Source organism: uncultured Paraglaciecola sp., assembly GCF_913020055.1.
Lineage (GTDB): Bacteria > Pseudomonadota > Gammaproteobacteria > Enterobacterales > Alteromonadaceae > Paraglaciecola.
Window position 1 is genome coordinate 1 of record NZ_CAJWCF010000015.1, and the last position, 55510, is coordinate 55510.

At 39.5% G+C, this 55510-nt stretch carries 57 protein-coding genes; 29 read left to right on the forward strand and 28 right to left on the reverse strand.

Annotated elements, in window-relative coordinates:
* Positions 1-294 precede the first annotated feature (294 nt).
* Positions 295-1332: a mechanosensitive ion channel domain-containing protein gene (locus QZ488_RS04900; protein WP_293746685.1), complete on the forward strand. Its 1038-nt coding sequence runs from the start codon at positions 295-297 to the stop codon at positions 1330-1332.
* Positions 1333-1379: 47 nt separating this feature from the next.
* Here the strand turns inward: QZ488_RS04900 and QZ488_RS04905 are convergent, their stop codons facing one another.
* Genes QZ488_RS04905 through atpD form a run of 12 tightly spaced genes read right to left on the reverse strand, consistent with a single transcriptional unit; the run spans position 1380 to position 11311 of the window.
* Entirely contained in the window at positions 1380-2528 is a 1149-nt protein-coding gene (locus QZ488_RS04905; RefSeq protein WP_293746686.1) for an ABC transporter permease, read from the reverse strand.
* Positions 2525-3463 carry an ABC transporter ATP-binding protein gene (locus QZ488_RS04910; protein WP_293746687.1) on the reverse strand — a complete coding sequence of 313 codons (939 nt, stop codon included), beginning with the start codon at positions 3461-3463 and terminating at the stop codon, positions 2525-2527. The genes QZ488_RS04905 and QZ488_RS04910 overlap by 4 nt, the downstream gene beginning before the upstream one ends.
* A complete protein-coding gene (locus QZ488_RS04915) occupies positions 3460-4431 on the reverse strand; it encodes an HlyD family efflux transporter periplasmic adaptor subunit (RefSeq protein ID WP_293746688.1) in 972 nt (323 codons plus the stop codon). The genes QZ488_RS04910 and QZ488_RS04915 overlap by 4 nt, the downstream gene beginning before the upstream one ends.
* Positions 4432-4461: 30 nt before the next feature.
* Positions 4462-5358 (reverse strand): F0F1 ATP synthase subunit gamma, encoded by an 897-nt coding sequence (locus tag QZ488_RS04920; RefSeq protein ID WP_293746689.1) that lies wholly within the window; start codon positions 5356-5358, stop codon positions 4462-4464.
* Entirely contained in the window at positions 5355-6977 is a 1623-nt protein-coding gene (locus tag QZ488_RS04925) for an alternate F1F0 ATPase, F1 subunit alpha (RefSeq protein ID WP_293746690.1), read from the reverse strand. The genes QZ488_RS04920 and QZ488_RS04925 overlap by 4 nt, the downstream gene beginning before the upstream one ends.
* A complete protein-coding gene (locus QZ488_RS04930) occupies positions 6974-7810 on the reverse strand; it encodes a hypothetical protein (protein ID WP_293746691.1) in 837 nt (278 codons plus the stop codon). Before QZ488_RS04930 ends, QZ488_RS04925 begins: the two co-directional genes overlap by 4 nt.
* 3 nt (positions 7811-7813) lie before the next feature.
* On the reverse strand, positions 7814-8092 hold the full coding sequence (locus QZ488_RS04935; RefSeq protein WP_293746692.1) for a F0F1 ATP synthase subunit C: 279 nt from the start codon (positions 8090-8092) through the stop codon (positions 7814-7816).
* A 2-nt stretch (positions 8093-8094) separates the two neighbouring features.
* Complete coding sequence (locus tag QZ488_RS04940) at positions 8095-8817, reverse strand: F0F1 ATP synthase subunit A (protein ID WP_293746693.1); 723 nt, start codon at positions 8815-8817, stop codon at positions 8095-8097.
* Positions 8807-9142, reverse strand: a complete 336-nt coding sequence (locus QZ488_RS04945) for an ATP synthase subunit I (RefSeq protein WP_293746694.1) — start codon at positions 9140-9142, stop codon at positions 8807-8809. Before QZ488_RS04945 ends, QZ488_RS04940 begins: the two co-directional genes overlap by 11 nt.
* On the reverse strand, positions 9135-9503 hold the full coding sequence (locus tag QZ488_RS04950) for an AtpZ/AtpI family protein (protein ID WP_293746695.1): 369 nt from the start codon (positions 9501-9503) through the stop codon (positions 9135-9137). Before QZ488_RS04950 ends, QZ488_RS04945 begins: the two co-directional genes overlap by 8 nt.
* Positions 9500-9895: a F0F1 ATP synthase subunit epsilon gene (locus QZ488_RS04955; RefSeq protein ID WP_293746696.1), complete on the reverse strand. Its 396-nt coding sequence runs from the start codon at positions 9893-9895 to the stop codon at positions 9500-9502. The genes QZ488_RS04950 and QZ488_RS04955 overlap by 4 nt, the downstream gene beginning before the upstream one ends.
* Positions 9896-11311, reverse strand: a complete 1416-nt coding sequence (gene atpD / locus QZ488_RS04960; protein ID WP_293746697.1) for a F0F1 ATP synthase subunit beta — start codon at positions 11309-11311, stop codon at positions 9896-9898.
* 246 nt (positions 11312-11557) lie between these two features.
* Here atpD and QZ488_RS04965 point away from each other — a divergent pair, with 246 nt between their 5' ends.
* The 4 genes from QZ488_RS04965 (at position 11558) to QZ488_RS04980 (ending at position 16495) form a co-directional block, all read left to right on the forward strand.
* A complete protein-coding gene (locus QZ488_RS04965) occupies positions 11558-12373 on the forward strand; it encodes a formate/nitrite transporter family protein (RefSeq protein ID WP_293746698.1) in 816 nt (271 codons plus the stop codon).
* Between the two features lie 111 nt (positions 12374-12484).
* Complete coding sequence (gene fdhF / locus QZ488_RS04970) at positions 12485-14590, forward strand: formate dehydrogenase subunit alpha (RefSeq protein WP_293746699.1); 2106 nt, start codon at positions 12485-12487, stop codon at positions 14588-14590.
* Positions 14583-15659: a 4Fe-4S dicluster domain-containing protein gene (locus QZ488_RS04975; protein WP_293746700.1), complete on the forward strand. Its 1077-nt coding sequence runs from the start codon at positions 14583-14585 to the stop codon at positions 15657-15659. Before fdhF ends, QZ488_RS04975 begins: the two co-directional genes overlap by 8 nt.
* Positions 15647-16495: an FAD/NAD(P)-binding protein gene (locus tag QZ488_RS04980; RefSeq protein ID WP_293746701.1), complete on the forward strand. Its 849-nt coding sequence runs from the start codon at positions 15647-15649 to the stop codon at positions 16493-16495. The genes QZ488_RS04975 and QZ488_RS04980 overlap by 13 nt, the downstream gene beginning before the upstream one ends.
* A 75-nt stretch (positions 16496-16570) precedes the next feature.
* Here QZ488_RS04980 and QZ488_RS04985 read toward each other — a convergent pair whose 3' ends face one another.
* A complete protein-coding gene (locus tag QZ488_RS04985) occupies positions 16571-16870 on the reverse strand; it encodes a chaperone modulator CbpM (RefSeq protein WP_293746702.1) in 300 nt (99 codons plus the stop codon).
* Positions 16871-16872: 2 nt separating this feature from the next.
* Positions 16873-17838 carry a DnaJ C-terminal domain-containing protein gene (locus tag QZ488_RS04990; RefSeq protein ID WP_293746703.1) on the reverse strand — a complete coding sequence of 322 codons (966 nt, stop codon included), beginning with the start codon at positions 17836-17838 and terminating at the stop codon, positions 16873-16875.
* A gap of 195 nt (positions 17839-18033) precedes the next feature.
* On the opposite strand from QZ488_RS04990, the gene QZ488_RS04995 reads away from it, so the two are divergent.
* On the forward strand, positions 18034-19134 hold the full coding sequence (locus tag QZ488_RS04995) for a glycerol dehydrogenase (protein ID WP_293746704.1): 1101 nt from the start codon (positions 18034-18036) through the stop codon (positions 19132-19134).
* A gap of 405 nt (positions 19135-19539) precedes the next feature.
* Here QZ488_RS04995 and QZ488_RS05000 read toward each other — a convergent pair whose 3' ends face one another.
* From QZ488_RS05000 to QZ488_RS05025, 6 genes are all read right to left on the reverse strand, one after another.
* Positions 19540-20139, reverse strand: coding sequence for a PEP-CTERM sorting domain-containing protein (locus QZ488_RS05000; RefSeq protein ID WP_293746705.1), 600 nt, complete (start codon positions 20137-20139; stop codon positions 19540-19542).
* Positions 20140-20947: 808 nt separating this feature from the next.
* A complete protein-coding gene (locus QZ488_RS05005) occupies positions 20948-21940 on the reverse strand; it encodes a 2-hydroxyacid dehydrogenase (protein ID WP_293746706.1) in 993 nt (330 codons plus the stop codon).
* An 84-nt stretch (positions 21941-22024) separates the two neighbouring features.
* Positions 22025-22585: a DUF4136 domain-containing protein gene (locus QZ488_RS05010; RefSeq protein WP_293746707.1), complete on the reverse strand. Its 561-nt coding sequence runs from the start codon at positions 22583-22585 to the stop codon at positions 22025-22027.
* Between the two features lie 176 nt (positions 22586-22761).
* The gene (locus tag QZ488_RS05015) at positions 22762-23163 is read right to left on the reverse strand and encodes a response regulator (RefSeq protein ID WP_293746708.1); all 402 of its coding nucleotides are present in this window, start codon (positions 23161-23163) and stop codon (positions 22762-22764) included.
* Between the two features lie 115 nt (positions 23164-23278).
* Positions 23279-23929 (reverse strand): response regulator, encoded by a 651-nt coding sequence (locus tag QZ488_RS05020; protein ID WP_293746709.1) that lies wholly within the window; start codon positions 23927-23929, stop codon positions 23279-23281.
* 1 nt (position 23930) lies between these two features.
* A complete protein-coding gene (locus QZ488_RS05025; protein ID WP_293746710.1) occupies positions 23931-25124 on the reverse strand; it encodes a PAS domain S-box protein in 1194 nt (397 codons plus the stop codon).
* 187 nt (positions 25125-25311) lie between these two features.
* Here QZ488_RS05025 and QZ488_RS05030 point away from each other — a divergent pair, with 187 nt between their 5' ends.
* Complete coding sequence (locus tag QZ488_RS05030) at positions 25312-26076, forward strand: helix-turn-helix domain-containing protein (protein ID WP_293746711.1); 765 nt, start codon at positions 25312-25314, stop codon at positions 26074-26076.
* 77 nt (positions 26077-26153) lie between these two features.
* The gene (locus tag QZ488_RS05035) at positions 26154-26576 is read left to right on the forward strand and encodes a universal stress protein (RefSeq protein ID WP_293746712.1); all 423 of its coding nucleotides are present in this window, start codon (positions 26154-26156) and stop codon (positions 26574-26576) included.
* Between the two features lie 57 nt (positions 26577-26633).
* Here QZ488_RS05035 and QZ488_RS05040 read toward each other — a convergent pair whose 3' ends face one another.
* The gene (locus QZ488_RS05040; protein WP_293746713.1) at positions 26634-26822 is read right to left on the reverse strand and encodes a DUF2892 domain-containing protein; all 189 of its coding nucleotides are present in this window, start codon (positions 26820-26822) and stop codon (positions 26634-26636) included.
* 97 nt (positions 26823-26919) lie between these two features.
* Here QZ488_RS05040 and QZ488_RS05045 point away from each other — a divergent pair, with 97 nt between their 5' ends.
* Genes QZ488_RS05045 through QZ488_RS05060 form a run of 4 tightly spaced genes read left to right on the forward strand, consistent with a single transcriptional unit; the run spans position 26920 to position 31968 of the window.
* Positions 26920-27219, forward strand: a complete 300-nt coding sequence (locus QZ488_RS05045) for a metalloregulator ArsR/SmtB family transcription factor (RefSeq protein ID WP_293746714.1) — start codon at positions 26920-26922, stop codon at positions 27217-27219.
* A 9-nt stretch (positions 27220-27228) separates the two neighbouring features.
* A complete protein-coding gene (locus tag QZ488_RS05050; protein WP_293746715.1) occupies positions 27229-30537 on the forward strand; it encodes an efflux RND transporter permease subunit in 3309 nt (1102 codons plus the stop codon).
* Positions 30534-31583: an efflux RND transporter periplasmic adaptor subunit gene (locus tag QZ488_RS05055; protein ID WP_293746716.1), complete on the forward strand. Its 1050-nt coding sequence runs from the start codon at positions 30534-30536 to the stop codon at positions 31581-31583. Before QZ488_RS05050 ends, QZ488_RS05055 begins: the two co-directional genes overlap by 4 nt.
* Positions 31584-31611: 28 nt before the next feature.
* Positions 31612-31968: a rhodanese-like domain-containing protein gene (locus tag QZ488_RS05060; protein ID WP_293746717.1), complete on the forward strand. Its 357-nt coding sequence runs from the start codon at positions 31612-31614 to the stop codon at positions 31966-31968.
* 32 nt (positions 31969-32000) lie between these two features.
* Here QZ488_RS05060 and QZ488_RS05065 read toward each other — a convergent pair whose 3' ends face one another.
* Complete coding sequence (locus QZ488_RS05065) at positions 32001-32927, reverse strand: LOG family protein (protein ID WP_293746718.1); 927 nt, start codon at positions 32925-32927, stop codon at positions 32001-32003.
* 176 nt (positions 32928-33103) lie between these two features.
* Here QZ488_RS05065 and QZ488_RS05070 point away from each other — a divergent pair, with 176 nt between their 5' ends.
* From QZ488_RS05070 to QZ488_RS05110, 9 genes are all read left to right on the forward strand, one after another.
* The gene (locus tag QZ488_RS05070; RefSeq protein ID WP_293746719.1) at positions 33104-33367 is read left to right on the forward strand and encodes a DUF211 domain-containing protein; all 264 of its coding nucleotides are present in this window, start codon (positions 33104-33106) and stop codon (positions 33365-33367) included.
* 12 nt (positions 33368-33379) lie between these two features.
* Positions 33380-33952, forward strand: coding sequence for a VIT1/CCC1 transporter family protein (locus QZ488_RS05075; protein ID WP_293746720.1), 573 nt, complete (start codon positions 33380-33382; stop codon positions 33950-33952).
* A 1-nt stretch (position 33953) separates the two neighbouring features.
* Positions 33954-36572 (forward strand): calcium-translocating P-type ATPase, PMCA-type, encoded by a 2619-nt coding sequence (locus QZ488_RS05080; RefSeq protein WP_293746721.1) that lies wholly within the window; start codon positions 33954-33956, stop codon positions 36570-36572.
* Between the two features lie 123 nt (positions 36573-36695).
* Positions 36696-38480, forward strand: coding sequence for an acetate--CoA ligase (gene acsA, locus QZ488_RS05085; RefSeq protein ID WP_293746722.1), 1785 nt, complete (start codon positions 36696-36698; stop codon positions 38478-38480).
* 20 nt (positions 38481-38500) lie between these two features.
* A complete protein-coding gene (pdhA, locus tag QZ488_RS05090; protein ID WP_293746723.1) occupies positions 38501-39493 on the forward strand; it encodes a pyruvate dehydrogenase (acetyl-transferring) E1 component subunit alpha in 993 nt (330 codons plus the stop codon).
* Entirely contained in the window at positions 39490-40485 is a 996-nt protein-coding gene (locus QZ488_RS05095) for an alpha-ketoacid dehydrogenase subunit beta (RefSeq protein ID WP_293746724.1), read from the forward strand. Before pdhA ends, QZ488_RS05095 begins: the two co-directional genes overlap by 4 nt.
* Complete coding sequence (locus QZ488_RS05100; protein ID WP_293746725.1) at positions 40482-41711, forward strand: dihydrolipoamide acetyltransferase family protein; 1230 nt, start codon at positions 40482-40484, stop codon at positions 41709-41711. Before QZ488_RS05095 ends, QZ488_RS05100 begins: the two co-directional genes overlap by 4 nt.
* On the forward strand, positions 41708-41953 hold the full coding sequence (locus tag QZ488_RS05105; RefSeq protein ID WP_293746726.1) for an acyl carrier protein: 246 nt from the start codon (positions 41708-41710) through the stop codon (positions 41951-41953). The genes QZ488_RS05100 and QZ488_RS05105 overlap by 4 nt, the downstream gene beginning before the upstream one ends.
* A 97-nt stretch (positions 41954-42050) precedes the next feature.
* Positions 42051-42491 (forward strand): CBS domain-containing protein, encoded by a 441-nt coding sequence (locus QZ488_RS05110; RefSeq protein WP_293746727.1) that lies wholly within the window; start codon positions 42051-42053, stop codon positions 42489-42491.
* A gap of 189 nt (positions 42492-42680) precedes the next feature.
* Here the strand turns inward: QZ488_RS05110 and QZ488_RS05115 are convergent, their stop codons facing one another.
* The 4 genes from QZ488_RS05115 to QZ488_RS05130 all read right to left on the reverse strand — a co-directional run bounded on the left by QZ488_RS05115 (position 42681) and on the right by QZ488_RS05130 (position 47118).
* On the reverse strand, positions 42681-43466 hold the full coding sequence (locus QZ488_RS05115) for a hypothetical protein (protein WP_293746728.1): 786 nt from the start codon (positions 43464-43466) through the stop codon (positions 42681-42683).
* Between the two features lie 181 nt (positions 43467-43647).
* A complete protein-coding gene (locus tag QZ488_RS05120) occupies positions 43648-44412 on the reverse strand; it encodes an endonuclease/exonuclease/phosphatase family protein (protein ID WP_293746729.1) in 765 nt (254 codons plus the stop codon).
* A 57-nt stretch (positions 44413-44469) separates the two neighbouring features.
* The gene (locus tag QZ488_RS05125) at positions 44470-45924 is read right to left on the reverse strand and encodes a phospholipase D-like domain-containing protein (RefSeq protein WP_293746730.1); all 1455 of its coding nucleotides are present in this window, start codon (positions 45922-45924) and stop codon (positions 44470-44472) included.
* Between the two features lie 69 nt (positions 45925-45993).
* Positions 45994-47118, reverse strand: a complete 1125-nt coding sequence (locus QZ488_RS05130; RefSeq protein WP_293746731.1) for an ATP-dependent 6-phosphofructokinase — start codon at positions 47116-47118, stop codon at positions 45994-45996.
* A 228-nt stretch (positions 47119-47346) separates the two neighbouring features.
* Here QZ488_RS05130 and QZ488_RS05135 point away from each other — a divergent pair, with 228 nt between their 5' ends.
* From QZ488_RS05135 to QZ488_RS05145, 3 genes are all read left to right on the forward strand, one after another.
* The gene (locus QZ488_RS05135; RefSeq protein WP_293746732.1) at positions 47347-48750 is read left to right on the forward strand and encodes an MBL fold metallo-hydrolase; all 1404 of its coding nucleotides are present in this window, start codon (positions 47347-47349) and stop codon (positions 48748-48750) included.
* 200 nt (positions 48751-48950) lie between these two features.
* Positions 48951-49475, forward strand: a complete 525-nt coding sequence (locus QZ488_RS05140; protein ID WP_293746733.1) for a GNAT family N-acetyltransferase — start codon at positions 48951-48953, stop codon at positions 49473-49475.
* 198 nt (positions 49476-49673) lie between these two features.
* A complete protein-coding gene (locus QZ488_RS05145) occupies positions 49674-49952 on the forward strand; it encodes a hypothetical protein (protein ID WP_293746734.1) in 279 nt (92 codons plus the stop codon).
* Between the two features lie 179 nt (positions 49953-50131).
* Here the strand turns inward: QZ488_RS05145 and QZ488_RS05150 are convergent, their stop codons facing one another.
* Both QZ488_RS05150 and QZ488_RS05155 read right to left on the reverse strand, forming a co-directional pair.
* On the reverse strand, positions 50132-50929 hold the full coding sequence (locus tag QZ488_RS05150; protein ID WP_293746735.1) for a sulfatase-like hydrolase/transferase: 798 nt from the start codon (positions 50927-50929) through the stop codon (positions 50132-50134).
* A gap of 87 nt (positions 50930-51016) precedes the next feature.
* Positions 51017-51694 carry a sulfur transferase domain-containing protein gene (locus QZ488_RS05155; RefSeq protein WP_293746736.1) on the reverse strand — a complete coding sequence of 226 codons (678 nt, stop codon included), beginning with the start codon at positions 51692-51694 and terminating at the stop codon, positions 51017-51019.
* Positions 51695-51839: 145 nt separating this feature from the next.
* Between QZ488_RS05155 and QZ488_RS05160 the strand changes: the two genes are divergently transcribed.
* From QZ488_RS05160 to bfr, 5 genes are all read left to right on the forward strand, one after another.
* A complete protein-coding gene (locus tag QZ488_RS05160) occupies positions 51840-52043 on the forward strand; it encodes a hypothetical protein (protein WP_293746737.1) in 204 nt (67 codons plus the stop codon).
* A gap of 34 nt (positions 52044-52077) precedes the next feature.
* Positions 52078-52548, forward strand: coding sequence for a GyrI-like domain-containing protein (locus QZ488_RS05165; protein WP_293746738.1), 471 nt, complete (start codon positions 52078-52080; stop codon positions 52546-52548).
* A 267-nt stretch (positions 52549-52815) separates the two neighbouring features.
* On the forward strand, positions 52816-53181 hold the full coding sequence (locus QZ488_RS05170; RefSeq protein ID WP_293746739.1) for a hypothetical protein: 366 nt from the start codon (positions 52816-52818) through the stop codon (positions 53179-53181).
* Positions 53182-53284: 103 nt separating this feature from the next.
* Positions 53285-54862 (forward strand): cation:proton antiporter family protein, encoded by a 1578-nt coding sequence (locus QZ488_RS05175; protein ID WP_293746740.1) that lies wholly within the window; start codon positions 53285-53287, stop codon positions 54860-54862.
* Positions 54863-54994: 132 nt separating this feature from the next.
* On the forward strand, positions 54995-55468 hold the full coding sequence (gene bfr, locus QZ488_RS05180; protein ID WP_293746741.1) for a bacterioferritin: 474 nt from the start codon (positions 54995-54997) through the stop codon (positions 55466-55468).
* Positions 55469-55510: the final 42 nt, after the last annotated feature.

Genomic DNA, 55510 nt, shown 5'->3' on the forward strand with positions numbered 1-55510 from the left:
ATGTGGTACAACAGCCATAGACTTCATTCGTATTTGGATTACCAAAGCCCTAATGACTTTGAAAGACAAAACAATGAATTACAAAAAGTAGCTTAACTGGGGTGGTCGTTTTAGGTTGACCACGTCACACTGCCATTTTGTAATAACTAGAATAGGGCGCTTATAAAGATTAAAATATTGTGCATAACTTGACGTTAAAACAGTCCTTTAATTTAGGTTGTCACTGAATGTTTATTTGGTAGCAGTCGTCATAGTAGAACCGATTTCGATTAACACATAAGGTATCTGTAAAATATGAGCAGTCTTTTCGACACACTTTTAGCCAGTGGAAGTACAGTTAAGTTATTAGCCACAGTAGTATTTTGTTTTATCTCTTTAACATTGCTCAATCGATACCTTAAAAAGTATTGGTCAAACCGAAAATTTTTATTCCAATTTCTAATGCTCGTTTTAACTATCATCGCAATTGTAGCCATTATTATTGTGTTGCCATTAAGTGATGCATTACGAGGCCAACTACTCTCATTATTTGGCATATTACTCAGTGCCTCGATTGCCTTTGCTTCAACTACCTTTATCGGCAACATCATGGCCGGAGTCATGTTAAGGGTGATTAAGAATATAAAACTTGGAGATTATATTACCGTAGACAACATCACCGGCCGGGCAACTGAAATGAACTTATTACATATGGAAGTGCAAACGGAACAAAGCGATCTGGTCACCATACCAAATATCCATATGGTGACATATCCGGTAAAAGTCGTACGTAATACCGGCACTATTGTGGCCATCGAGATATCGCTAGGCTACGACATCCCACGTCAGCAAATAAGCAAACAATTGATCCTAGCTTCTGAAGATGCAGGATTGGCAGAAGGATTTGTGCAAATAAAAAACCTCGGTGACTTTTCAGTGACCTATCGTATTGCAGGGCATTTAAAGGATACTTCGAATTTATTGTCTGTTCGATCCAAGTTATATAACGCAGTACTAGATCGTTTACACGCTGATAATATAGAAATAGTTTCACCTAGTTTTATGAATACTCGCGCAATTAAAGAACAGCCTATCATTCCAAAGCAACAAATTGATGAGGAAGAAAGCGAAGATAATAGTTTGGAAAAGATGGCCTTTGAGAAAGCAGATTTGGCTTCATCAATTACCAGTATTCAGACTGCTATCGATGAGTTATCGGCCAAATTAGAATCAGGTAAGGGCAGCTTAGGTGATAATGAACGAGGATCCATCGAAGCGGAATTAATAGTGCTCAATGCTCAACTTAATGATGAACAAGAACGATTAAAAAATGAAGGAACTAAGCTTAAATAGGTTTTAAATGTTCCTGTTACAACACTTTCAAGCCTTGCTCTACAAGATTAATCTAATGTTTTCTTAAACCGAAAAGAGGCAAGTAGAATTCCTGCGAAAGTGAATGCACTAAGCCAATACACGTCGGGCAGCATATCGGTAAAACACACGTCCCTTAAAATAACGCCTCGAACCAAACGCATAAAATGTGTGGCGGGTAGGGCTTCGGCAATATACTGCGCGATTTCTGGCATGCCTTCATAAGGGAACATAAAACCTGATAGTAGAATTGACGGCAGCAACACAAATATCGTCATTTGCATGGATTGTAATTGATTGGTCGCTATGGTGGATATAACCAGTCCCAAGGCCAAACTTGCCGCTATAAAAAGTAATGTGATACAAAACAAAGCCCATAAGCCACCATTAATAGGCACGTTAAATACTAAATACCCCAATCCTAAAATGATGGCGACCTGCAATAGTCCAATAAAGATGTAAGGGATAATTTTTCCTAACATAAGCTCTATCGAACGAATTGGCGTGGTGATTAACATTTCCATATTACCGTGTTCACGTTCGCGCACGATTGCGGCGGAAGTAAACATAATCATCGTCATGGTTAAGATTATCCCAACTAAACCTGGCACTATATTGACTGCCGATCGTTGTTCTGGATTGTAAAATAGAGTGACTTCGAAAGTTGGGGTAGAGCGGTTAGCTGGTTTACTTAATAACTCAGCTAGTGGCATGTTTCTTAATCCCTTAATCGCTCCAGCAACCATAGTATCTGAACCATCAACTAACCATTGGGCAATAGGACGACCCGTTTGTTCATCGCTTGAGTCGGGTAAGGCAAAACCTAGACTGGCGTGGCGAACAACTCGCTGGCTTAAATCCTGTGGAATAATTAAAATAGCTCGTATTTGTGCTTGTTCAAGGGCCTCTTGAGCGCTTTTAATATCATCGAAGTGATGACTAAAAGTGACTACTTGGGTGGCCGCAACGGTTTGCACTAACACTCTACTCAGTGCACTTTGACTGTGATCAACCACTGCTACTGGTATGTGCCGTACATTGGTATTGATTGCATATCCAAACAACACTAATTGCACTAACGGGATCATAATGACCATAGCAAAAGTCATTTTATCGCGCTTTAATTGCATGAGTTCTTTAAAACAAATCGCCTGAATCCGATATAAACTGGTTATCATTGGCGTCTACTGCCAGTGCAAGTAATAAACACATCTTCTAGACTAGGACGGACAATACTTATTTTATTCGTCACGATCTCAGTGTGATGTTGTAAAAAGTCGATAGGGTTAGTTACTGAGCTCTTTATCAATACTCTTAATCTCGCACCTAACTGGGCAGCCGTAACAACCTCTGGCAGTTGTATGAGTTGTTGTTTTAAGTGGCGTAAGCCCTCAGCTTCTATTTCAACCACATGGGCCGCAATGTTATTCATTAGTTGTTCTGGAGAGCCATCTGCGCGTTTTATGCCGTCTTCTAAAATCGCTAATTTATGGCAGCGCTCTGCTTCATCCATATAATGAGTTGAAACAAGAATGCTGGTGCCTTGCTGACACAGGTCGAATAATTGTTCCCAAAAATCTCGGCGATTTTCAGGATCAACTGCTGAAGTGGGTTCATCTAAAAATAATAACTCTGGTTTATGTAACGTTGCAGCTGCTAAGGCTAATCGCTGGCGTTGACCGCCACTCATGCTACCCGCTAATTGCTGTTGTTTTTGGTTAAGACCGTAAGTGGACAGTAACTCATTGATACGTTTATTTTGAGTTGCACCAAAAATACCGTAAATTTTAGCGATAAATTGAAGGTTTTCTTTTACTGTTAAATCATCATATAGAGAAAACTTTTGGGTCATGTAACCCATTTTTAAACGCAGTTTCTCAGCGTCTTGTGGAAGTGTTAGACCAAGCACTCGTATTTCACCTGATGTAGGTTTCAATAAACCAGTTAACATCCGAATTGCAGTGGTTTTGCCACAACCATTTGGGCCTAAGAATCCATAAATTCGGTTTTTATCAATATTTAGATCAAGCTTATCTATCGCTTTTAAATCACCAAAGTTTCGGCTTAATTGTTTGGCTTGAATAATCAAGTCAGGTGCAGAATCCCTGTTCAAGGCAGTTCAACTTGCACGGCTACACCATTCGGCAAATTTGCATAGCTGTCGGGTAATTGTACTTCAGCCAAATACATTAACCGTGCTCGTTCTTCTTGATTAAGGGCATAATATGGCGTGAAAGCCGGCTCAGTAGAAATCCAGCGAACCTTACCAGTAATTGTTTCTGTTATTCCATCCACATGAATTAATAACGTATCACCTGCAATGATTTTTACTCGGTATGGTTCTGGCACATAAATACGTGCATAAGGTGTGTCACCCGCTAAAACAATGGCAACAGGGCTGCCTAGAGTGACCCTTTCACCTAAATTCCAAGGAAGATTGTCGAGCAGACCGTTACGCGTAGCGGTAATAGTTAAGTCATTAAGCTTTTTATTTTCGCTAGCCAGCGCAGCTTGCATAACGGCTACGTTGGCTTCTGCTATTAACAAGTCTTCAGGGCGAGTGCCGTTAGTGAGTATCAGTAATTCTTCTTCTGCTGCATGTGCAGCAGCACGTTTGGAATCTTTAGAGGCTATAGTTTGATCAAGGTTTGATTGACTGACTAACCCTTGAGCCACCAAGTTTTTAGCTCGTTGATAATTTGCTTCGCTCTCGGTTAAAGCTGCTTTAGCTCCTTCTAATTTGGCGCTGGCGGCGGCCACTTCTTCTGGTCGAGCGCCGTTACGGTATTTGGCCAAGTTAGCTTGTGCCTCAGCTAAATGTGCAGCGGCTTTTGCTGTTAAAGCTGATTGTTGGCGACTATCCAGTTGCACCAATACATCGCCTACACTGACACGTTTTCCTCGTGAAACTGGCAAAGCAATGACCACTTCGTTGGCAGTCGCTGTATGCGCTATTCGGTCGCGCTCTAGTGTGCCTAACGCTAGATTAGGCGTGTTGTCTACGCAGCTTTGCATAGAAACGAGGGACATTAATATGACAAAAAGAGTTTTATTCTGGCTAAAGTCTGGCAAGTTTTTCATGACACGTTATCCAATTTATTTGTCAAAAGGTCAGTTTATAGGTTTTTTATCAAGCAACGCTTCGTAACCTGCGATCAAGTCAAACAGCTCTTCATCGATATCCGTTTGACGCATATGCCGAAAACTTTGGTTTAGGTTATCTAATAATTCCTCTATATTTTTCTCTGCCCTGAGCATTGCTTCTAAACGACTAGCATTTTCGCTGGCTAACGACTCTGCACATGCTTGGTAAATTGATACAAACAGATACTCCCTAATTAACGCTTTAAACGTGGTTTCTTTGGCATTGATTAGTTCAGGTAAACTACTAGAAGGCCAATTAGCCATCATTAGTCTATCTTTCCAGTGTTGATCAAATGGAAGCAACTGGTGGAAAGTTGGAGCATAAGTCGATTTAGACGTTGGCCGATTGTGAAAAACAAAAATCTGCCCAATATCATTATTCTGACGCTGCCATTCAATCTCTAATATTAGTTCACCCACAAGATTGGATATTGTGTCTAAACTTCTAGGAAGTCGATAGCTCTTGCCCTGATTCAAATCTATTTTAGATAATAAAGGTTGAATACGTTCACCCGCAGTCCAAACAAGCTTTTGCTTAGGATGACTTTTCATTGTGTTGAATAAAAACTCGGCCAACAAATGATTAAATTGCCCCACTAGACCTTGGTCAGAGCCGAATACAATCAGACCAATGTTCTTCTGATTGGGACTGACATAGTTTGCATAACCATTGTCTGAGTTACTTTGATGAAAACAAACATTTAGTCCTAACTTAACCGTTTGATAATATTCTGCGAGGGAACTGACCGCGTTTTCGTATTGGCTGATATTAACTGCTGCCATCGCTTTCATTGTGCGCACTACCGATTGTAAATCACTGGCGCTGTTTATCTTGTGTTGTAACTTGGCCAGTGAATTACTCATGTTTTATGCGTACTTTTATTTGGCTTGTCGAATTCGGCTTGAGTTAACTTTCTATCTACCTCACTGTTTCTATCCTCGGCACAAACCTGTTTTATAAAAGGGGCTAAGGTTTGTTCAGCGATACTGAATACCTTTTGTCGCTCATCCTCAGTGATGTTCTGAGCATTCTCTAGGCAGGTTAATAAGATTTCAGGCATATTTCTGGTTGCCGCTCTCAAGCTCTCTTGCGCCTTTGGCATATCACTCAGTGGCACGGCATCAAATAAACGCTGACTAAGCACTAACAACAGGGTTATTTGTTCAGCTACCGTAAACGGAGCTGATTCTGATTGACTGAAATACGCTCTAATATGCCGCCCATGCTCAATTGTACTGAGGGTGTTGTCATCTAGGCGCGCGCCAAATCGGGCAAAGTTTTCTAGTTCTTCAAATTGTGCATAGGCAAGTTTCAGATTACTTGCCACCTTTCTATAGCCGTCTCTTTGAGCCTTACCTCCTACTCGTGAAACTGACTTGCCAACGTCTACAGCTGGCAATACCCCCAAATCAAATAAAGTGGGCGACAAATATATTTGTCCATCGGTAATCGAGATCAAGTTGGTTGGAATGTAAGCTGACATATTCTGACCTTCTGTCTCGATAATAGGTAATGCAGTTAATGAACCTCCACCATTTTCGGAATTCAAATGAGTAGAACGTTCAAGTAATCTAGAGTGAAGATAAAAAATATCACCAGGAAAGGCCTCTCTGCCAGGTGGTCGCCGCAGTAACAATGACAGTTCTCGATAAGATCGTGCATGTTGAGTCAAGTCGTCATACACGATCAATACATCTTCACCCCCTTGCATAAAATATTCGGCTACGCTCGTAGCGGCATAAGGCGCTATGTAATCAAGACCTGGCGGATCATTACCTTCGGTGACGATAACAACGGTGTAAGCCAGTGCTTGGTTTGTTTTTAGCACTGCTAAGGTTTTAGCAACAGAGGAGGCTTTTTGTCCAATCGCGCAATAAACACATAATACATTTTTGCCTTTTTGATTCAGGATGGTATCAATGGCAATGGCTGTTTTACCTGTTTGTCTGTCTCCTAAGATCAGTTCTCGTTGTCCTCGTCCAATAGGCAGAAGCGCATCAATAACCTTAATTCCGGTTTGTAATGGTTCAGTTACAGGCGAGCGCTTGATAATCGCAGGGGCAGGGCGTTCAATTGGTAATCTCTTGGTTAAGGCTGGAGGTTGAATACCATCAAGCGGTCGACCAAGGGGGTCAATAACTCGGCCAAGCAACTCAGGCCCAACAGCTATGTCCATCACTCGACCAGTGCGTTTAACCTCATCACCTACATTTAATCGCCAAGCCTCACCCAACAGCACTACGCCTATCTCATGTTCATCAAGATTAAATGCAATACCATAAAGATCATTACCAAAATCTAACAGTTCATCAAAACCCACATTAGGTAGCCCGCTGACTAATGCTATGCCAGTAGATACGCTGGTAACGGTACCCACTTCTTGTGCATTCAATGCCGGCTCAATTTTTAACCGCCCTTGTTTTAAACAATCATAGAGGCTGCTTAACGTTGCTTTTATGTCATTCGATTGTTGGTCTGTCATGCTGAATTTTTTACGTTGTGGCTTTGGGTGTTTAATTGTGCCGTTCTGTTATGAATTGATTCACGCTGTTTAATTAGTAGTTGGCTTATAAATGTTTGTAATACATTTAGGTAATCTTCTGTGCTCCAGGCAATTTTCCAACCATTTGAACGAATTTCGATGCCACTTATCAACGTTGTTTTAACTTCTAGTTTTAGGTGAAAGTGGGAATTAGATTTAGCTGATGATACTTGTTGCAATATGCCATCAACTTTATCAATTTGGGTTTGTGTTAATTCAAACGCACTGTATATAAGCAATTCAGTATTGCCTGCATCAAGTGCTTTGTTAAAATTGTGTTTTTCATCTAGAGTCATGTTCTGTAGACGCTTACAAAAACATTCAAACATATTTTGTTCCAGCTCTACACTGGCTAGGTCAGCGAGTACTTTACGTGCCACGTCATATACTTCTTGTAAGGTTTTTAAGGCAATATCTTGTTGGTAATGTTCGAGCTCTCTCTCCAATGCTTGAAGACGACTCTTACTTATCTGATCTGCATTAATATGAGCCTTTGCAATAATCTGTTCACTTTCACTGAGTGCAGTATTTTTCGCTTTTGTAAATAATTCGTCGCGTTTAGCATCAAACTCATTGTTCTTTTTTTCTAGCATTTTACGTTGTAATTGCGCATCTAATTTTATCGCATCAGCTTGGTTTATAACTTTTGCAGTCTGTGTTTCCCTGTCATCAATTGCTTTCAATATAGGGCCATACAGATAGCGTTTTAACAACCACACCAATAACAGGAAGTTAAGTGTTTGTGCACCAACTGTGAACCAATCTATTGTCATGTGTTAGTTACCACTTTGTGTAATGAAGTAATTCCAAAATGGATTGCTAAATAACAAGATCATAGTCACCACAAAACAATAAATTGCGGTAGATTCAATCATGGCTAATCCTACAAATAATGTGCGCGTTATGGTGGCTGATGCATCGGGTTGTTGCGCCAACGCAGTTAAAGCGTTAGCCACAGCTCTACCTTCAGCAAATGCTGGCCCAATAGCACCAAAACCAATGGTGATACCCGCTGTAATGATTGATACAACGGCGATAATAGTCAGACTGTCCATATTTAATTTTCCTCTGATGGTTTAATTACTGGGGTGTTTTTATGTAACTGAGATTGAGTTTTGTTAGCACTTGTAGCTGCGGCGATGTAAACACTGGCCAGAATAAAAAATATGTAGGCTTGTACCATGCCAGTTAATAAGCCAAGTGCTGTCATAACAACGGGGAAAACAAAGGGAGCTATAAGTAACATTATTCCGATTATCATAGTGCCACTCATAATATTTCCGAACAGTCTTACCGCTAATGCAAAAGTGCGGGATATTTCACCAATAATGTTAAACGGCAACATAATAAAACTAGGTTTAGTGTAAGACGCCAGATAGTCCTTCAATCCTCGCTGTTTAATGCCGTAATAAGGTACAGCAACAAACACACATAATGCTAAAGACAAGGTAGTAGAAAGTGAGCCAGTGGGTGGCTCGTAACCAGGAAAAATAGTCAGTAAATTAGCCAGTGCAACAAATAGAAATAATGTGCCTAGAAACCCTAGGTATTGTCTAGGGTGGATTAGGCCCACAGCACTAATTTGTTGTTCAATAGCCAGTACAATAGTTTCTAAAGCGTTTTGCAACCGAGTACGTTTATTATTGCGGGTTAATGCTCGTTCAAGCACTTTGGCACTGATAAAAAACATCAGCATTACACCCCAGGTAAATACGATTGTTGCGTTGATTTTAATAAAACCCATTTGCCAATAGATAATTTCATCCGGACTAAGCTGCATCTTTGATACTCGCTTTAGTTGCGTCGTCTTTTCGGATCAGATCAAGCAATAATTTTGTAATGGGCCTGGCAAGAATAAAGCCTAAAAGGCTAGAAACCAGCGATTGCCAATTACCATCTGCAATCAAGTAGAAGCCAAATATACAAATGCCCATGCGGATGAAGAAACCTCCTACAAACCAAAGAGCGGGGCGTTTTGAAGTGAGTCCTCTGTAGACAACCCACCACAAACTTAAAAAGAATACACACCCTAGGGTAAATCCAAACATCAGGCTGATACTCAATTCTAAAGGTGAACTAAGCATTTCTGTTAAGGCATTAATCACTATTTTTACCTCCGTCTTGTTCGTTATCGTCATGCATCGCTTTATCCTCTTTACTTATCCAACTCCATGCTGTGAAACAGCCTATTGTCAGACCCGCGACAATCAGTGCCAGTGTCCACGAATGTTGCACTTTGTAATGTTTATCTAGCCATATGCCTAGGGTGGCACCCAATATAGTCGGTAACGCAATTGACCAGCCAACCAACCCCATCATGCCTAATCCAAACCAAACGTTTGAAGTAGAATGTTGCTGTGCTTTTAGTTTCTGCTTGGTTTTGCTGTCGATTTTTTCGGCTAAAATTAATCCCGATTTAGCATTGGCTTCCGCATCCGTTATTTGACTGTTAGGATTCTTTTTCATTTTGACGCGGTTGAAAAATCAGTTAAACGCTGTAAAAAGTTACTTTCCAACTTCTCCAAAGCAAAACGTATTTCTTGCTGTTGCTCATCCAGAAAGAGGAATTCGTTTTTTACCGCTTCATGTAATTGACTAAGCCCAATGCCTTTTATTGCTTGTCGAACAGAAACTAATACGTCTTGGCCTTTTTTCACAAAGATGCCTTGATCGACGGCGATATACTGGTCATTTCCCGTTCCTGTTGTGTAAGTGAGTATTCCTGGTTCCAAAGCTGCTGAACAGTCCCGTCTGTTTGGTAAAATACCGAACGCTCCTTCAGGAGTTTCTAGAATGATCCGCATAACATTGTCATGTTGGGCAAAAACTTTATCCGGTAGCAGTATTTTTAGCATCATTCACAAGACTCCAGCATTTGCTTGGGGGTGTTCTGAACTTTGTTTAACTTCGTTGATTGAACCAATCATGTATAAAGACTGCTCTGGATAATCGTTAAATTCACCGTTTAAGATACGTTCACACCCATCTAAGGATTGCGCTAAGCTTACGAACTTTCCTTTAGCTGAGCTGAATTGTTCTGTGGTAAAAAATGGTTGGGTGAAGAAACGCTCTAAACGTCTAGCACGTTTGACTATGTCTCTGTCTTTTAAGGACAGCTGCTCGAGTCCCAACATGGCAATAATGTCTTTTAGCTCATCGTATTGGGCAAAGATCTGTCTAATTTCATGTGCTAATGCAAAATGTCGTTCACCGACTATGCTAGCCGTGGTCATTTTTGAACTTGATTGCAGCGGATCAACAGCAGGATAAAGCCCTTCACTTGCTCGTTGTCGCGATAACACTAATGAAGCGGATAAATGAGAAAACGTATGTACGGCTGCAGGGTCAGTAAAGTCATCAGCGGGCACATAAACCGCCTGTATCGAGGTGATAGCCCCAGTCTTTGTATTCGCTATACGTTCTTCAAGTGCTGATAATTCTGTACCCAAGGTAGGTTGGTAACCCATTCTAGAAGGCATTTGGCCCATTAATCCAGATACTTCAGAGCCCGCTTGAATAAATCGGAAGATATTGTCGATTAACAATAATACGTCGCGATGTTCGTCATCCCTAAAATATTCAGCCATAGTCAGTGCACAATGACCTATTCTAAACCTGCTGCCTGGTGGTTCATTCATTTGCCCAAACAGCATCACCATATTGTTTAGTACACCTGCTTGTGCCATCTCACGGTATAACTCTTCACCTTCTCGGCAGCGTTCGCCAATACCACAAAAAATACTGACCCCCTTATGATGGCCAATCATGTTGTGGATCATCTCGGTTAATAAAACTGTTTTACCGACTCCAGCACCGCCAAACAAACCTGCTTTTCCGCCACGCTCAATTGGCGCCAATACGTCGACTATCTTTATGCCAGTAGTAAAAATTTCAGAACGAGTTGAACGTGCAATAAGTGGAGGAGGGGGCTGGTGCACGTTACGCCAAACGACACCTTCAGGCCTCGCACCTCCATCAATTGGATTGCCAAACACGTCGAACATACGAGACAAAATGTTTTTACCAACTGGTGCAACAAGTTGCTTTTCAGAGGATTCAACCAACATCCCCCTAGCTAATCCTTGAGTAGGAGTAAGGGCTATAGCCCGAACTGTATCTGCACTCAGTTGTGCCATGACTTCTAAAACAATATTTTTATCATTGGCATACAGTATTCCGTGGATATGCGGCAAATCCTTGGCAAACTTAACATCCACCACGCTGCCTCTGACGGATAACACTGAACCATTACAATATCCGTTATTGTTATTCATCGATTAACTCTCTATTTTCGTGCTTACATTATGATGGATAGACAGGTCATGTATTTGACCTTGATCAACTATTATTTTGTTATTTGTATAATGCTTATAGGTGATTTAAAAATAGCTTGTTGAATGGCTCTAGTAGTTTTGTGGGTGATAAGTCCAGCTTTTGGTGAACATGAATATTTATCGACTAAAACTCTTTAAAATTATATTTTTGTGACTCAACAATTAACTAAATAAAAGGCACGAATTATGAGTGAAATATTTGGTTCTAATGCTTATTCACCGGCTCAAATAGCAACACTGGTTGATACCATAGGTGTAAAAAAAGCAGCTATGCCTTTATTGTCTCAATTGATGTTAGGCCTGTTGGCTGGTGCTTTTATTGGCTTAGGGGCAATGTTATTTGTATTGGTTAAGTCAGATGCCACATTAAGTTTTGCCCACTCACAATTATTAGGCGGTTTGGCTTTCTGTCTGGGGTTAATTCTAGTTATTGTGGCGGGTGCAGAATTATTTACCGGCAATAATTTAATTGTGATGGCTTGGGCGGATAACAAAATTTCGTTATATGAGCTATTAAGAAATTGGACGATAGTTTGCACTGCAAATTTAATCGGAGCCGCGGGCATGGCAACCCTTGTTTTTTTATCAGGCCACCCATTAATGAATAATGGAGCAATAGCCGAACAGTATTTGCATATCGCTGCCGCCAAAACTGATTTATCAAATACGGCAATGATTTTTCGAGGGATATTATGTAACGTTTTAGTATGTTTGGCAGTTTGGATGACGATCGCCGGTAAAACCGTAACTGACAAAGTAATTGCGGTTATTTTTCCCATTACTGGATTTGTCGCCGCAGGATTTGAGCACAGCGTAGCAAATATGTATTTTTATCCCATGGCGTTGTTTATTCAGCATTTTTCTATCTTAGAAACTGTAGGAAGTCTTATTACTTTTTGGGATTTCATGCGTAATCTTTTGTTCGTCATCATCGGCAATCTTATTGGCGGAGCTGTTTTTGTGGGTTTGGTATACCACGTTATTTATCAGCGAAAAAACTAAGCGACTAAACATTTTTACAAAAAAGCAGCATAAGGTTGATACGTATCAAAATATTTTTATCCATAGATATTTTAATGAAGATTAATTGTTTAATAGATTGGCTGAATATTTATGGTGCAAAATCTGGTTAACAGCATTTGTCCTTTCTGCGGGGTGGGTTGTGGCATTGGTCTAGTAGCGACTGACAACAACATCATTTCGGTACACCCCCTGAACAAACATCCAATTAGCCAAGGAAAGTTGTGTGCTAAAGGTTGGAATACAGCTTTTGGCATAAGTCGTCATGGTCGATTAACACATCCTTTGATGAAAATTGATGGGAAATTTAGGGAGGTTAGTTGGCAACAAGCCCTTAGCCATATCGCTAAAAGTCTTAAAAAATTCATCAGCGAAAGTGGTCCACAGAGTGTTGGTGTTATAAGCAGCGCTAGAGCGACCAACGAAGACAACTATGCCGCACAAAAATTTGCCAGAGCAGTGTTAAAAACTAACAACATCGATCACTGTGCGCGTATTTGTCACAGCCCTTCAGTGGCGGGCCTAAAAAAGACATTAGGCTCAGGAGCAATGACAAACAGTATTGATGATGTAGGTAAAGCGGATGTGATATTTGTGATTGGTGCTGATCCTACTGAAAATCATGCGATTATTGGTGGGCAAATCATGCAAGCCAAGCTTAGTGGCGCCACACTTATTGTGGTTGACCCTCGGCAAACCCGCTTGGCCAAAGTTGCTGATTTACATCTGCAACTAAATATTGGTACCAATATCGCACTACTAAATGGCCTGCTGAATATCATTTTTAACCACAATTGGCAAAATGAGGACTTTATCAATCAACGCTGTGAAGGTTTTTCAGAACTCAAAGCCCATGTAGCCGAATACACCTTGGATAAAGTAGCAAAGATCACCGGTGTCAAAGGCGAAGATTTAGTAAAAGCCGCAAAATTATATAGCCAAGCGAATGCCAGTTTTCTCGCTTACGGAATGGGCATCACTCAATTCGTTAGCGGAACAAACAATGTTATAGCCGTATCAAACCTAGCACTAATATGCGGGCAAATTGGTCGTGAAGGAACGGGCATTAACCCACTGCGTGGACAAAACAACGTGCAAGGGGCATGTGATATGGGATGTCTGCCTAACGTATATCCTGATTATCAAAGTGCTATGGACCAGAAAGTCAGAGAAAAGTTTACTCAAGCATGGGGTACCGAAGTAGCCAATTTCCCAGGTCTCACATCGCTGGGCATGAGTCATCAAGCAAAAGATGGCCATTTTAAAGGATTACTCATTTTTGGTGAAGATCCGGTAGTAACCGATCCAGACCGAAATAAAGTGGCCGAAAGCTTTAAGGTAATGGACTTATTGGTGGTGATTGAATTGTCTATGACAGAAACAGCCAAGATGGCAGACATTGTGCTCCCCGCAGCCAGTTTTGCAGAAAAGCAAGGCACTTTTACGAACTGCGAACGCAGGGTTCAATTAATCAATAAAGCGGTTAATCCTCCTGGTGAAGCTAAAATAGATTGGCAAATTCTGAAGGAATTAGCGAAGGAAATGGGGGTGCCTGAATTAATGGATTGGAAAGACAGTGAAGAGGTTTTTCACGAAATGACTCAACTCACTCATTCTTTTAGTGGCATATCATATGCTGGTTTACAACAAAATAATGGTTTGCAATGGCCCTGTAATGAAGAACATCCAAATGGCAGTCGTTGTTTACATGCAAAAACGTTTCCCATAGGCAAAGGCAAACTTATACCGGTCGATCATGCTCCTACAGATGAGGTGCCAGACTCAGAATACCCATTTTGGTTTACCACTCAGCGATTACATTTCCATTATGGTTGTGGCTCTATGACGCGCAAATCTCCCTTATTAGAAAGAGAAACTCCCGATGGACTATTATTTATGCATCCACAAGATGCATTGGATTTAGGCTTAAAAAACCACCAAGGAGTGGCAGTATCATCAAGGCGTGGTTGTGTCGAAACTAGGGTTGAGATAAGTGACCAAGTTAGCCCAGGTTTATTAAGCATGCCTTATCATTTTAAAGAAGCGCCTTCTAACCTTTTGACTAACAATGCAATGGATCCTGGTACGGAAATGCCGGAACTTAAGGTATGTGCAGTCAAACTAGTCCCATTACCTGAAAATCAACCACCACGTTCCTCTGAATTAAGTGATGTAGGGATTGGGGAACAATATGCTTAATCATAGTTATTTACTTAAAGACTTAGACATTTTAAAACAACATCTCGCTAAGTTTTATTCGATGGTACAGATCGAAAAAGATGCCAATGGAGAGGAACGGTGGACCGATCAATCAGACCCAGATACCGTGGGGTTATTTGGTCATAAACACTTACCTTCAACTTCACCTAAAGGCTTCTTATTTGCTGAAAAAGAAGCACTTTACAAGTTTGATGGTGAAACCTTTGAATCCATTACACCGCAAGTTGTGCCAAAAGTACTATTTGGCGTTCAAGCCTGTGATTTAACGGCTATTGCCTACCAAGACAAGTTTTTTAAGCAAGACCCTTATTATCAAAAAAGGCGTGAAAATATTTTGTTGGTTGGGATCGACTGTGAGTCTCCGTGTACCAATGGGTTTTGTGCAGAAGTTAAAGCAGGCCCACATGTGAATGACAACACAGCGGATTTGGTGGTCAGTCGATTAACAGTAAATGGGTCAAATCAACTGGCTGAATGGCTAGTGATCGCTGAGACTGAAAAAGGTCAAAACAGTATTAAAGGTTTACCACTTGATAAAGCCCATAAAGCGCATTTTATTCTACGCAACAGGCTGTTAGACAAAATGCGTTCTGAGTTTGCAGATTATAGCTACATTAACAACGCCATAGAATATTTAAACGATAACGCCGTTCCTCAGCATCTCTGGGAAGAAATGAGTGTACGCTGTTTAAGTTGTTCGGGGTGTACTAATCTGTGCCCAACCTGTTCTTGTTACAGTACCTATGAAATTGCCGAGAAACAGCCCGACAATGTAATCTCTGAAACCAAAGCAGTAAAAACAGAAACCTTAAGAGTCTGGGATTCTTGCCTGTTTGAGGGGTTTCAACGAGAAGCCAGCGGTCATAATCCAGCTCAACAAGCAGCCCAAAGAGTGGAACGATTTTGGTTTCACAAATTTTCCGACGAATATCTTACTGAGTTTCAACGATATGGCTGTGTGGGCTGTGGCCGTTGCGAACAAACCTGTCCCGGCACCATTGGTGTTCATTCCGTCATGAAAAGGATAAACCAAGAATGTTGCAGCTAACGCCTCAAACCATCCGCATAGTGAATATTTATGATGATGGAACAAATGCCAAGCATTTTACCTTTGAACCAAAGGGATTTGTCCACGACAAACCTATAGGTATCGGTCAATTTTTTATGTTAACTTTACCTGGCGCGGGTCTCGCTCCTTTTACTTATACTTCTTTGCCTGATGAAAATGGGCGATTTAATGCGCTCATTAGAAAAGTAGGCCGCTTAACTGAGAACCTATTTTCCTTAAAAGAGGGAGATGTATTGGGATACAACGGTCCCCTTGGTAACGGTTGGCCGGTTGAGCAATTTGAAGATAAAAAAGTATTAATTGTAGCGGGCGGCTGCGGCTTAGCACCAGTAGCCACTACCATTGATTATTTGATCAATAATAACCGTGGCGAGTCAGTTACGTTGTTGTACGGTGCCCGTGACTTAGGATCACAGGTGCTGACAAAAGAAAGAGCCCGCTGGCAGACTAAGATAACACTATGTGAAACTCTAGAAGAGGGCGCTGATAATGCCCATTCTGGTTTGCCAACCCAACATTTGTTGCAAACAATAAAGGAATATGGCGGCCTTCCAAGTATTGTGCTGACTTGTGGCCCCGAAGTAATGATGAAGGCTGTTGCAAAAACATGTATAGACTCAGGTTTACAAAGCTCAGATGTTTGGATGTCAGTTGAACGCCGAATGCGTTGCGGGGTAGGGTTATGCGGCCATTGTTATGTGGCAAATAGTTATGCATGCAAACAAGGACCAGCATATCGCTACGATGACTATCTATCACTTAACAATAAAATGGTGTCGACTCAGCAACACCAAGGTGCTTTTCAGTATTGCTAAATTACCCAGATTTGAGATAAGCCATACCGTAAAGCACCCGCTATGTATAATGCAATGTTCTGCTGAATAGACACCCTAGAGTAATCGGTTGAGCCTTGCTTCTAATTGTTTGTTCTGTTTTTCTAGCTGCTGTTTTTGCTTCATTAGCTCAATCACCATCGCAATTGCAACCCAATCAATTTGTAATTGTTGATTGAGTTTAATGGCTTTTTTAATCCAGTGAGTACTTTCTAAATCAAATACCCATTCGGACAGCGTATCGCCCTCTAAAGGTTTTACGATACCGTATTCCACCACTTCAATTATTGCCTCTTGGCTTATGTCTGCGCTAAGGCATAGTTCATCTAAATGCATATGTAATGTGATATTTGTCATACTCAGTTGCTCCAATCTTGGCGCGGGTTAAAGTGTTCTACTTCGGCTAATTGCTCCCATAACCTTTTGCTTTCATTAGTGTTTGAAGGAGGAATTTCTATTTTAATCGTCGCCAATAAATCTCCTTGCGCCGATTTACTTTTAAGCCCTTTACCTTTTATTCGCAGTTTTTTACCAGATTGACTTTGCGCAGGTATGTTCAAATTGATTTTCCCGTTAAGTGTAGGGACTTCAACTTTGGTTCCAAGTGCCGCTTCCCATGGGGTAAGGGGTAGGGTTAACAGCAAATTAATGCCCTGTACGTCAAATATGGGATGAGGTACCAATCGAATATGTAGGAATAGGTCTCCATTTAAGTTGTTATTACCACTGGCAGTAGCTTGGCCGGGGGCACCTTGACCTTTTACCCTAATCCGTTCGCCATCAGCAATGCCAGCAGGGATTTTGACTTTTAGTGACTTTTTAATTTGTTTGGTTTGCTTACCATCAAAAACTGGCACATGAAACGCTAGATTTTTTGTCAGTCCAGACACTGACTCTTCAAGAAATATTGGGACTTCAATTTCAAAGTCTTGGCCTTTAAATTGGCTAGACTGTTGTTGTCGAGCATGGCTAAAGCCCTCTTGCCCACCGCCACCAAAAACTGAATTAAAAAAATCAGAAAAATCAGCTGAAGATCCAAAATCACCTGTTTGCCCTTGTCCGTTAGGCTGCCAGCCAGGAGGCGGCTTAAAACCTTGTTCTGCGCTTGAACCATAACGTTTCATTTCATCATACTCAGCTCGTTTAGTGTCGTCTTTTAACACCTCATAGGCTTCGGCTACTTGTTTAAATTTTTCTTCTGCACCGGCCTCTGCATTCATATCTGGATGAAACTTAAGCGCTAGTTTTCGATAGGCCTTTTTGATTTCCTTAAGGTCGGCATCTTCTTTGACGCCCAAAATTTCGTAATAGTCTTTAAATTCCATTAAGCGTTCCTTAGGTTAAATACGTAAGACTGGTAAACAACTGTCAACTGAAAAGAAAATTCAAGCTAAACATTTGGAAGAAGTTGTAGTGTATTTTGCAGTCTTCACAATAGTTCATTTTGATGTAGATCAAAATGAACTCTAAGTATTTGGGTAAAGTGCACAGCTCTTACAATAAAACTCAAGGTTTAATCAATGATATCAACGTCAATTTTTCCAGGGCGTTATGTGCAAGGCGACCAAGCACTTAATATTTTAGCGGATGAAGTAAAAAGACAAGGAAACAGTACACTGGTTATTGCTGATAAATTTGTGTTTGAACAAAGTAAAAGTACGATTGAACAAGCCTTAGGACAAGAAATTGAGTTTACCCTAGAGCCTTTTTCCGGGGAGTGTTGCGACGACGAAATCGACAGACTAGTTGAGCTTTTTGAAAATCATTCGGCGAATGTGATAATTGGCATAGGTGGCGGCAAAACTTTAGATACTGCCAAAGCGGTGAGTAATAAACAAAACTGCCCGATTATTATTGTGCCAACTATTGCCTCAACCGACGCTCCCTGCAGCGCCTTAGCAGTCATCTATAATAATGATGGTTCGTTTAAACGTTATGAAGTGTTGCCCCATAACCCCAATGTTGTATTAGTGGACACCAATATTATCACCCATGCCCCTGTTAGATTTTTGGTAGCAGGTATGGGGGATGCTTTTGCCACTTGGTTTGAAGCCGAAGATTGCCGGCTAAAACAAGGGGCGAATATGACCGGAAGAGTAGGCTGCATGAGCGCTTACGCCTTGGCAAAATTGTGTCACGAAACCCTTTTAGAATACGGACTATTAGCCAAACAAGCCTGTGAAAACAACATAGTTACCCCAGCGTTAGAACACATAGTCGAAGCCAATACTCTGTTGAGTGGGTTAGGTTTTGAGAGCGGAGGTTTAGCGGCCGCCCATGCTATTCATAATGGTCTAACCGCCATACCTAGCACACACAGTTATTATCATGGTGAAAAGGTCGCCATTGGATTACAAGCCATGATGTTTTTAACGGATAGACCCAGTGCTACCATCGAGTTAGTCTTCGATTTTTGTCAGTCAATAGGTTTACCCATCTGCCTTGCCGATATTGGAATGCATGAGCCTACTGACGAGGAATTAATGCAAGTTGCCACTAGAGCCTGTGCAACAGGAGAAACTATTCATAATGAACCTTATGAAATAACGCCAAGACGCGTCATGCATTGTCTCAAAGCCGCTGATTCAGAAGGGCGGCGTCGTAAATCGAATCTCTGCTGATGCTTGTGAGATGAGGTTTTGAGTTGTTAGGAGGGGCTGGTTTGAGCGAAAAGCAGACAAACAAGTTAATCATCTTAAGGACGGGAATTCCGACAAAGCCGTCATTAGCATTAAGCATTTTATTACTGTATTTGCTACTTAAACCCTTCAACATAAACTTCCTCTATCCGTCGACCATGTGCCACGAGCGGTCGTTGGGCTGCACTCAATACATTCTAATAATTAAGGGTTTCAAAACAAACCAGACAAAACCATCATCATCGATTATCACATCTTTATGAGAATAAAAAAAAGCATCAACCAAGCTGGAAAATGCTTCTTAATGATTATCGACAACATTGGGTTACATGGGTTTAATCAGGCATAACGTCGTCTATTATCAATTTTAATAAAGAAACTTACTTATTAAGATTGTTTCTTAAATCGACGTAATGCTAAGCCCATTAAGCCTAGAGCGAAGATGGCTAGGGTTGATGGTTCTGGTACTTGAACAAGAGACGTCAGGTAAAACCGGTCTAAGGTTAAGGTGCCATCGTATACTTGGGTTCTAGAATATCTATTATGCCTGAAGCTAATACTGTCATCCCTTTGGAAATTCCAGTCTAAAATACCGTTTACGATAGAACTGTTCCCAGCTTCATTAAAATCGATAGGAACCCTGTCATACAAGGTGCTATATGTATCACCATTGGTAAATACATTTCCTGCACCAATAAAGGACTCTGCTCTCAAATAAAAATTATCAGATGCAGTTAATCTGACAGTAGTATTATAAATAGGATTCAATAAGTTTTCGTACCTTACGACGAAATCTACAATACTGGACTGGTTAAAATTAGATAAACCAACTATATCAGTTTCTTCTATCCAAAAATCGTATGACAATTTATTGTTACCGGTTTCTGCAGTCATCACACCATGGTATTGAATAAGACCCGCTTGAGAACTTAGTGAGCTTAATAAGATAAAAATTGAGAGAATTGTTTTTAAGATTGGATACTTCACAAAAAGATTCCTTTTGTATTCCCTCTTCAATTATTCTCAGAGGTAATTGATAGCAATTAAGAAGCCCAATTAGGACTAATTTACTCCTGAGGTAAGGACTTCTGATTAATAATGACTCAGCACAGAAGGTGCTTAAGAATAATAAAAAGGAAGAGGCTACTGCCTATTACATCAAATCCAGCAAAAATCACGCCGTAATAATTTAATATATTAAAAACAACAAGTTAATAAACATTACTAAATTAAAAATATCAATTGTGTAAATAAACCCGACACAACAAATACTAATGGTATGAGTTAGATATCACACCTTATTATCAAAAAATGTGACTGCCTATGCAGGTGGTTGCGTTGTATAGGCGATGAATGCCTTAGCAATTGGGTAATTCGAGTGTGCTAATAGACCAAGCAATATAATAACCGACAGTCCGCTATCGTTAGAGTCAGTTAAAATGTGAAAAGTCACTGACTGTCCGGTGATCGCTCATTGCCGTCAGTTATGTATGATTAATCGGATGATTGTTTTTCGCTCAATATAGTCTGATAGTTTGAATTCTCTTACGTCCGCTTTAGGTCGATTTAAGCCTTTTCTAGACTAGAACCTTATGTCGGCTTTTGGCACAAAGTTCTCCGTCAGGGTTAACGCTCGACTGTCCGGTATTAGGCTCGAAGCAGCCTGTCAGACAACTTCTGTTCAATGACGCAATGGCTCCATTACAGCAACTCAATCTAGCTGAGTTAACTGTTCACTATGTGTCAGCCTCCATACCGATAAATACCGCAAGTACTAGATCCATTCACAAACCCTCTACAATAAAAACGTTTCATCACATACTTTACCGGCAAAGTAATACTGTAGATTTTTCAGTGTGGTAGCGGCGCTTTGTTGCAAAGACTCAACGGTAAAAAAGCCTTGATGAACGGTAATTAATACGTTGGGAAAAGTGGCTAGCCTTTGATAGGTATCATCTGAAATTGTTTCGCAAACTAAGTCTGTATTGGATAATTCAGACTCCATTTCATATACATCTAATCCAAGATAACCGATTTTGCCACTTTTTAATCCTGAAACAATGGCTTGAGTGTTAACCAATCCACCGCGAGAGGTATTGATTATCATCACTTGGACTTTCATGTTTTGCACAGCTGCATGGTCAATCATATGCTGCGAGTCTGCATTAAGTGGGCAATGTAAACTAATCACATCTGATTCTTTTATCAATTTGTCTAAACTAACGTATTGATGTCCCATGGCACTAATATCTTCAGAGGGGATAGGGTCACAACATAGTATTCGACAGCCAAAACCTGTGAGTATATCGACCAACCTTTTGCCTATGGCTCCGGTACCCACTATTCCGACGGTTTTACAGCGTAAATTAAAGCCTAACAAACCATCTAGTTCAAAATTGTTATCGAGGACTCTGCTAGACGCTTTTATGAGTTTGCGATTAAGCGCTAGGATAATCGCCACAGTGTGCTCTGCAACCGACTCAGCAGAGTAACTAGGTACTCTTGACACACCAATGCCCAATTTACGCGCTTGTTCAAGATCGATATTATTAAACCCTGCACACCTTAATGCCACATGATGGATATCAAAAGATTTAAGTGTTTTGAGAACAGATTCGTCAATCACATCGTTAACAAAAACAGATACGGCGTCAAAGGGCCTAGCTAGCTCAACAGTTTCAATATTAAGGCTACAATCCAAGAACTCTAATTCAAATCCAAAGTTATTATTTCGAGCACTTAAAAATTCCCGGTCATAGGGTTTACAGCTGAAAACACCGATTTTCATTTTGCAATCCTCAATAGAAATGGACGGTAGAAAGCCCTTGAATGAATGTCATGCTGTTATTTATTTAACAACACTATGGCTTTATTACTTTGGCAACCTTTCAAAAATTAATGAAACAGCTTGGTTAATTCTATCTTCAAGATTTTCGTAGGTTTTTTCGCTCACTTTGCCAATAGCAACGCCTTCCCACAATAGAAGATTATTTTTGTTATCGATTAGATCGACATTCAAAGTGCCTTCGGTGTATTGAGTGATCCGCTCGTCAAAAATTGGGTAGTCGCCCCATACACCATAGTCACGTCGATAGTGATAATAAAAAGCAGCTGAGGGCACAGTATCGATTTTGATTTTGTCTTTAACATAGACGTTAAAGTTTACTAATAGATGAGGCTCTTCGGCATACTTATAACCCTTGTTTAGCATTTCGGTTTTTATCGCTGACTTAATGTAACGGTGGGAAAGTGAGTCGTATTGATCAGCTTTAAGTGTTAATTGCGGATGAAAACCAAAGGTCTGGTAATTATTAAGTTGAGCCGATTGATCTAACATACTATGAATAATAGGCACAGACTGACACCCAATCATCAGGCTGGTCAACAGAAAAAGAAATACGCTTTGAATTGTAATTGGAATATTTTTGACCATAGCCGTTCTCCTAAAACTATTGTTTATAGATTCGCATAAATACTGTTATACAGTTGTACTTTGCGCTTTATTGGTAAGGCTAGTTTTGATGCAAGTCAAAGTAATTTAAGTTGTGAAAACTATTTTGAAGGTGGAACCTAGAAATTTAGGGCTGTAAAATTGTAATCACTAAACTGTTAAACCTGCTCAATGACATTCAGTACTCTTTTAATCAATGTGTTTTCTATAAAAGGCTTCTCAATGAAATCAATGGCCTTAGCTTGCATTGCACGAACAGCTACCGCCACTTCACTGCCTGATGACAAAACAATGGTAGGTAATCTAAGACCTAGATTATTAATATGCTCTAGCAACTCAATACCGTCCATTTGCGGTAAATTCACTTCAACTATTAGACAAGCTGCTCTGGTTCTTAATTTTGTTTTAAGAAAATCTTCGGCCGATTCAAATACCTCTACTGCCACACCATTTATTTCAAGTAGTTTAGTAAGTGAACGTTGTAAATCATGATCACCGTCTACTATGTACACAATAGGTTTGATTAACCGTTTATTAACTACATTAATTTGAGATTCCATTAAAGGCCTAGATAACACTGTATTTAACACTTATTAATTGATCAGTTATGGAATGTAATTATCAGTCTTTAGGAAGGTATACAGCAATAAGCATTTATACGTAAATTTAGGGTGTTTATTCAGCAGGTGAGGCATCCACTACAATTTTAACCAGCTCAGCGAGTGATTTGACCTCCATTTTATCCATTACGTGTGCTCGATGGATTTCTACTGTTCTTTGGCTGAGATGAAGCTCAATGGCAATAACCTTGTTGGCTTTACCCGACACTACCGCCTCAAGAATTTGAGTTTCTCTTTTGGTTAATAACGCCAATTTAGAATGAGTTTGTTGGACTTTTTTAGTTTGTTTTTGAGTTTTAAGATTTATTTGCAGGGCTTTTTGAATGGCGTCTATTAATTGCTGCTCTCTGTAAGGTTTCTGAATAAACTCGACCGCACCTTGTTTCATCGCCTCAACTGCAGTGGGAATATCACCATGACCAGTAACAAAAATAATCGGCATACTACAGCCTAATTCTTCAAGCCTATGTTGGCATTCTATTCCGCTAATAACCGGCATTCGCATATCCAAGACTATACAACCATTGTGTTTATCGAAATCAGGTTCGTTGTATGCATTTAAAAAAACTTGGGCATCCTTATAACAAGTGTTTAACTGTCCAATACTATCTAACAACATGCCAACAGCGTCTAAAACGGCTTCATCATCATCCACTACATGTACCATAGGCGGTGATAGTGAACTTTCTGATTGGTTGTTTTGCATACTATTTCTCGATTTCTAATTGGTTAATGATATTTGCAGGTAAACTAAAAGAGAATACACAGCCCGATGGTTGACTAGGGGCAAAATATATTCTTCCACCATGCGCATGAATGATAGTTTGACTTACTGGTAAGCCCATCCCCATACCTGACTCTTTAGTGGTAAAAAATGGGTTAAATATATTGTTGCTGGACTCCTCATCTAAACCGTGTCCACTATCAATAACCGACACCTCTATTATGTCATCTGACAACCACTGGCTATAAATACGCAGTGGTGCACCTTTTAAGTGCTCCATGGCATCTATGCCGTTACGTATCATGTTTAGTAACACTTGTTGAATTTGCACTGGGTCAGCTGACAAATTTGGTTTCTTATCAAGGCTTAATTCTAATATAACTTCATGGTCAAGAATACGCGTATCGACTTTTGCTAAATTAACGGTCTCAAGTATTAGACTATTCAGATCTACTGATTCCCGTTGTGCTACTCGTTTTTTTACAAATGTTCTGAGCCGATCAATTACATCGCTGGCGCGAATGGCTTGGTCACATATCTTATCCAATGCTGTGACTACCTTTAGTGTATTGTCTTGGGTAGTTGATTGTAAAAGTCGTTTAGACGCTTGGGCATAGCTAGATATAGCTGAAAGAGGTTGATTCATTTCGTGAGCAATGCCAGCAGCCAATTCTCCCATCGAACTTAATCTTGATACATGGGTTAATCGTTCTCTGCTTTGCTGTGCTTCAATCCTATTTTTTTCTTGTTCAGAAATATCTCGAATAATACCAACAAACTGTTTATGGCTAGACTCTTTCACTTCGCCAACACTCAGGAATATGGGGAATTCTTCGCCATTGGATTTTTTGCCTTTAACATTCCTACCTTTACCAATGATTTTTGTTTCGCCAGTAGCCAAGTAAGAAGATAGATATCCATCATGCTCTTCTCTATAAGGTGCAGGCATTAACATTTTAATGTTTTTACCCAGCACTTCTTGCGTTGTGTATAAAAACATCTTTTGAGCTGCTGAGTTAAACAGCTCAATATTGCCTTTCCCATTGATCACAATTAAAGCGTCAACTGCAGCATCAAGTAGAGCATTCAACTTGGCATTAGCATCTTTTATGGGAGTTTGCTGGTGAGTACTTTCGTTCAACGTTTTGTTTACTATTGGCATATCAAGCTCTTCCATTAAGCACTTCCTATTTTGCACAAAGCATAGGTATTTTCCGAAACAATTTACGCGATAGTTCGGATAGCGAAACCAGTTGCTAACGATATATTATTTAACTCGAAAGTAACAGTGGCAGCTCGACAATTTAGTTTTATGTCAGTTGATAATCCTTATGGTAAACAAACCCTAAAGAGGTGTAATTAACATGAAAACTATCTCTCAACCGCAAAATGACTATTACAACGCTACAGTATTATTAGACTCCTGTATGAGTAGTCTAAACTCTTCAAATATATCAAAGCAGCGTGATTCACATCGCGTTTTTCATCGTAGAGATAGTTTATTTTCTGTAGGCGACCATTTCGAAGGTATTTACGTTTTGCGGTCAGGATCGGCGAAATCATTTATTACTTCTAGAGATGGTGAAGAGCACATTACAAAATTTTATTATCCAGGAGATATGTTAGGAATAGATGGATTTGATGGTTATATGCATACCCAAACCATACGATTTCTTGAAACCAGTAGTGTCTGTTTAATCAAAGAATCTCAGGTTAGTAATTTGATGCAAACAAGCGCAGATTTTCGTAAGACTTTATTACAATCAATGTCCCGTACCTTAGCCAGCGACAGCGCTATGATGATGTGTTTAAGCAGTTGTTCAAGTGAACAAAAAGTAGCAAGGTTTTTACTGGATTTATCCACAGTTTTTTCTGAAAGAAACCTCTCCGGAAGTGAATTTATGTTGAGCATGACTCGTACCGACATTGCCAATTATTTAGGTATGGCAATAGAAACTGTTAGCCGTGTGTTTGCTAGCTTTCAACAGAGAAATATTATTTCTGTAAAATTGCGCCATTTGTCTATTTTGGACTTCACTGCATTAAACAACTGCGTAACCATTGAAATATGCTCACAAACAGTAGAAAAAAGCTCGAACCTAAAAAAAATAAATCAAGCAATGAATTAATCTGCTAGCAAACCCTTCTAGCATAAAGATTACGACAAAATAATTAGTAACATTTATAACTTATTGGGATCCAAAATATGAAACAGTATGAACGTATAGTAGCGGCAATTGATGTCTATTCTGAATATGACCATGTGCTCAAAAGGGCGTTAAGTATTGCCAATAATGCCAGTCAGCTAAGTGTTGTTTTTGTAACTTTACCGACTACTTATTTTCAACCCTATATCAGCGAAGTAGGGGGAGATTATGTTGCAGAAATACAGAAACAAGCAAAAACTCGCTTAGAAGACATAGCCAGCAAAAATGATATACCTAGCGATCAAGTACATATTCCTGTTGGCAATGCAGCTGAAGAAATTCATACATTAGCTAATGATATTAATGCTGATCTTATTGTTATCGGCACGCATGGCCGAAGTGGTCTTAAACTATTGTTAGGATCCACAGCTAATTCTGTTTTGCATGGTGCAAAGCAAGATGTGTTAGCAGTTAGAGTCTAAAATCAATCGAATAGGGGGCATGGCTAGGTTATGCCCCTATTCAATGCTGTATATAGGTTAATCTTGTAACCCTAATTTTCTAAGTATCGTCATCATTGGACACCATTTTGTAAAACTTGACTGAATTAAATTTGCCGCAATAAATACAGTAAAAAACACCCAGTTAGGATGTACATAATATGTCAAGCCTAACGAGACCAAGATCATCACCCCAGCTACCAACCTTAAAGCTTGATTAACGTTCATTTTATACCTCACTTAACATTAGATAATTCTAATATTAGACAAATCTAATATAATGATTATAATATAGCAAGTGTAAATTATATCGGAGCTACTAAAATTGGATCTAGATCAAATAAAAGACAATGCTTCTGAGGCAGAATCATTTTTAAAGATGTTAGCCAATAAAAACAGGCTAATGATTTTATGTAGCTTAGTTGACAAAGAATGTTCGGTCACCGAGTTAAATCAATCTGTACCTCTTACTCAATCTGCATTGTCACAGCATTTAGCGTCTTTGAGAAAAGCTGGTTTGGTATCTACTAGGCGCCAAGCACAAACCATTTATTACTCGGTGACAGACGTCAGAGTCAAACAAATAGTAGAGAAAATGTATGAATTCTTTTGTGGTAATGAATAGTTGAACAATATGAAACAACATCCAATAGATAGACTCGTCGCCTACTCTTTAAAAGGAGGGTTTCCGCAATTTGTTTTTGTTATTGCTTTGCTCTTAGGCGCGATTGCATTGACATATACACCACGTGAGGAAGAGCCACAAATAGTCGTGCCTATGATTGATGTGTGGGTGGATGTACCTAATTTATCTGCTCGTCAGGTTGAACGACAAGTCACTGTTCCTCTGGAAAAGCTCATTAAGCAAGTACCGGGTATTGAGCATATATACTCTGCATCCCATGATGGAGGACTTAGCGTCACTCTGCGATTTGAGGTAGGCGAAGACAGAGAGCGGGCGTTACTCAATACCTACAATAAACTTCACTCCAATCAAGATAAGATCCCTGAAGTAGCTGCTAATTGGATTGTTAAACCCATTGAAGTAGACGACGTAGCGATATTGATGGTTGGGTTATATAGCACGTCACCTGATCTGTATTCTGATTATGAACTGCGTCGAATGGCACAAGAAGTGTCAACTGTTATTCAAAGTTTACCTAATACTAGCGAAGTTAATGTGGTTGGTGGCCGCTCTAGATCGATACAGGTCTTATTAGACTTACAAGCATTAGCCGCTCGCCAAACCAGCCTCACTAACGTTGTAAATGCGTTGGTGTTATCCAACCAACTTTCCAGACATGCTGAATTATCAATGGGGCAAAAGACCATAGTGATTGAGTCTGGAGATGTCATCCGTGATCTACAAGCCTTAAATAATGTTGTGGTCAACGTCATCAATGGAAAAATGGTAATGCTTAAAGACATTGCTGAAATTATAGATGGCCCATCTGAACCACAAAGTTATCAGTGGTTAGAGTTTGCAAGTGCAGCAAATAGTCCACTTCAAGACAAATACCCCATGGTTACGATTAGCGTTGCCAAACAAAAGGGGAGTAATGCCGTAACAGTTGCAGATGATGTTATGCAGAAGATGGAAGAGCTTCAAACACAATTATTACCTGCTGAGGTTCACTACGAATACCTTAGAAATTACGGTCAAACCGCGAATGAAAAAGTTAATAATCTAACCTCTAGTTTGGCTTTTGCAGTCTTTACCGTGGTCGTGTTTATTGGGGTGTTTTTAGGGTGGCGTCAAGCTATTGTAGTGGCCTTGGCAGTGCCTATTTGTTATGGACTAACCTTAATGTTGGACTTGGCTTTTGGCTACACCATTAACAGGGTCACGCTGTTTGCGTTAATTCTTTCACTTGGATTATTGGTAGATGATCCAATCACAGGAATTGATAATATCACCCGTTTTTTGGGTAATAAAAACGACAGCAAGAAAAATAATATTATTAATGCCATGTCAGAAATACGTCCGGCGCTAATTATGTCGACTATTACCATTATATTGGCTTTTGTGCCTTTGGCATTTATCACTGGCATGATGGGTCCCTATATGGCACCTATGGCGTTTAATGTGCCTGTAAGTGTAGTTATTTCAACCTTTGTAGCCTTTGCTATTACGCCTTGGTTAGCGGCTAAACTTTTAAAACCATCGACCACACCAGTAGCCGAAAAAACTAACGGCCTATATTCTCGTTTGTTGAATCCACTAATAGCTAAAAAACGCACTAGCAAATTGGGCCTTTGGATAGTGTTAGTTTTGTTCATTGTATCTTGTGCACTACCGTTAATGAGAAGTGTGCCACTTAAACTACTGCCGTTTGATAACAAAAATGAGATACAAGTATTAGTTGATATGCCAGAAGGTTCGTCACTCGAACAAACAGCAGCAAAAATTGAGGAGGTGATACAAAAGATTAAATTATTGCCAGAAATTAAGGCTATTGCCAGTTATATAGGCCAGCCATCACCCATAGATTTTAATGGGATGGTTCGCCAGCATTATCTACGTCAAGCTCCAAATTTAGCTGAGCTAAGAGTGACTTTATTGGATAAAACAGAAAGGGAGCATCAATCCCACAGTATTGTTTTGCGTCTTAGAAAATTGCTTGACCCCTTGCAACAAGAAAATTTGTCATTAAAAGTGATCGAAGTTCCACCCGGGCCACCCGTATTGAGTACCTTTGTCGCTGAGATTTATGCAGACCCTTTTGTTAGTCCTGAAATACATCAAGCTGCTGTACTTGGTCTAATGACTCGTCTTAAAACTGAAGCCCATGTTGTTGAAATTGATTCAAGTATCACCAGCGAGCAACTAATCTGGCGTTTTATTACTGATAAACAAAAAGCCGCGCTGTCAGGTATATCAACTGTTGATATAAATAATGCACTGGCGGTAGCTATAGATTCTAAGAGAGCAGGCACCTATCAGGTCGAAAGCGATGCATCGCCAGTACCAATTGAAGTAAAACTGGCTTTTAAAAACAGACAAGCACTGACCGATATCTTATCTTTACAGGTGTTAGGACAAAACGGTATTGCCCAACAAGATAATGGTCTTGGGTTAGAGTCATCGCCACAATCACTGGTAAGCCTTGCCGAATTGGGGGAGTGGCAACAAACCGCCGTTTCGCAACCTATATTACACAAGGATTTGCTGCCAGTGATTTACGTCACAGCAGAGTTATCTGGACGCACACCAGCAGAAGTGATTGCAGATCTTAACGCTGACCTTATCACACCAGAAAGTGATCAATCGAATGGTACTAATGATTGGGAAAATCGGACTTATTTACAATCTGGTGGCGGTGAACCATGGGCGTTACCCCAGGGCACGTTTTATTCATTTTCAGGTGAAGGGGAGTGGAAAATAACCATAGATGTGTTCAGGGATATGGGCATTGCTTTTGCGTTCGCATTAGTCGCCATATTTTTTCTTTTGAAAATACAAACATCTAGTTCAGCATTGGCATTAATAATTATGTCAGCCATACCACTAACTATCATTGGCATTATGCCAGGATTTTGGCTGCTGAATCAATTTGGCGAACGAACCGTAGCCGGTGCGCCTGACCCCATATTATTCACCGCAACCGCTATGATAGGCATGATTGCTTTGGCTGGCATAGTAGTCAGAAACTCACTAATTTTAGTCGAGTTCATCACTCTAGCCAGAGCCAAAGGCATGAATATCAAGCAAGCATTATTAGCCGCTGGAGAGGTACGTATGCGACCCGTTTTACTCACGGCAGGTACTACTATGTTAGGTAATTTAGTGATTACCTTAGATCCGGTTTTTAGTGGTCTAGCATTGGCAATTATCTTTGGCATCATCGCTTCAACGCTTTTTTCATTATTTGTAGTACCTATTGTGTATTACCTAGTGTTTGAAGATACCCCGCAAGAACAGTTAGAGGAACAAACGTTATGAGTATTAAGAAATGGGCAATCCCACTATTGGCTGTCGCTGGGTTATTAATTGTTGTTGCTTGGATGGCAGGCATGTTTACTAGTCAAGTTGCTCCAGGCTTATTAGAGCGCCCAGAGGACAAGGTATTATCTAGTTTTACGGTTAACCTCAGTACTAAACCAAAAGTAGAAACCATCCCTGCTGGTATTAAGGCCAGAGAAGCCACATTGGTATCGAGTCAAATTTTAGCGCGGATTGAACAAATACATATGAGAGCTGGGGATGTTGTAGCAAAAGGTCAGTTGCTGGTTACCCTGGAAAGTGCTGGACTAAAAGCGCAATTGGCGCAAGCCATGGCTTTGGAAGAAGCCTCTCAAGCTTCGCTAACAGAAGCTCAAGAAACTCTTGAAAGAACACAAACACTTAAACAGAAAGGTTTGGTTTCACAAAGTGTGCTTGATAATGCTATTGCTACTTTTCGGCGCTTTGGGTCGGAGGTTATGGCGGCTAAGCAGCGGAATCAAGCGGCACAAACTGCTCTTGAATATAGCACTATCACTTCTCCTTTTTCAGGGGTGGTAGTAGAGAGAGCCGCAGAGCCAGGTAACATGGCATCACCTGGGCAACTACTTTTGTCTTTGTATGATCCACTGACCCTACAAATTGAAGCGGACGTACGTGAATCATTGGCTACTCACCTAGAAATTGGTCGTAAAATAACGGTTCAAATTGATTCAATAGGTAAAAATATTGATGCCACAATAGTAGAGATTGTACCTGCCGCTGACCCTAATGCTCGTTCCTTTTTAGTCAAAGCAGGTATCGAATTTAATCCACATTTAAAACCAGGTATGTTTGCCAGAATGTTAATAGAAGATGGGACTAAGGAATTATTGTCTGTCCCTGAGGATTATGTAAAAAGTTACGGCCAACTGGATATGGTTTGGCTATTAAAAGACGGACATTTAAGCCGACGTTTTGTGCGATTAGGCAAAGCACAACTAAACCAAGTGGAAATTGTTTCAGGTCTTAACGCTGGTGACACTTTGGCTTTAAGCAACAATTAAATCAGAATTCAACTTTAAGGAATTTATTATGCTAAAAACACTTCAGCTGCTGTCACAGCAAGCAACCCAAAATGTACAACTTATTACTGCTAAAAAAGCAGCGCAAGACATAGATAAAAACAAGGGTTTACTGATAGACGTGCGAGAGCCTGCCGAACATAGCGCATCACCAGCTGTAGGCGCTATCAATATACCTAGGGGAGTATTGGAAATGAAAATGTTAGAAATCGAAAAAGACCCCGAACGCCCGATATATTTGCATTGTGCATCTTCGCTGCGTGCTGTTTTATCGGCTGAACAATTAGCTAGAATTGGCTTTACAAATGTTAGCGTTATCAGCTGTAAAATGGACGAAATACACAAGATGCATCAGTATTGTGATTAACGATTAAACATCACTTGGTATGCTGTTAGGCGTTACAAAATTTCGCCCTTATCGGCATACCACTTATTGATGCTTAGCCATATATCCTCGGCTGTTTCCGCATACCAGAACAGGTCTCGATCTTCAGCATCGATAACTCCTTCATCAATTAGAAAATCAATATTCATCGCTTTTTCCCAAAAAGATTGACCGACCAACACTACCGGCATGGGCGCAATTTTACGGGTTTGAATTAATGTTAAGGTCTCAAACACTTCGTCTAAGGTGCCATATCCCCCAGGAAAGGCCACTAAGGCTCTAGCCCTAAGCACAAAATGTAATTTACGTAGGGCAAAATAGTGAAATTGCACACAAAGTTCTGGTGTTACATATGGATTTGGGAATTGTTCGTTTGGCAGGGTTATATTCAGTCCGATGGTTTCAGCTTGTACTTCTGCAGCACCTCGATTAGCCGCTTCCATAATGCCTGGACCACCACCTGTCATCACCACCAAACGAGAGTCTTCTGGACCATTACCTGATATACCAACTATGCCTGCAAACTCACGCGCAACTTGATAATATTGACTTTTAATCAGAATACGTTTGGCAATGGCCAATTTTTTTAATAACCTTTTATCCTGCGGTTTTTGTTCAAGCTTTTTACTTAAACTATCTATTTTATTTTGTGCTGAAATTGGCTCGACTATTCGAGTACTGCCAAATACCACAATAGTGTGCTCAATCCCATGTTTATTGAATATCACTTGTGGTTTCAGGTAATCCAACTGCAACCTGATGCCTCTTGCGTTTGGGCCTTTTAAAAAATCAATATCCTCGATCGCTGGAACGTGACAGCTACTGTCCAATATCGCTTCGAGCTTGTTTGCAATGGTTGGATCTTCGCTAAGAGGTTTAGGCTTTTGCCAAGGCAATGCCTCTTTGCGTTTGAGTGGGTGTGCGGGTTTGGGAATTGACAATAGGCGCTTTTTTTTCGGCATATGGAGTGTTTTATGTAAAATGCTAATGGCCTTATCATAGCGCTTTGCTAAGTGCTAAATCCATGCTTATAAAGACAAATATACGATCTGTATCAAGATCTTGTAATTATAAAGCTTATACACTTTGTATAAATTTATAACTACAGAGCCTTAATATGGCAATAATTCGTAGGATTATTCTGGATGTTCTCAAGCCACATCAACCTAACGCTACTGAATTTGCTATGGTTTTGGCAGATTTAGGAAAGCAATATGAAGTTCATTTAGCTGTGATTGAAGTGGATGAAAATACTGAAACGGTGCAACTTGAAGTGAATGCCCCGTGTATCGACTTTGAACTAGTACAAGCAGCGATTATCGATATGGGAGCGTCGTTACATAGCATTGATGAAGTAGACGCTATTAGCCAGCAAGATTAATTGACTAGTTACATGAATATAAAAGGTTTAGTAGAGCTTACCCATTCTCAAGGCATTATTAGACGTTACTTTATCGTTAATGGCTTTGATGGCGCATTGACAATGTTAGGTCTGATATTAGGTTTTTTATTCAGCAGTCCTACTGAAATAGACAATATTATTAATGTTTGTATAGGAGCTGCAATCGCTTTATGCGTGAGTGGTATTAGTAGTGCCTATGTGAGCGAAAGCGCAGAACGTAAATACGTTCTTAATAAACTTGAACAATCTATGATCACCGATTTAAGTCAAACAACTCACGCTCATGCGGCACGCACAGTTCCTATCATAATTGCCTTAGTTAATGGACTTGCTCCATTTATAATTTCGTTGTTTATCTTGCTACCTCTATGGCTTTATAAAAGTGGTATGACGTTACCAATATCTCCACTTTTGATGTCTGTATTTATTGCTATGACTATCATCTTTTTACTTGGTGTGTTTCTGAGTCGCGTTTCAGGTATATCTTGGTGGCTAAGTGGTTTAAGAACACTTTTGGTAGGGATATTAACCGCAGTGCTGATTTTTGTATTTGTGGGGTATTAGAGTGGAGAAGCATTACTATCAGCTAGATATTAAAACTGCCTTAAGTAAGCTTGAAACTTCAGTTGAAGGCTTATCTAGCGAGCAGGCACTACTGCTTCTGCAGAAAAATGGTCCTAACGTTATTCCTTCCAAAAAAATGCAATCTATCTGGCAATTGTTTTTTAAACAGTTTGCTGATTTTATGATAATTGTATTGTTAATTGCTGCTTTTGTTTCGGGGCTGGTTGGCGAATTAATTGATAGTGTTGCGATAGTTATTATTTTGTTACTTAATTCAGTTTTTGGCACTGTTCAAGAGTTTAGAGCACAGCGATCCCTAGAGGCATTGCAAAAAATGGCATCTCCATCTGCGACCGTGTTGCGTGATGGGCAAGCCGTGACCTTGTCTGCAGATAAATTGGTGGTAGGTGATATTGTATTACTAGAAGCAGGTAATATCGTGCCTGCGGATATACGTTTGATTGATGTTGAAGAATTACAAGTGAACGAATCTTCAATTACTGGAGAATCACAAGCGGTTATCAAACAGAAAACAAAATTAAAAGACAATAATCTATTTATTGGAGACAGGACCAACAGCGTTTTTAAAGCTAGCATGATAACCAGTGGAAGAGCATCAGGGGTGGTATTTGCAACTGGCCTAAATACCGAAATAGGCCTAATTGCTAAGCTATTAAAGCAGGAAGACGACACAAAGACACCCTTACAGATAAGACTAGCTAAGTTTGGCCGCTTCCTTGCCTTCGCTATATTATTTATCTGTGTACTATTGTTTGTTGTTGGAGTACTTCAGGGCCAACCAATACTACTAATGTTTTTGACCTCAGTTAGTTTAGCCGTTGCGGCAATACCAGAAGCGTTACCTGCGGTAATTACGATTTCTCTTGCATTGGGGGCTCGCAAGTTACTAAAGCAACAGGCTTTAGTACGTAATTTACCAGCAGTCGAGACCTTGGGCTCCGTGACTTATATTTGTACCGACAAGACTGGCACTTTAACCCAAAATATAATGTCAGTTGAACAAGTACTAGTAGGACAACAACAGTCTAGCCAATTGTCCAAAGAATGTGTTCAGCTGGAGCAAACATTTGGCCAAGCTCTGGCAATAAGTAATGATGTAATACAAAAGGATGGCATACCTTTCGGTGACCCCACAGAGTTGGCTTTATTTGAATTTGCAAAGCAAAGTGGTTTTGACAAAGAACTGATAATAAAAGATATGCCTCGACAAGCCGCTATCACATTTGATAGTGAACGAAAGCTAATGACAACATTGCATGGTAATTTCTCTGAGGTCATAGCTTATGTCAAAGGCGCAACAGAAAAAGTGCTAGAAAATTGTGTGAAAACACAACAAGGCAACGAGCAAATAGATATAGACAAGAATCAGATTTTAGCTGAAGCGGAACGGCTAGCAAATGATGGTTATCGTGTATTGGCGCTGGCCAAACGTAACTTTGAGTCAATGCCTGAACACATAGATGCAGACACTATTGAGCAAAGGTTGTGCTTTTTAGGTTTGGTAGCGCTAACCGATCCACTTCGAACCGAAGTGCCCCAAGCTATGGCAGATTGTATATCTGCCGGCATTACCCCAGTTATTATAACTGGAGATCATAGAGGAACAGCCTTAGCAATTGCCAAACGTTTAAATATCGCAAATGGCGAACCCAAGATGTTAGATGGTGGGGAACTCGCACGTATACCTGAGCAAGAATTAATAAAAGAACTCAGTTCAGTACAACTTTTTTCTAGGGTGTCGCCATTACAAAAATTAACCATTGTTAAAGCGCTGCAAGAAAACAATCAGTTTGTAGCAATGACAGGGGATGGGGTAAATGATGCACCAGCATTACAGCGCGCAAATATAGGCATTGCAATGGGCCGAACAGGCACTGATGTTGCGCGTGGGGCGTCAGACATGGTGTTATTAGATGATGACTTTTCAACCATAGTCCGTTCAGTTAAAGCGGGGCGCAGAATATTCGATAACATTAGAAAATTCATAAAATATACAATGAGTTCAAATTCTGGGGAAATCTGGACCCTTTTTCTAGCCCCATTTTGTGGACTACCGATCCCTCTGTTACCAATACACATATTGTGGATAAACCTTGTGACTGATGGTTTGCCTGGATTGGCTTTAAGTGCTGAGCCTGCCGAGCGGGATATTATGCGCCGACCTCCACGCCCGGTAGGAGAGAGCTTTTTCACCCATGGTATGTGGCAGCATATTTTATGGGTTGGATTAGCGGTTGGGGGCATCTCAATTGCAATGTTAGCCTGGACCATTGAACGAAATGTCAACTATTGGCAAACCTCAGTTTTTACCGTTTTGGTTTTTTGTCAATTGTTTCATTCATTGGCTGTACGCAGTGAATCAGAGTCTATCTTTACAATAGGCTTAATCAGTAATAAACCCATGTTTTCTGCTATAGCTATGACTGTATTACTGCAATTAATGGTTGTTTATACCCCAGCCTTTAATCACATTCTGCATACCCAGCCCTTACCGCTAAATGAGTTATTTATTTGTATCGCGGTTTCTTCTGTTATTTTATGGGCTGTAGAAGGTGAAAAACTGCTAATAAGAAAAGGGATTTTGTACAACAACAGATAAACGCTTAAAAATAATTTATTCATTTTACAAAGCGACTTTGCGTTTCTAATTTTGATACAGATCAAAGCTGCTTTTCCTTGTTTGGTTAGCCTTCGTTATACGAGTTAGCAAATTGGGATCAGCATGGACTATGTAACGATTGAAAAAAAGCTAAGCAACCAAGATAAACCACCTAATATGCTTGGGTATCAACATAGTGTTAGCCATTTTGATTGGGAGCAGGCCAATAGTTTAATTAAGGGTTATAAAAACGGAATCAATATTGGTTATGAAGCCGTTGACCGTCATGTTGAAGAGGGGTACGGCGAGCAAACAGCATTAATTTTTCTTGGCAAAAACAATCAAAGACAACTTTACTCCTATCAACAGTTACAAAAAAGCAGCAATCGTTTTGCCAATTTATTAAAAAGCCTGCAAGTTCAGAAGGGGCACTTACTATGCAGTTTGACTGATAGAAGTCCAATCCTATATAGCGCTATTATTGGTTGTTTTAAATCTGGCGTGGTGTTCAGTCCTTTGTTTTCCGCTTTTGGACCGGAGCCGATAAAATCTAGAATGGAAATTGGCGGAGCTAGAGTATTACTCACAAGTGCACGGCTTTATCAAAAGAAAATAGCGCCTTGGCACCATGAATGTAAATCATTAAGACAGGTATTACTTTATGACTGCAAAGGTCAATGCCCTCCGGGCTGTATAGACTTAGACCAAGTATTAAGTCAACAAAGTGACAACTACCAAATAAACAAAACCACTGCTTTAGATACTGCACTGTTACATTTCACCAGTGGCACAACTGGTGAGCCTAAAGGCGTAGTGCATGTGCATGAAGCGGTTATTTATCATAAGTATTCAGGTTTTTGTGCGTTGGATATTCATCCTCAAGATATCTATTGGTGCACCGCCGACCCAGGATGGGTGACGGGTATTTCGTACGGGGTTATTTCACCACTTTGTAACCGAGCCACCCTTGTTATAGATAATGCTGAATTTGACCCTGTTCGTTGGTACAGCATTTTACAACAAGAAAAAGTCAATATTTGGTATACCGCTCCTACAGCAATCCGGATGTTAATGAAGTCGGGTAATGAAATGAGCCAGCAATATGATTTATCAGCGTTGCGATTATTGGCCAGTGTAGGAGAGCCACTTAATCCAGAAGCTGTAGTTTGGAGCCAGAAGTACCTTGGCAAACCCTTTCATGATAACTGGTGGCAGACTGAAACTGGAGGGATCATGCTAGCCAACTTCATTGGCGAAAATGTAAAACCGGGTTCTATGGGTAGACCATTACCCGGGATCAAAGCGGGTATTTTAAAAACAGATAAGCTAGGCAACATAGTAGAGGTAACAACACCTGGAGAGTCTGGTGAGCTAGCATTTAAGCAGGGCTGGCCTTCAATGTTCCGAGATTACCTGTTTCAAACTAAACGTTATCAGAGTTGTTTTAAGGATGATTGGTATCTAAGTGGAGATTTGGCGTATCAAGATGATGACGGGTATTTTTGGTTTATTGGACGCAATTCAGACTTAATCAAATCGGCCGGTCATTTAATTGGTCCGTTTGAGGTAGAAAGCGCATTAGTTGAGCACCCCGCGGTAGTCGAAGCTGCAGTGATTGGCATACCAGACTCAGTAGCTGGAGAAATTGTTAAAGCGTTTATATCTATAAAACCTGGTTTCGATCCGAATGATGCTTTGCTTAAAAGTGTCATGGCTCACGCCCGCAAGAAATTAGGGGCAACGTTAGCTCCAAGAGAAATTTGTATCAAAAAAAACCTACCCAAAACGAGAAGTGGAAAAATCATGCGCAGATTGTTGAAGGCTCGTGAACTTGGTTTACCTGAAGGTGATATTTCTACTTTAGAAAGTGACGAAAACGAGATTGTTAATTCTAACAATGAAACTTAGCCTAATTAAGAAATAAAACTATGAATACAGATAACAATAAAGTCCATATGGATATTGCACATCTGAAACTTTTGTTCAAAAAAATGCTGCGAATAAGGCGTTTCGAAGAAAAATGTGCAGAACTCTATACTCAAGAAAAAATCCGTGGTTTTTTACATCTCTATATAGGAGAAGAAGCTGTTGCTGTAGGTGTGATGCAAGCATTATCAACTAATGATGCAGTATTCGCCACATACCGAGAACATGGCCATGCTTTGGCTAGAGGTTTAAGTATGAATAAAGTCATGGCTGAAATGTTTGGAAAAGTAACTGGCAGCAGTCGCGGAAGAGGCGGCTCAATGCATATATTCGATGTAGAAAAACGATTTTATGGTGGAAATGCAATAGTAGCAGGCGCTTTACCATTAGCAGTTGGCCTAGCCTTAGCCAACAAGATGCAGAAAAAACAGGACGTTGTGGTGTGCTTTTTTGGTGAAGGTGCTGTTGCAGAAGGGGAGTTTCACGAGAGTCTAAATTTGGCTCAATTATGGCAACTACCAATCCTATTTGTGTGTGAAAACAATGGTTACGCAATGGGTACTGCACTGGCCATTTCAGAATCAGAGCAACATATCTTCCGCAAAGCGCAAAGCTATGGTTTAAAAGCCCAAGCGGTAGATGGAATGAATGTAGTCGAAGTCGAATCCGCGGCAACCCAATATTGTATAAGTATTAAAAACGGAGATGGCCCCTGTTTATTGGAATGTAATACCTATCGTTTTCGAGGGCATTCAATGTTTGATACCCAGCTTTATAGAGAGTCTGAAGAAATAGAAGAATGGAAAAGTAAGGGCCCAATTATAAAGTTGCGCCGCTGGCTGGAAGCCAATGGAAAGTTGGATCCTGCTGAATTAAAGACTATTGAAGATCAAGTGGAAGATGAAATCAACCAATCCGTCGAGTTTGCTCAGAGCAGTGAAGTTGAAAATGTATCTGACCTATGTTTTGGGGTTTATGCGGAGTCAAAAAATTGAACGATCAAAGTATAACTTACAGAGAAGCTTTAAAAACGGCTATATCAGAAGCAATGCGTAGCGATGAACGAGTGTTTCTTATGGGTGAAGATGTGGGTAACTACGGCGGTTGTTATGCCGTATCCAAGGGGTTATCAGATGAGTTTGGGGCTGATCGTGTCATAGACACCCCCTTGTCCGAATCTGGCTTTGTTGGCGCTGGAATAGGTGCTGCAATGGGCGGAATGCGGCCAATAGTCGAAGTTATGACTGTTAATTTTAGCCTGTTAGCACTCGATCAAATTGTGAATAATGCCGCAACATTAAGACATATGTCTGGCAATCAAATTGGCATACCTTTAGTTATCCGCATGGCTACTGGAGCAGGCAAACAATTAGCTGCCCAGCATTCCCATAGTCTGGAAAATTGGTACGCACATGTTCCCGGCATTAAAGTGCTTGTACCAAGTACTGTCGCCGATGCTCGGTACATGCTTGCAATGGCACTAGCCGATCCAGATCCAGTCATACTGTTCGAACATGTCATGTTATACAACGAGTCGGCTGCTATTCCAGCGCCTAAAGACTGCCCAGACATGCACCAAGCTGTAGTCAGAAAATCCGGTAATGATATTAGCCTAATCACATACGGCGGCTCACTTTCTAAAACATTAGAGGCGGCCAAAGAATTAGACAGTCATGGAATAAGCGCAGAGGTGATTGATTTAAGATGTTTAAGACCATTAGATACTCATACCTTGTATCAATCGGTTGAAAAAACCCATCGCGTATTAGTGGTTGACGAAGGTTGGCGTACCGGAAGTTTGGCAGCTGAAATATGTGCATTAATAGCAGAAGACTGTTTTTGGTCACTGGATGCGCCACCAAGTAGAATTTGCAGTAAGGAAGTCCCAATTCCTTATCCGCAACATTTAGAACGTGCGGCAACACCGCAAGTTGCTCAAGTGGTAGAGGCTGCTATGAAGTTATTGAATCGGGAAGTTCCCGCATGAAGATACTCACTATGCCATCTTTTGGCGCAGATATGGCAAAAGGCAGTATTGTAAAGTGGAATGTGAAACCAGGAGATCACGTATCCAAAGGCGATATCGTTGCTAGTATTGAAACCATGAAAGGCCTGATTGATATGGAGGTTTATGATGAGGGAACAATTACCAAATTAGTCGCTGTGGAAGGCGAAGAGTTAGAAATTGGTCGTCCTATCGCTGAGCTTCAGTTAACCAACGAAGAATCTTCAAACAATAAGCCTGAGCAAATACCCACAGATGCAGCGTTACCAAGCGTAGAAACTATTACAACACAAGTGGTTAACTTGTCTGGTAAACAAGATAAAGAAGATAAAAAGACTCCGAACATCTCTAACATACCAGACCACAGCGAGCTTAAGCCAAAACCCCAAATACCCAAAATATCGCCAGCAGCACGTTTTAGGGCTAAAGAATTAGGTATTGATTGGAGGCAACTTGCCCAAGGTAATGGACCTAATGGAGCGTTACAGCTAAACGATATTAATGCTGTTTATGAAATGCATCCAGAACCGCAAGAAAGTCCCAGTGATTTGATGCGTCAAGCAATTGCCAGCACAGTGAGTCGGTCGAAGCGAGACATTCCCCATTATTATCTTCAATTGGATATGCTGCTAGATAACGCGGTACGTTGGTTAAGGGAACACAATGCAGATTTACCTCCGAATAAACGTATATTGATCAATGCAGTGATTTATTCGGCAATTGCTCGAGCGTTAACTTCGTTTCCAGCGTTTAACGGTTTTTATCGTGATGGCCACTATGAGTCATCTGACTCAGTGCATTTAGGCAATGCTATTAGTTTACGACAAGGAGGTTTAATGGTTGCTGCTATACATGATGCACAACATTTAGGATTAATAGAGATGATGGAAAAAATCACAGACCAAGTAAACCGAGCCAGAAAAGGTGGTCTTCGCATGTCAGAAATGCAAGAAGCAACTGTGACTGTATCTAATCTAGGAGACAGAGGTTCAGACAGTATACAAAGCATAATCCTTCCCCCTCAGGTCGCTATATTTGGCATTGGCAGGCAGCGTACTGTGCCTTGGATAGTGGACAACACTGTGAGTTGTGCATCGATAGTCAGTATGAGTCTTGCAGCAGATCACCGGGTCAGTGATGGTCATTTAGGGGCAAGATTACTCAATAAAATTAATAAATATTTGCAAAAACCCGAGACATTAATATGAACAATAATGAAACACTGAAAGCGCTAGTGAGTAAACTTATACTAGATATTGCACCTGAGGCAGAAATGCATAATCTAGATCCCAACGAAGACTTAAGGGAAGAGCTAGATTTAGACTCAATGGATTTTATGAATTTACTCGATTCTATCGCAAAAGAAACGGGGGTGAATGTGCCGGAGAGTGATTATTCTTTGGTGAATTCTTTACAATCCTTAACTGACTATATTGATAAACGACTTTAGGTCCATAAGGGTAATAATCTGTTGTTTGATTTAAATCAATAATGGCCCCAAGAATTAAAACTAGACTTATTTTAAGCTTCATTGATGGAATATCACTATGAATGTCGGAGATATTTGTTCAAAAAATATAGTATCTGTTTCACCACTCGATTCAGTGGCAGACGTCGCTAGAGTCATGCGTGAACAACATGTTGCTTCAGTCGTTGTAGTTGATAATAAGTATGGCGAAATTAGGCCTCAAGGGGTAATTACAGAACGTGATTTGGTGATTGAGGTGTTGGCAGCAAAAATAGACCCTACCTCTGTTAGGGCGGAAGATATTCTAACCAGTGAATTGATTTGCGTAACTGAAACACACAATGTAGCTGAAGCACTTAAATATTTGCGTTTTTACGCTGTAAGACGAGCCCCAGTTGTAAACGTAAATGGGATTCTTGTTGGCTTATTTTGCATAGAAGATTCGTTGGCATCATTGTTAGAAGAATACACTGGTTTGGTCAAATTGCTTAGTCATGCACTGGTGAATGAAAAGCATTAAATACTGTGATTAAGTAATAGAGATACTGTTCCTATCTAAATACAGTCTGAATAGTAAAACTATTCAGACTGTTTAAAGAGACAACAACTTTTTGTATTTATAAAATCACTGTTTAATCCAACATATCACCTTCTAATCAGCTGATTATTGAAGTTAAAATATTTAACAATTGATTGTGTTGAAGGTTAATCATTTATTAACTTTATTGATTTCCTTATCAAGCATATTAATCATGGCCATGATCTTATAGTGATTCGTTTTTAAAACATGGTGAAATTCTGCGTGTTGCCCGTGGATTTTTCGTTCTTTTTGATGCAACGCGATTGTTTTTTCATCCGCAACATTAAAGACTTCGCTAGTTGGATCTTGTTCCGCGTTAGCCATAGTGTGTTCATGTTTATGGTCTATATTGGAAAGTGCTTGAATGACCTGAGCATGCTCAAATATTGATGCCGTTTGCTGTTTTAATGATTTTTCTATTTCCATCAATTTAGTAAGGGCGTTTTCTTGGTCTGTTTTCCAAAACTCTATCTCATCTAGCCACAAAGCATGTTCAGACGACCATTGACTATGCTCCTGATGCGCAGCGAGATGCTCTGCAGATCTAACAGTTTGCGCTTCTTCTCTGAGTGACTGAGTAAACGCAATAAACTCTGCTGTATTTGTGTTAGCAATACTCTGTAACTTGTTCCAAACTGATTTATTTACATAAGCGATGTCAAATTCTATTTGATTTTTATAGGCTTCTCTCGCTCCTTCTACAGCATCACTCCACAAACGCAAGTTTTCCTTTAAGTGTTTACTCGCTTGCTGAATTTTTTCTTTGCTTACCTCCGTCGCATCACCCAGTTTTTTTTCTGCTGAATGTAAAGCATGCTGCAAGGTTTTGCCTTCTTTCACTACAAACGTCTCGACGCTATCAACCATTGCTTGATAACTTTTCTGTAATTCTGTTTTCTGATTTTTTGATGTCATGTGGAGAGCCTTATAGAATTAATATAAATACTTTTATGATAATACTCAGCTGCAAATTAGATACTATTCGGTGTAATACTTAATAAATTGTGGACATTACTTAGTTGGATTTTTAGTGACAAAACATAGAATTTTGACCACAGTAAACCAAAATTATTCGTTTACAAAATAGCGGCCTTTTTTACACTTGTTGTAAATTACGCAACGACAAACTAATTGGGTAGTGGTCAGAAGAATGAATGTTGGTATGTACGAACGCATCTGTTACCTCTAGCCCCCGACAGTAAACATGATCAAGATGCTGAAATAAATGATTTATCCTTGGCTGACGCTTTATTTTCACCTCCGCTAATCCAAATGACTTAGCGATTTCATTAAAATATTTCAACCTTTTATTATTCCAAGTATTAAAATCACCTGCTAATAAAATCGGTCCATTATGCTGCTCTAGCATTTGGAAAACTTGATCTAAGTGGGAGCTGAATTTATTAAATGACACAAAGTTAATAATATGACAATTAATAACCAGTAATGATTGTTCTAAATTCGCCAATGGATAAACGGTAGCAAGTAACATTTTTTTTGTTTGTGTAATGGGCTCACTATAAGTTGAGGCGGAAAAATAATGTTTTTTCGCGGTAACTGTCGACCCCGTTTTAACGCCAGTTTCGATGTTAGTTTTTACGTTCCTAAAGCTACGCGCCATGATCCATTGATGTTGCACTGATTTGTTAAAATGAACATCTAAGGGGGAGTTTAAAATAGCTTCTTGTAGAAGCACTAAATCTTTGTTGTGTACCAATGTTATAAAGTCGTCGCGCCATGCTTTTTTCTGACACTTGAACACATTCCAAATTAGTATGTTGATGCTTGGCCCGAAGACCGGTTTAGAAGCGCGTCCCATTATTTTTAGAGATTCAACTTTGCTATACCGACTGCTAATCATAAAAATACTGGCCTTTCTCGAACTTATATCTGCGAAAGTGTCGTTCTTATAATAACACTAAAGATAGGGCGAAAATAATCGAAACAAGTTGTTGCGAATTTTTATAAAAATCGATGTAGCTTCTATATCGCCCTCGATAACTGGAATAGCATGTTGTTTTTTTAAGTTAAATAAGTCTGTTAATTTTGCATTAAGAGCCTGATCAAAACATTCTAAATTGATTTCAAAATTAAATTCCAAACTTCTCGCATCCCAGTTGGCAGAACCAATAAATGACCAAATATCATCAATAATAACGATCTTACTGTGGTCAAAAAAACGTTTGTTTTTATATATTTTTATACCGTGCTCAATGATTCTCGAGAAATTTGCTTCCATGACCCAGTCCACAAAAAGAATATCACTGTGTTCAGGTACAATTATTTCTATTAACACACCACGCATCGCAGCAGCATGAAGCGATGTCATAAGTGTTTGGTCTGGAATAAAATAAGGGGTCATGATTTTTACGCTTGTTTGTGCGCAAACTAAAGCATTAATTAGTGTCCAGCGTATTTTGTTATGGTCTTCATTTGGACCATCTTTGATGACACGAGAGACGACAGATTGATCACTGGAGGGCTGCAATGTGTTTGGTTTATAGCGAGGGAATTGAATTGCCTCACCGGTTGCAAAAAACCAATCCTCTGTAAACACTTGGCTAATCTGGTCAATTACTTGACCTGTTACTTTAAACTGAACATCATCGATAGGACTTGCTGCTGATTTAACCATATTATTCTGGCTTATGTTCATACCACCGATGAAGGCCACTTCAGCATCCACACATAATATTTTTCTGTGATTTCTTAAGTTAATAAAACGAATACTGGTAAGAGAAATGGAAGGTAAGAAACGAGCCGTATTTATTCCTGACTTTTTTAAAGCCCTGTTTGTTTTAAGCCAGCTATAACCAATGCCTATCCTGTCCAACAAAACGTTCACAACCACACCGCGTTGTTGTGCTTCAACTAAAGCGTTTATGAACTGCCGTCCAAGTGGATCGTAATCAAAAATATAGCTTGATAATACAATATAACGTTTAGCATTACGTATAGATTGAAGCATTGAAGGGTAGGCGGCATCGCCATTAATAAGCGGTTCAACTGTGTTTTGTGCTATGTAATTAGCTGGTTCAATCGATTGTCCGGCAATGATAGCTGAATGCCAATTTTTGGGTAGGTGGTGATAATTTGTAACCTTTTCATGCTTGCTAGCACCTGGTATAGGTGTTTGTGGATGCTTTTTCTTAGCCAAACGCTTTATACGATTTATCCCAAACAACCAATAAAATAGGCTTCCTACGACAGGGGAAAGTACTACTAGGCCTATCCAAGCTAACGATGTGCGTTCATTTTCTTTAAACATAATCACATGTAAAGAAGTTAGAAGAGATAATAATATGTGCAAAATAACAGTAATAGTGACCCAGTGAATAAGGAGCCACTTAACTAATTCTTCAAATATTTGCATAAAAGACAACTCAAATAATGTGCGTATAACTTAATTGCATAGACCTAAACTTCCTCTAGGGTTGTTTTTCTAGTCGGTCGAGTTTGGTATCGCTTGATTCAAACTATGTAGCCCAGCTTCCAGCTCAGTATTACCAAAACAAATACCTAAAGATAATGCGCTAGCTAGGGCAGGGTCCTGCAGTGTAACTAATCTACTTTTATTGGCTACATATTTAAGAGAAGTACTGCACACTTGATTATTTTTCAAAACCACTACACTGCCAAAATGTTTGTTGGCTACCAAAGAAGCGGCATAAGTGCCTAAGTTAGTGGCAAAGATACGATCAAATGCTGTAGGTGAACCACCTCTTTGAATATGCCCCAAAGTAGTGGCACGAATTTCTGCATCCATCTTTTCTTCCAATTGCATTTTTAATACATTGGCAATACCACCTAAACGTATTGGATCAGTACTAAATTCTTTAGTTTCGCGGATGGTAAATTCACCTCCAACTTGTTTAGCTCCCTCAGCCACCACCACGAGTGAATAATGTTGTTCACCCATGCGTAATTGACAAGCTTTGGCTACTTCATCGATATCATAAGCAAACTCGGGGACCAAAATGACATCAGCTCCTCCGGCAATACCTGCGTGTAATGCTATCCAACCAGCATATCTGCCCATAGTTTCAAGTATCATCACGCGTTTGTGAGATTGGCCTGTTGTACGTAATCGATCTATTGCATCAGTTACAATGCTAACGGCGGTATCAAAACCAAAAGTACGATCTGTCCCCATCAAATCATTGTCAATGGTTTTGGGTATACCCACTATATTCATACCCAACTTTGACATCTCGTGAGCGATAGATAATGAGCCATCACCACCAATAACAACCAATCCATCTAAGCCAAGACTTACATAATAATCCATCACTTTTTCTGAAACGTCTTCACCAAAATAGTTAAATGGATTTGCGCTATTATTGGTGCCAAGTATGGTGCCACCTAGGGATAAAATACCACTACAATCAGCGTAACTTATCACTCTAGTTCGTTGTTCTATGAGCCCTAAAAAACCATCATTTATACCGATAATTTCAGCTGAACAATTGAGCATTAAACTTTTAGCTACAGCACGAATAGCCGCGTTTAAACCTGAACAATCACCACCACCGGTTAGTATTCCAATACGTAAAGTTTTAGTCTTCATAGTACGACTCTTTTCTAGTTTTCCAATAATTTAACACACTATAGGTGATGCAAAATGGCGTTTTTGGTTGTTATCAACCTTGTTAGCATCAGTATTCATATTGTTTCAGTAACCCCTATCAATTAGAAATATAATGTCGAGGATTGTGTTGACTCAGATCAAGTTTTCCCAGAGTAGTTTATGCTGAAATAGAATTTATATATTTTCCTTATGTAGGTTCATAAAATAATGGCAACAGTTAAGTTTTTAGGTGCGGCACAAGAAGTCACAGGGTCGTGTCACATGTTTGAGGCGCCAGCCTTCGGTCGTATTCTATTTGATTGTGGAATGCATCAAGGTGGTAGTCGAGTGGATAGGGAGCAAAAAGAAACTTTTTTGTTTGATCCTAAGACAATTGATGCTGTCATCCTGTCTCATGCTCACCTAGATCATAGTGGTATGTTACCCAAATTAGTACATGACGGTTATGACGGCCCTATTCACTGTGCTGATGCCACTGCTGATTTATTACAAGTTATGTTATTAGATTCAGTGAGTATCTATTTAGGCGATTTACAACACGAAAATCGACGTCTTGCTCGCAAAGGCAAACCTTTAATAGAGCCTGAATATACAGAAGAAGACGTAATTAAAGCGCTGTCTTTGTGTCAATCACATCTTTATGAAACTGAATTTTCATTATCTGCTGACGCCAGCATAAAATTTCATGATGCCGGACATATTTTAGGCTCCGCAATGATTGAGCTTTCTTTTAGTGATAAAGGAAAAGATAAGAAAGTCGTTTTCTCTGGAGATTTAGGTAACAAAAGTGCGGTTTTAATGAATGACCCTACAGTGCTGAACAAAGCTGATTTAGTTTTGATGGAAGGTACTTATGGCGATCGTAATCACCGACCAATAGAAGATACTGTTTCTCAGTTAAAAGATATATTACATGATACCCAAGAACGTGGGGGCAATATCATGATCCCCGCATTTGCAGTGGGTCGCACCCAAGAATTGTTGTTTTATCTAGGCCAGTTACATAGAGAAGGGTTATTAGATAACTGGCAAGTGATACTAGACAGCCCTATGGCAATAGAAGTGACTAAAGTATATGACCGCTGGTTTGAATCTCTTGATAGCCTTGAAATAGAGCAAGCGACACCTAACGCGCACTCTATTATTAAAGACTTTATTCCACGTCTGTTTTTGTCTGTTTCCCCAGAAAACTCCATTGCTATTAACAATATAACTAAAGGCGCGCTGATTATAGCTGGCAGCGGCATGTGTACTGGAGGCCGTATTAGCCATCACTTTAAACAACGAATTTGGGATTCACGGAATACAATCATTTTCTGTGGTTATCAAGCCAAAGGGACCTTGGGTCGTTTATTAGTAGACGGCAAAGAAAATATTAAATTATTCAACGAGACCTATTTAGTAAGATCCCAAATCGAAACTTTAGGTGGTTTTTCGGCCCATGCGGGGCAACAAGAACTAATGGATTGGGTCTCTAACTTTGATGATTCCGCCAGAATAGTATTGGTGCATGGAGATCCTGAAGCTCTCGAAGTGTTGTCACAAAGACTATGGAAAGAAAAAAATATTGCTACGGACATCCCACCAATTGGTCATTGTATTGCCTTCTAACAACCAAGGTTAACAATGGATAGTACACATTAAATGATACGCAGCGTTTAGCGAGCAATTGTTGATTCAGATCAAAATCCAAAAATCATTACAAATTATGCTGGGCAAACTGACCCAGTAACAGAATATATGTGTTTAGGTTGCTCAGTGAAATAAGCAAATAAATTAACAGCGATTAAATGTACTAAGAGGCGATTTTGATGAATAACTTGGAAGTTGGAAATTCTAAAGAGTGTGAGTTGGATGGAAAGCAAATAACAATTCGTCCAATAAGTATAGAAGATATGTCTTTGGAGCATGATTTTATTGATCACCTTTCACCTGAGACTAAACATTATCGCTTCTTCGGTGCGATTAATAATGTATCAGACAAAATGTTAAAGAGTTTGTGTGATGTTGACGGTAAAAACTCTATGGCTTTTATTGCCACCGAGTTAGTTAATGAACAAGAAACAGAAATTGGTGTTTGTCGCTATGTGTTAACTGAGAAACCGAATATATACGAATTAGCCTTAACAATAGCAGACAAATGGCAACATAAAGGTTTGGGGAAATTGTTAATGAACGAGCTAATAGATTATGCCAAAAGCCATGGTGTAAAATGGATTTACTCAGTTGAATTGGCAGATAATTCTTTTATGCGTTCTTTATCTAAAGAACTAGGTATGAAACTAAAAACCGATCCTGATGACCACCATCAAGTGATTTACACCTTAGAACTTTAGCTTCCATGTGAGCAATAATGTTGGTTAATCAATTTTCTAGTCCTCAAAAACGCGTTTTGAATTATTTAGTAAATTGATTAACGTTAGGTTTAGGCAAAGACTGTTAATTACCCTAAGACTGAGTGTTAGTTTAGGGATTTGATTAGAGTCAAACTTAATTATCTATTCAACAAATACGACAAGATTGAAGGCAACAGTATGAAAAATGACATTACAGAAACAGCAAAAATAGAAATTGAAAAAATAGTAGAACAAGTTAAGCAGGAAAGGGATGAAATGATACTAAAAGCTCATCTTTTTAAAGCTGAAGCGAAAGATGAGTGGGCTAAAGTGGATAAAGAATGGGAGCATTTGAAATCTAAGTCGGAGCAGGTAGGTAAAGAAGCCAAAGGGGCATCAGGAGATGTATCTGCTGCTGCTAAACTTCTGGGTGAAGAAATAATAAAAAGCTTTAAACGTATACGTAAAACTCTCTAAGTTTTGCCCAGTTACTTTTAAAAAGTGTGAATTCATCTTAGTGGATCGGCACTTAACCTAAGAATCAGTAAAAATACAATCCCCGGCTAATTTATCTTTGATTACAAAGACTAATTAGCCGCGAATTTTGAAACAACCTACAAATCCTACAATGACAAAATCGGCTAGATTGGTTGCAGTTATTCGTAATAATACCACTCATTTTCATAAGCCAAACTACCCCATAGAACATGAGCTAGCGCGATATCTGATAAGCTTTCATTGAGTTTATTTGGAGCCAGTGTTTTATCCGCAAAATCATACATAAAATTACTCGGAGCTTTTTGCGGTTGAAGTATTGTTACTTCATCACCTTGCATATAGGCAAAGTTCTCAGCATATTGCGTCATGGCTCGCCCAGATGCGTTAGCGCTATTTAGGTCATGCCCCAACATTGGTGAATTATTTTCTATGCCCATTAAAGACAGTAGTGTAGGTGCTAAATCAATTTGACTAACGACTCTTTCATCGGAATAGTTGTTCTTTTCAGAATTTAGAATCACACCTGGAATATGAAAGTTTTTGATTGGTACTAGGTCACTTCCCAAAGCTCTAGCATCGTGATCTGCGACTACAAGAAATACTGTATCTTTCCAATAGTCTCGTGTTTTTGCGATCTTGATAAACTTACCTAAAGCATAATCAGCATATTGGATTGCTTTATGACGCATAAGTTCTTTTGTATCGTATTCTTCTAGTTGTTTATCAGTGTATTCAATGGGTGTAACAACACCATCTGGAATTTCAAATGGGTCATGATTACTTGAAGAAAAGATAAAACTAAAAAATGGCTTATCGTTATTATGAAGTGCAGTTAATTCAATATCTGCTTGATTGAATAAATCCTCATCACAGGCTCCCCACGATGCCACAAACTGTGGGTCAATAATATCCTTAAAATCTACAATATCCGTGTCGCGAATATACAGTGGAAGCAAAAATTGGTGGTAATTCCGAGCAAATTTATGGCACTGCTTGTCGCCAAGCAGATGGCAGCTGGATAGTTCAGAGTTATTGATGCGAACTCAGTTTTCAACTGAGCCTTGCAAATACCGTAAAATCCTCTGTGTAATTACTGGACTAGTAAGCCCCACTTTTTTGGCTAATGAAATTGCGGCATCACTTTGCATATTGTGGTCGTTGGCCATATGAATCGCTAACCATGCGCTCGCGCGATTACCACTGGAGCAATGCATTAAGATTTTCTTATCTTTATGCTGTTGCACCAGTTCGCTGATTTGATTAATGATATCTGGATCAAAGCTTTCACCGGAGGCGGATATTGGAAGGTTGTAATAATTTAGTCCAGCTTGATTTACCGCCTTTTTTTCATCCCAAGTTACTTCGCGATGATCTCGTAAATTGATCACCAACTCTATGCCTTTTTCACGGGCAATATCAAAGGTTTCAGAGTCAGGCTGGGAAGTGATATACAAATGCTTAATCCCAACTACCTTTTTTGCTGCGCCCCAAGTTTCAGGCTGACACACTTGAAACTGTTCATTTCCAGTTTCTAACGTGTCATTCGTCATCTTAACAACAGCGCAAGTTGCTCCCAACCAAGCTTCGTGATCATCCTTGTCCATCGTTTTTGAATCTGCACTGAAAAGCTGAGCGCATCCACTAAGAGCCAATAAAAATAGGTAGATAGCGAAGTAGGGCATCCAACTTGGTTTTGGATTATTTATCTTTGTTTTGAACATAATCTTTAATCTCATAAAATTTCGTTTAATTACTTAGACAAGAGTACCCAGAAATAGTCAATCAAATTTGATCCGTATCAACAAGTATAAAAATTAAACAATTCATAATAGGCACTCTTTATTCAATCGTTTAAAAGTAGGTCTTATGAACGTCAAGGAAATCACCAAAATTGCGAAAAGTCGTGGAATAAAACCAGGAAGATTAAATAAAACATTACTTATTCGGACTATACAATTAGAAGAAGGGAATTTTGACTGTTATGGCACGGCCTATAGTGAAGAGTGTGACCAGCACCAATGTAGTTGGCGTAAAGACTGTTTAGGTCAAACAAAACAAGTTAAGCATTAAAATGCAAAGACGACAAAAATAGAGAGCAGACTTTATGTCGATTAAATGTGAACTCACAGAGCTTAAGTCCCAATCAAGTTTAACTATTCGTCTTAGAACATCCGCTGAAGATTTGCCGGACGTTTATGCCAACGGATATGCTGATATCGCAAAGTATCTGGAAGAATGTGATGCAGAACCTGCTGGGCCTGCTTTTGCAATATATTACAGTCTTGATTTGCGGGACTTGGATGTGGAATTTGGTTTTACTGTATCGAGTAGTTTAAAAGGAATAGATAACATTCGACCCAGTCAAACACCTAATGGTAAATCCGTAACTTGTTTGCATATTGGTCCCTATAGCGATGTCGAACCTTCGTATCGTGCACTCACAGAATGGCTCAAAGATTACGGTTATGAATCAGCAGGTATCGCCTATGAAGTGTACTTAAATGATCCTATTGTAACCGAGCCAGATAAATTAAAAACTCAAGTTTATGAGTTGATTAGGACTATTGAATTGTAGCGTTTAATCAAGATGATGAAAAAGATATTACAAAATCGTAATCATGTTGCTTGTATCATCTATAGGTGCGGTGATTATAGATTAGTTCGCTGTTACTTTTTCACGGCAAGTAATGAATATTTTTTCATTGTCGATATACTGTCTAAATAAAGGAATACCTACATGGGTTCCTATAATGTATATTATGTTAAATTGAGTATTTTATGATAATAACAACTAAGTTACCGCAATCCTTGATTCTAGACGACCAGGGTCAGTAGTAAATATATGCTTGGTGGTAACTCCCGTACTGATAAAGTAGAAACGATTAAGAAACTGATCCGACAGAATAACTATAAAAATTCTGAGAAGATCTATGAGCAATGCATGAGCTTTGGTATTAGTGTCAACCTCGTTTCTTTAAAGCGTTTTACTGAAAAGCTAGAACTACTAGATAGATCTGAGCGTTCTAGGCGTATAGATAAGTTACATCGTGAGACAAACGAAGGCCCCGCGATGATGACTTACGAACAAGTTAAACACAGGGAAACAGAAATCACATTCGAGTTAGGTGAGCTTAAGATTAAAGAAAACAGATTGATGGAAGAACTCACAAAAATAAATAAAGTATTAGACTCTAAAGAATTCAACTAAATACATTCCTTGTTAACTTTCTATAACCTTTACGTTGTTCACCTAGCTTTCCTTAATAAAATTGTTACCATAATAGTTACTTCATTTTATTCATAGAGTTCATATGGAATTCGCTTTTATCCTTATAGCATTCATCTGTGGTTTAGGCCTTAAATTGGTTGGATTACCACCCTTAATTGGTTATTTGATTGCCGGTTTTGCGTTGAATTATCTTGGTTTTCAGTCTTCAGATGGATTACAAACCATTGCCAATTTGGGCATTACGTTAATGTTATTTACCATTGGTTTAAAACTCAATATACGTGATTTGTACAAAAAGGAAGTCTGGTTAGGCAGTATTTGCCACGCTGTTGTATGGATATCACTAATTAATCTACTGTTATTCGCTTTAACTTGGGTTGGTTTAGCTGCCTTTGCTGATTTAGATTGGTCGACTCAAGCCCTACTCGCTTTTTCATTAAGCTTTAGTAGTACTGTGTGTATTGTAAAAATTCTGGAGGAAAGTGGTGAAATCAAAACTCGGCATGGCAAGTTAGCCATCGGTGTATTGATTATGCAGGACATTATCGCGGTGTTGTTTTTGGTCATCGCTACTGGAAAAGTCCCATCAATATGGGCATTACTCCTTTTATTACTATTTTTTGTAAAACCCCTATGGACTATGGTTTTAGAGCGTGTAGGTCATGGTGAATTACTTATATTATCAGGCTTTTTGTTTGCGTTTGGTGGCTATGAACTATTTGAATTGGTAGGAATAAAAGGTGATCTCGGCGCTTTGATTGTGGGAATGTTTATAGCAACGCATGTTAAATCGGCGGAAATGTCTAAAGCACTAATGAATTTTAAAGACATTTTTCTGGTGGGTTTTTTCCTAACAATTGGCTTTAGTGCGCTCCCTACCCTCGATTTAACACTTACCGCTCTATTGCTTTGTTTGTTTATTCCAATCAAATTTGTTTTGTTCTTTGGGTTATTTACGCTATTAAAATTACGGGCTCGCACCAGTTATTTGGCGAGTTTGGTATTATCTAACTACAGTGAATTTGGGCTAATCGTTGTAGCTTTGTTGGTAAGCTTAGGTTGGTTGAGTGCACAGTGGTTAGTGGTATTAGCGTTGGCGGTTTCGTTCTCTTTCGTATTAACGGGCTTAGCTTATAAAACGTCACATAATCAATATACAAAATATAAAGACCGGCTTAAATCTTTTGAAAGCCCACATCGATTAATTGAGGATGTTTACGTTCAACCGGTTGGCGCTACTATAATTGTAATTGGTTTAGGGCGAGTAGGAAAAGGTGCTTATTCATCTCTAAATAGCATGGTAGGTAAAAAAGTATGGGGAATGGACGCAGATCCTACGCGAATAGAAGCTCTAACCAAAGTGGGTTATCAGGCCATGGTTGGAGACGGTGAGGACGTTGATTTATGGGAAAATATGGATTTAAGCCAGATACAACTCATTCTAATGGCCCTACCTTCAATTGAAGATATCTGTAACATCACAGAACAACTGCAACACGCTAATTATACGGGAAAAATTGCTTCTATTGCTCGTTATGAAGATCAAATACAACCATTGATTGATGCAGGTTCTGATAAAGTGTTTAACTTCTTTACCGAGGCAGGAACAGGTTTTGCTGAAGAAAGTCTGCAATTATTACCTGAACATTCAAGGTCTTAATCGAGATCAAAACAAGAATCGTTATCATTGTGTATCACGTTGTTTTATATGATGTTTTTTGATTAATTTGTGGTTTTTCGATACACATAAGTCTATACTTTGCGTTATTAGATATACACATGGGTCCATCTTATGAAAGGCGACAAACAAGTATTAGTTGTATTAAATGAAATACTTACCTTCGAACTTACCTCAATTAATCAGTATTTTTTACACGCACGTATGTACAAAAATTGGGGTTTAGAGAAACTTAATGGCGCTGCATATAAAAAATCCATAAAAGATATGAAGCAAGCCGATCAGTTAATAGAACGTATTCTATTCCTAGAAGGTTTACCTAATTTACAGATGTTGGGTAAATTAATGATTGGTGAAGAAACTAGTGAAATGCTGAATTGTGATATGGCGTTTCAGAACTCACAAATACCTTTATTAAAAAATGCGATTAAAATATGTGAAGAATCACAAGATTTTGTATCTCGAGATTTGTTTGAATCAATTTTAAAATACGAAGAAGATCATATTGATTGGATAGAAACCCAGCAATATCAGATTACTCATTTGGGTATAAAGAACTATTTACAAAGCCAAGTAGAAGGGGATTAACATGCAAGGTAAAAAAGTCATAATTGATCAACTAAATGCCCT

Bases quoted from the DNA above. Each gene is read 5' to 3' on its own strand.
- QZ488_RS05070 (WP_293746719.1), top strand. From the start codon at position 33,104: ATGGCAATAATTCGTAGGATTATTCTGGATGTTCTCAAGCCACATCAA.
- QZ488_RS05135 (WP_293746732.1), top strand. From the start codon at position 47,347: ATGGCAACAGTTAAGTTTTTAGGTGCGGCACAAGAAGTCACAGGGTCG.
- QZ488_RS05145 (WP_293746734.1), top strand. From the start codon at position 49,674: ATGAAAAATGACATTACAGAAACAGCAAAAATAGAAATTGAAAAAATA.
- QZ488_RS04925 (WP_293746690.1), bottom strand. From the start codon at position 6,977: ATGACAGACCAACAATCGAATGACATAAAAGCAACGTTAAGCAGCCTC.
- QZ488_RS05040 (WP_293746713.1), bottom strand. From the start codon at position 26,822: ATGAACGTTAATCAAGCTTTAAGGTTGGTAGCTGGGGTGATGATCTTG.
- QZ488_RS04965 (WP_293746698.1), top strand. From the start codon at position 11,558: ATGAGTGAAATATTTGGTTCTAATGCTTATTCACCGGCTCAAATAGCA.
- QZ488_RS05120 (WP_293746729.1), bottom strand. From the start codon at position 44,412: ATGATTAGCAGTCGGTATAGCAAAGTTGAATCTCTAAAAATAATGGGA.
- fdhF (WP_293746699.1), top strand. From the start codon at position 12,485: ATGGTGCAAAATCTGGTTAACAGCATTTGTCCTTTCTGCGGGGTGGGT.
- QZ488_RS05020 (WP_293746709.1), bottom strand. From the start codon at position 23,929: ATGCAAAACAACCAATCAGAAAGTTCACTATCACCGCCTATGGTACAT.
- QZ488_RS04975 (WP_293746700.1), top strand. From the start codon at position 14,583: ATGCTTAATCATAGTTATTTACTTAAAGACTTAGACATTTTAAAACAA.
- QZ488_RS05055 (WP_293746716.1), top strand. From the start codon at position 30,534: ATGAGTATTAAGAAATGGGCAATCCCACTATTGGCTGTCGCTGGGTTA.
- QZ488_RS05060 (WP_293746717.1), top strand. From the start codon at position 31,612: ATGCTAAAAACACTTCAGCTGCTGTCACAGCAAGCAACCCAAAATGTA.
- QZ488_RS05105 (WP_293746726.1), top strand. From the start codon at position 41,708: ATGAACAATAATGAAACACTGAAAGCGCTAGTGAGTAAACTTATACTA.
- QZ488_RS04955 (WP_293746696.1), bottom strand. From the start codon at position 9,895: ATGATGCTAAAAATACTGCTACCGGATAAAGTTTTTGCCCAACATGAC.
- QZ488_RS05050 (WP_293746715.1), top strand. From the start codon at position 27,229: ATGAAACAACATCCAATAGATAGACTCGTCGCCTACTCTTTAAAAGGA.
- bfr (WP_293746741.1), top strand. From the start codon at position 54,995: ATGAAAGGCGACAAACAAGTATTAGTTGTATTAAATGAAATACTTACC.
- pdhA (WP_293746723.1), top strand. From the start codon at position 38,501: ATGAATACAGATAACAATAAAGTCCATATGGATATTGCACATCTGAAA.
- QZ488_RS05015 (WP_293746708.1), bottom strand. From the start codon at position 23,163: ATGGAATCTCAAATTAATGTAGTTAATAAACGGTTAATCAAACCTATT.
- QZ488_RS04950 (WP_293746695.1), bottom strand. From the start codon at position 9,503: ATGAAAAAGAATCCTAACAGTCAAATAACGGATGCGGAAGCCAATGCT.
- QZ488_RS05170 (WP_293746739.1), top strand. From the start codon at position 52,816: ATGCTTGGTGGTAACTCCCGTACTGATAAAGTAGAAACGATTAAGAAA.
- acsA (WP_293746722.1), top strand. From the start codon at position 36,696: ATGGACTATGTAACGATTGAAAAAAAGCTAAGCAACCAAGATAAACCA.
- QZ488_RS05030 (WP_293746711.1), top strand. From the start codon at position 25,312: ATGAAAACTATCTCTCAACCGCAAAATGACTATTACAACGCTACAGTA.
- QZ488_RS05005 (WP_293746706.1), bottom strand. From the start codon at position 21,940: ATGAAAATCGGTGTTTTCAGCTGTAAACCCTATGACCGGGAATTTTTA.
- QZ488_RS05010 (WP_293746707.1), bottom strand. From the start codon at position 22,585: ATGGTCAAAAATATTCCAATTACAATTCAAAGCGTATTTCTTTTTCTG.
- QZ488_RS04920 (WP_293746689.1), bottom strand. From the start codon at position 5,358: ATGAGTAATTCACTGGCCAAGTTACAACACAAGATAAACAGCGCCAGT.
- QZ488_RS04915 (WP_293746688.1), bottom strand. From the start codon at position 4,431: ATGAAAAACTTGCCAGACTTTAGCCAGAATAAAACTCTTTTTGTCATA.
- QZ488_RS05165 (WP_293746738.1), top strand. From the start codon at position 52,078: ATGTCGATTAAATGTGAACTCACAGAGCTTAAGTCCCAATCAAGTTTA.
- QZ488_RS04930 (WP_293746691.1), bottom strand. From the start codon at position 7,810: ATGACAATAGATTGGTTCACAGTTGGTGCACAAACACTTAACTTCCTG.
- QZ488_RS05175 (WP_293746740.1), top strand. From the start codon at position 53,285: ATGGAATTCGCTTTTATCCTTATAGCATTCATCTGTGGTTTAGGCCTT.
- QZ488_RS04990 (WP_293746703.1), bottom strand. From the start codon at position 17,838: ATGGAATTTAAAGACTATTACGAAATTTTGGGCGTCAAAGAAGATGCC.
- QZ488_RS05115 (WP_293746728.1), bottom strand. From the start codon at position 43,466: ATGACATCAAAAAATCAGAAAACAGAATTACAGAAAAGTTATCAAGCA.
- QZ488_RS05025 (WP_293746710.1), bottom strand. From the start codon at position 25,124: ATGGAAGAGCTTGATATGCCAATAGTAAACAAAACGTTGAACGAAAGT.
- QZ488_RS04905 (WP_293746686.1), bottom strand. From the start codon at position 2,528: ATGATAACCAGTTTATATCGGATTCAGGCGATTTGTTTTAAAGAACTC.
- QZ488_RS05100 (WP_293746725.1), top strand. From the start codon at position 40,482: ATGAAGATACTCACTATGCCATCTTTTGGCGCAGATATGGCAAAAGGC.
- QZ488_RS05035 (WP_293746712.1), top strand. From the start codon at position 26,154: ATGAAACAGTATGAACGTATAGTAGCGGCAATTGATGTCTATTCTGAA.
- atpD (WP_293746697.1), bottom strand. From the start codon at position 11,311: ATGAATAACAATAACGGATATTGTAATGGTTCAGTGTTATCCGTCAGA.
- QZ488_RS05125 (WP_293746730.1), bottom strand. From the start codon at position 45,924: ATGCAAATATTTGAAGAATTAGTTAAGTGGCTCCTTATTCACTGGGTC.
- QZ488_RS05140 (WP_293746733.1), top strand. From the start codon at position 48,951: ATGAATAACTTGGAAGTTGGAAATTCTAAAGAGTGTGAGTTGGATGGA.
- QZ488_RS05160 (WP_293746737.1), top strand. From the start codon at position 51,840: ATGAACGTCAAGGAAATCACCAAAATTGCGAAAAGTCGTGGAATAAAA.
- QZ488_RS05155 (WP_293746736.1), bottom strand. From the start codon at position 51,694: ATGTTCAAAACAAAGATAAATAATCCAAAACCAAGTTGGATGCCCTAC.
- QZ488_RS04935 (WP_293746692.1), bottom strand. From the start codon at position 8,092: ATGGACAGTCTGACTATTATCGCCGTTGTATCAATCATTACAGCGGGT.
- QZ488_RS04985 (WP_293746702.1), bottom strand. From the start codon at position 16,870: ATGACAAATATCACATTACATATGCATTTAGATGAACTATGCCTTAGC.
- QZ488_RS05130 (WP_293746731.1), bottom strand. From the start codon at position 47,118: ATGAAGACTAAAACTTTACGTATTGGAATACTAACCGGTGGTGGTGAT.
- QZ488_RS04900 (WP_293746685.1), top strand. From the start codon at position 295: ATGAGCAGTCTTTTCGACACACTTTTAGCCAGTGGAAGTACAGTTAAG.
- QZ488_RS04940 (WP_293746693.1), bottom strand. From the start codon at position 8,817: ATGCAGCTTAGTCCGGATGAAATTATCTATTGGCAAATGGGTTTTATT.
- QZ488_RS04980 (WP_293746701.1), top strand. From the start codon at position 15,647: ATGTTGCAGCTAACGCCTCAAACCATCCGCATAGTGAATATTTATGAT.
- QZ488_RS05075 (WP_293746720.1), top strand. From the start codon at position 33,380: ATGAATATAAAAGGTTTAGTAGAGCTTACCCATTCTCAAGGCATTATT.
- QZ488_RS04995 (WP_293746704.1), top strand. From the start codon at position 18,034: ATGATATCAACGTCAATTTTTCCAGGGCGTTATGTGCAAGGCGACCAA.
- QZ488_RS05110 (WP_293746727.1), top strand. From the start codon at position 42,051: ATGAATGTCGGAGATATTTGTTCAAAAAATATAGTATCTGTTTCACCA.